This window comes from Micrococcus sp. CS26, from assembly GCF_055522295.1.
Window position 1 is genome coordinate 1 of record NZ_JBVFVY010000019.1, and the last position, 45,740, is coordinate 45,740.

At 74.5% G+C, this 45,740-nt stretch carries 40 protein-coding genes; 26 read left to right on the top strand and 14 right to left on the bottom strand.

The annotated features are described in order from the left end of the window. The first annotated feature begins 271 nt into the window (after positions 1 to 271). Together hpf and secA are read left to right on the top strand one after the other, a co-directional pair. Entirely contained in the window at positions 272 to 949 is a 678-nt protein-coding gene (gene hpf, locus ACZ1IK_RS08820; RefSeq protein ID WP_041105232.1) for a ribosome hibernation-promoting factor, HPF/YfiA family, read from the top strand. A 174-nt stretch (positions 950 to 1,123) separates the two neighbouring features. Then, complete coding sequence (gene secA / locus ACZ1IK_RS08825) at positions 1,124 to 3,859, top strand: preprotein translocase subunit SecA (RefSeq protein ID WP_061873065.1); 2,736 nt, start codon at positions 1,124 to 1,126, stop codon at positions 3,857 to 3,859. Positions 3,860 to 3,946: 87 nt separating this feature from the next. Here the strand turns inward: secA and ACZ1IK_RS08830 are convergent, their stop codons facing one another. Together ACZ1IK_RS08830 and ACZ1IK_RS08835 are read right to left on the bottom strand one after the other, a co-directional pair. Beyond that, complete coding sequence (locus tag ACZ1IK_RS08830) at positions 3,947 to 4,459, bottom strand: Rv3235 family protein (RefSeq protein ID WP_049147321.1); 513 nt, start codon at positions 4,457 to 4,459, stop codon at positions 3,947 to 3,949. Positions 4,460 to 4,509: 50 nt separating this feature from the next. Beyond that, positions 4,510 to 5,262, bottom strand: a complete 753-nt coding sequence (locus tag ACZ1IK_RS08835) for a LysM peptidoglycan-binding domain-containing protein (protein WP_465098464.1) — start codon at positions 5,260 to 5,262, stop codon at positions 4,510 to 4,512. 156 nt (positions 5,263 to 5,418) lie between these two features. On the opposite strand from ACZ1IK_RS08835, the gene ACZ1IK_RS08840 reads away from it, so the two are divergent. Further along, complete coding sequence (locus tag ACZ1IK_RS08840) at positions 5,419 to 5,976, top strand: hypothetical protein (RefSeq protein ID WP_036383497.1); 558 nt, start codon at positions 5,419 to 5,421, stop codon at positions 5,974 to 5,976. 15 nt (positions 5,977 to 5,991) lie between these two features. On the opposite strand, the gene ACZ1IK_RS08845 is transcribed toward ACZ1IK_RS08840, so the two are convergent. After that, on the bottom strand, positions 5,992 to 6,216 hold the full coding sequence (locus ACZ1IK_RS08845) for a helix-turn-helix domain-containing protein (protein WP_123244132.1): 225 nt from the start codon (positions 6,214 to 6,216) through the stop codon (positions 5,992 to 5,994). A gap of 225 nt (positions 6,217 to 6,441) precedes the next feature. Here ACZ1IK_RS08845 and ACZ1IK_RS08850 point away from each other — a divergent pair, with 225 nt between their 5' ends. From ACZ1IK_RS08850 to ACZ1IK_RS08860, 3 genes are read left to right on the top strand one after another with little or no spacing between them, the layout of a single operon-like run. Further along, positions 6,442 to 7,089 (top strand): SAF domain-containing protein, encoded by a 648-nt coding sequence (locus ACZ1IK_RS08850; RefSeq protein WP_123244131.1) that lies wholly within the window; start codon positions 6,442 to 6,444, stop codon positions 7,087 to 7,089. Positions 7,090 to 7,091: 2 nt separating this feature from the next. Next, a complete protein-coding gene (locus tag ACZ1IK_RS08855; protein ID WP_123244130.1) occupies positions 7,092 to 8,675 on the top strand; it encodes a tyrosine-protein kinase family protein in 1,584 nt (527 codons plus the stop codon). After that, positions 8,645 to 10,153, top strand: coding sequence for a sensor histidine kinase (locus ACZ1IK_RS08860; RefSeq protein ID WP_134415753.1), 1,509 nt, complete (start codon positions 8,645 to 8,647; stop codon positions 10,151 to 10,153). Before ACZ1IK_RS08855 ends, ACZ1IK_RS08860 begins: the two co-directional genes overlap by 31 nt. A 62-nt stretch (positions 10,154 to 10,215) precedes the next feature. Here the strand turns inward: ACZ1IK_RS08860 and ACZ1IK_RS08865 are convergent, their stop codons facing one another. Next, positions 10,216 to 10,464 carry a WhiB family transcriptional regulator gene (locus tag ACZ1IK_RS08865; protein ID WP_002854852.1) on the bottom strand — a complete coding sequence of 83 codons (249 nt, stop codon included), beginning with the start codon at positions 10,462 to 10,464 and terminating at the stop codon, positions 10,216 to 10,218. Positions 10,465 to 10,829: 365 nt separating this feature from the next. Here ACZ1IK_RS08865 and ACZ1IK_RS08870 point away from each other — a divergent pair, with 365 nt between their 5' ends. Further along, positions 10,830 to 11,306, top strand: coding sequence for a hypothetical protein (locus ACZ1IK_RS08870; RefSeq protein WP_012750967.1), 477 nt, complete (start codon positions 10,830 to 10,832; stop codon positions 11,304 to 11,306). A gap of 67 nt (positions 11,307 to 11,373) precedes the next feature. On the opposite strand, the gene ACZ1IK_RS08875 is transcribed toward ACZ1IK_RS08870, so the two are convergent. Beyond that, positions 11,374 to 11,745 (bottom strand): DUF1844 domain-containing protein, encoded by a 372-nt coding sequence (locus tag ACZ1IK_RS08875; RefSeq protein ID WP_036313345.1) that lies wholly within the window; start codon positions 11,743 to 11,745, stop codon positions 11,374 to 11,376. Positions 11,746 to 12,121: 376 nt separating this feature from the next. On the opposite strand from ACZ1IK_RS08875, the gene infC reads away from it, so the two are divergent. The 4 genes from infC to ACZ1IK_RS08895 all read left to right on the top strand — a co-directional run bounded on the left by infC (position 12,122) and on the right by ACZ1IK_RS08895 (position 14,906). Then, entirely contained in the window at positions 12,122 to 13,096 is a 975-nt protein-coding gene (infC, locus tag ACZ1IK_RS08880; RefSeq protein ID WP_240335717.1) for a translation initiation factor IF-3, read from the top strand. Between the two features lie 104 nt (positions 13,097 to 13,200). Beyond that, positions 13,201 to 13,395 (top strand): 50S ribosomal protein L35, encoded by a 195-nt coding sequence (gene rpmI / locus ACZ1IK_RS08885; protein ID WP_002853699.1) that lies wholly within the window; start codon positions 13,201 to 13,203, stop codon positions 13,393 to 13,395. 89 nt (positions 13,396 to 13,484) lie between these two features. Then, the gene (gene rplT / locus ACZ1IK_RS08890) at positions 13,485 to 13,871 is read left to right on the top strand and encodes a 50S ribosomal protein L20 (RefSeq protein ID WP_002853696.1); all 387 of its coding nucleotides are present in this window, start codon (positions 13,485 to 13,487) and stop codon (positions 13,869 to 13,871) included. Positions 13,872 to 14,009: 138 nt separating this feature from the next. Continuing rightward, entirely contained in the window at positions 14,010 to 14,906 is an 897-nt protein-coding gene (locus ACZ1IK_RS08895) for a TrmH family RNA methyltransferase (RefSeq protein WP_036315636.1), read from the top strand. Positions 14,907 to 14,994: 88 nt separating this feature from the next. On the opposite strand, the gene ACZ1IK_RS08900 is transcribed toward ACZ1IK_RS08895, so the two are convergent. After that, complete coding sequence (locus ACZ1IK_RS08900; protein WP_036315639.1) at positions 14,995 to 15,267, bottom strand: GlsB/YeaQ/YmgE family stress response membrane protein; 273 nt, start codon at positions 15,265 to 15,267, stop codon at positions 14,995 to 14,997. Positions 15,268 to 15,408: 141 nt separating this feature from the next. Beyond that, entirely contained in the window at positions 15,409 to 16,731 is a 1,323-nt protein-coding gene (locus ACZ1IK_RS08905; RefSeq protein WP_051995270.1) for an MFS transporter, read from the bottom strand. 56 nt (positions 16,732 to 16,787) lie between these two features. On the opposite strand from ACZ1IK_RS08905, the gene ACZ1IK_RS08910 reads away from it, so the two are divergent. Next, entirely contained in the window at positions 16,788 to 17,300 is a 513-nt protein-coding gene (locus ACZ1IK_RS08910) for a (deoxy)nucleoside triphosphate pyrophosphohydrolase (RefSeq protein WP_036315642.1), read from the top strand. A gap of 34 nt (positions 17,301 to 17,334) precedes the next feature. Here ACZ1IK_RS08910 and ACZ1IK_RS08915 read toward each other — a convergent pair whose 3' ends face one another. Further along, positions 17,335 to 18,408, bottom strand: a complete 1,074-nt coding sequence (locus ACZ1IK_RS08915; protein ID WP_020624690.1) for an Rv2578c family radical SAM protein — start codon at positions 18,406 to 18,408, stop codon at positions 17,335 to 17,337. A gap of 92 nt (positions 18,409 to 18,500) precedes the next feature. On the opposite strand from ACZ1IK_RS08915, the gene ACZ1IK_RS08920 reads away from it, so the two are divergent. Further along, positions 18,501 to 19,163 (top strand): pyroglutamyl-peptidase I, encoded by a 663-nt coding sequence (locus tag ACZ1IK_RS08920; protein WP_036315688.1) that lies wholly within the window; start codon positions 18,501 to 18,503, stop codon positions 19,161 to 19,163. A gap of 45 nt (positions 19,164 to 19,208) precedes the next feature. Here ACZ1IK_RS08920 and ACZ1IK_RS08925 read toward each other — a convergent pair whose 3' ends face one another. After that, positions 19,209 to 19,658 carry a hypothetical protein gene (locus tag ACZ1IK_RS08925; RefSeq protein WP_036315645.1) on the bottom strand — a complete coding sequence of 150 codons (450 nt, stop codon included), beginning with the start codon at positions 19,656 to 19,658 and terminating at the stop codon, positions 19,209 to 19,211. Next, complete coding sequence (locus tag ACZ1IK_RS08930) at positions 19,655 to 20,062, bottom strand: CHY zinc finger protein (protein ID WP_020624687.1); 408 nt, start codon at positions 20,060 to 20,062, stop codon at positions 19,655 to 19,657. The genes ACZ1IK_RS08925 and ACZ1IK_RS08930 overlap by 4 nt, the downstream gene beginning before the upstream one ends. A gap of 86 nt (positions 20,063 to 20,148) precedes the next feature. Between ACZ1IK_RS08930 and pheS the strand changes: the two genes are divergently transcribed. The 3 genes from pheS to ACZ1IK_RS08945 are packed head-to-tail and all read left to right on the top strand — an operon-like array spanning position 20,149 to position 24,437. Then, positions 20,149 to 21,231: a phenylalanine--tRNA ligase subunit alpha gene (gene pheS, locus ACZ1IK_RS08935; RefSeq protein ID WP_012750956.1), complete on the top strand. Its 1,083-nt coding sequence runs from the start codon at positions 20,149 to 20,151 to the stop codon at positions 21,229 to 21,231. A 3-nt stretch (positions 21,232 to 21,234) separates the two neighbouring features. Beyond that, positions 21,235 to 23,814: a phenylalanine--tRNA ligase subunit beta gene (gene pheT, locus ACZ1IK_RS08940; protein ID WP_036315647.1), complete on the top strand. Its 2,580-nt coding sequence runs from the start codon at positions 21,235 to 21,237 to the stop codon at positions 23,812 to 23,814. A 2-nt stretch (positions 23,815 to 23,816) separates the two neighbouring features. After that, positions 23,817 to 24,437 carry a 4'-phosphopantetheinyl transferase family protein gene (locus ACZ1IK_RS08945; RefSeq protein WP_036337488.1) on the top strand — a complete coding sequence of 207 codons (621 nt, stop codon included), beginning with the start codon at positions 23,817 to 23,819 and terminating at the stop codon, positions 24,435 to 24,437. An 18-nt stretch (positions 24,438 to 24,455) separates the two neighbouring features. Here ACZ1IK_RS08945 and ACZ1IK_RS08950 read toward each other — a convergent pair whose 3' ends face one another. The 3 genes from ACZ1IK_RS08950 to ACZ1IK_RS08960 form a co-directional block, all read right to left on the bottom strand. After that, on the bottom strand, positions 24,456 to 25,796 hold the full coding sequence (locus tag ACZ1IK_RS08950) for a M1 family metallopeptidase (protein WP_036337490.1): 1,341 nt from the start codon (positions 25,794 to 25,796) through the stop codon (positions 24,456 to 24,458). Further along, entirely contained in the window at positions 25,793 to 29,800 is a 4,008-nt protein-coding gene (locus ACZ1IK_RS08955) for a Pls/PosA family non-ribosomal peptide synthetase (RefSeq protein WP_041104187.1), read from the bottom strand. Before ACZ1IK_RS08955 ends, ACZ1IK_RS08950 begins: the two co-directional genes overlap by 4 nt. Positions 29,801 to 29,921: 121 nt before the next feature. Beyond that, positions 29,922 to 30,923 carry a quinone oxidoreductase family protein gene (locus tag ACZ1IK_RS08960; protein WP_036315656.1) on the bottom strand — a complete coding sequence of 334 codons (1,002 nt, stop codon included), beginning with the start codon at positions 30,921 to 30,923 and terminating at the stop codon, positions 29,922 to 29,924. A 102-nt stretch (positions 30,924 to 31,025) separates the two neighbouring features. On the opposite strand from ACZ1IK_RS08960, the gene argC reads away from it, so the two are divergent. The 6 genes from argC to argR are packed head-to-tail and all read left to right on the top strand — an operon-like array spanning position 31,026 to position 36,948. Further along, positions 31,026 to 32,066 carry an N-acetyl-gamma-glutamyl-phosphate reductase gene (gene argC / locus ACZ1IK_RS08965; RefSeq protein WP_123244382.1) on the top strand — a complete coding sequence of 347 codons (1,041 nt, stop codon included), beginning with the start codon at positions 31,026 to 31,028 and terminating at the stop codon, positions 32,064 to 32,066. Further along, on the top strand, positions 32,063 to 33,223 hold the full coding sequence (gene argJ, locus ACZ1IK_RS08970; RefSeq protein ID WP_465098465.1) for a bifunctional glutamate N-acetyltransferase/amino-acid acetyltransferase ArgJ: 1,161 nt from the start codon (positions 32,063 to 32,065) through the stop codon (positions 33,221 to 33,223). Before argC ends, argJ begins: the two co-directional genes overlap by 4 nt. 11 nt (positions 33,224 to 33,234) lie before the next feature. Continuing rightward, positions 33,235 to 34,221, top strand: coding sequence for an acetylglutamate kinase (argB, locus tag ACZ1IK_RS08975; protein ID WP_196296765.1), 987 nt, complete (start codon positions 33,235 to 33,237; stop codon positions 34,219 to 34,221). Continuing rightward, positions 34,218 to 35,504, top strand: coding sequence for an acetylornithine transaminase (locus ACZ1IK_RS08980; RefSeq protein ID WP_041104178.1), 1,287 nt, complete (start codon positions 34,218 to 34,220; stop codon positions 35,502 to 35,504). The genes argB and ACZ1IK_RS08980 overlap by 4 nt, the downstream gene beginning before the upstream one ends. Further along, the gene (argF, locus tag ACZ1IK_RS08985) at positions 35,501 to 36,460 is read left to right on the top strand and encodes an ornithine carbamoyltransferase (protein ID WP_041104176.1); all 960 of its coding nucleotides are present in this window, start codon (positions 35,501 to 35,503) and stop codon (positions 36,458 to 36,460) included. Before ACZ1IK_RS08980 ends, argF begins: the two co-directional genes overlap by 4 nt. Then, entirely contained in the window at positions 36,460 to 36,948 is a 489-nt protein-coding gene (argR, locus tag ACZ1IK_RS08990; RefSeq protein WP_036337506.1) for an arginine repressor, read from the top strand. Before argF ends, argR begins: the two co-directional genes overlap by 1 nt. A gap of 114 nt (positions 36,949 to 37,062) precedes the next feature. Here the strand turns inward: argR and rpf are convergent, their stop codons facing one another. After that, the gene (gene rpf, locus ACZ1IK_RS08995; RefSeq protein WP_216886109.1) at positions 37,063 to 37,968 is read right to left on the bottom strand and encodes a resuscitation-promoting factor Rpf; all 906 of its coding nucleotides are present in this window, start codon (positions 37,966 to 37,968) and stop codon (positions 37,063 to 37,065) included. A gap of 621 nt (positions 37,969 to 38,589) precedes the next feature. Between rpf and ACZ1IK_RS09000 the strand changes: the two genes are divergently transcribed. From ACZ1IK_RS09000 to tyrS, 4 genes are all read left to right on the top strand, one after another. After that, the gene (locus ACZ1IK_RS09000) at positions 38,590 to 39,831 is read left to right on the top strand and encodes an argininosuccinate synthase (RefSeq protein WP_041104698.1); all 1,242 of its coding nucleotides are present in this window, start codon (positions 38,590 to 38,592) and stop codon (positions 39,829 to 39,831) included. Between the two features lie 85 nt (positions 39,832 to 39,916). After that, positions 39,917 to 41,377: an argininosuccinate lyase gene (argH, locus tag ACZ1IK_RS09005; protein ID WP_044659914.1), complete on the top strand. Its 1,461-nt coding sequence runs from the start codon at positions 39,917 to 39,919 to the stop codon at positions 41,375 to 41,377. Between the two features lie 167 nt (positions 41,378 to 41,544). Next, positions 41,545 to 43,833: a HelD family protein gene (locus tag ACZ1IK_RS09010; protein WP_041104703.1), complete on the top strand. Its 2,289-nt coding sequence runs from the start codon at positions 41,545 to 41,547 to the stop codon at positions 43,831 to 43,833. A 69-nt stretch (positions 43,834 to 43,902) separates the two neighbouring features. Continuing rightward, the gene (gene tyrS / locus ACZ1IK_RS09015; protein WP_070708495.1) at positions 43,903 to 45,246 is read left to right on the top strand and encodes a tyrosine--tRNA ligase; all 1,344 of its coding nucleotides are present in this window, start codon (positions 43,903 to 43,905) and stop codon (positions 45,244 to 45,246) included. Positions 45,247 to 45,740 lie beyond the last annotated feature (494 nt).

Genomic DNA, 45,740 nt, shown 5'->3' on the forward strand with positions numbered 1-45,740 from the left:
CGCTCGCGGAGGCGGTGCGCCGCGCCGGCGGGCACCCCGTCGGGGCCGTCGTGCTCGCGGCCGTGGCCCCGCCGCGGGACCCCGCCGAGCCTGGCCCCCGGCCAGGCCCCCGGGTAGGGTGAACGGCACGGAATCGCCCCTACGGTTCCCGTCCTGCCGACGGCTGGAAGGAGGTCGCACCCTCGGACCCGCCGCCGCCCTGCGGACGCGACACCGAGGCGCACCTCCCCTCCCGAGGCCGGACCCGTGAGAGTCGGACCAGGAGGACGCCATGACCATGGATGTCAGCTACATCGCCCGCAACCTCAGGCTCCCGGAGAGCTTCCGCGACCACGTCGTCGAGCGCACCGAGCGCCTCCAGCCGCTCGCCGAGGGCGCCGACACGCTCGAGGTCCGCGTGACGAAGTCCTCCCACCACAAGCACTCGGACGAGACGGTCCGCGTGGAACTGACGGTCCGTGGCCCGCGGGACGTCGTGCGGGCCGAGGCCGACGCGGACGACAAGCTGGCAGCCTTCGACCAGGCCGCCACCCGACTGACCGAGCGCCTGCGGCGCATGCGCGACCGCCGCAAGGACCGCCGCCACGGCAAGCTCGGCGCCTCCCGCGGTGCGGGCGAGGTCGGATTCGTGCCGCCGCTGCCGCCGTCGGGTGCCGCGCTGGCCGCGGAGGAGGCCGCCGAGCAGGACGCCCCCGAGGTGGGCACCCCGGTGCGCATCCGCCAGAAGGCGTTCCCCGCGACCCCCATGAGCGTGGACGAGGCCGTGGACGCGATGGAGTTGGTGGGTCATGACTTCTTCCTCTTCCAGAACGCCGAGACCGGCGTGCCCTCCGTGGTCTACCGTCGTCGGGGCTGGAGCTACGGCGTGATCCGCCTGGACGAGTCCCTCCCGCAGGATCACGTCTCCGCCTCCGAGGGGGAGCGGGCCTACCAGGCGCGCGAGGACTGACCGCCCCGCCGACGTCGACCACGACCTGCTGACGCCGCGGCGCCCGTCCCCTCCGGGACGGGCGCCGCGGCCCGTCCGGACTCGGCCCGTACACTGTCCCGGAGACCGCGCCACGGCCGAGCGCGAGGGGCATCCCGTCCCGCCCCGGCCACACCGCAAGGGAGCAGAGAACCAGTGCCTTCGATCATCGACCGCGTCCTGAAGATCTCGGACAACCGCGTCCTCAAGCGCATGCAGGCCACGGTGGACGCCGTGAACCTCCTCGAGGATGACTTCCGGGCGCTCAGCGATGCGGAGCTGCGTGCCGAGACGGACACGCTCCGGGCCCGGCATGCGGACGGCGAGTCGTTGGACCTGCTCCTGCCGGAGGCGTTCGCCGCGGTCCGGGAGGCCGCGGGACGCACGCTCGGCCAGCGGCACTACGACGTCCAGCTGCTCGGCGGCATCGCGCTGCACCAGGGCAACATCGCGGAGATGAAGACCGGCGAGGGCAAGACCCTCGTGGCCACCGCCCCGGCCTACCTCAACGCGCTGTCCGGCAGGGGCGTGCACGTGGTGACGGTCAACGACTTCCTCGCCTCCTACCAGGCCGACCTCATGGGCCGCGTGTTCCGCTTCCTCGGCATGCAGACGGGCGTCATCGTGGCGGGCCAGACCCCGGCCGTACGCCGCGAGCAGTACGCCGCGGACATCACCTACGGCACGAACAACGAGTTCGGCTTCGACTTCCTCCGGGACAACATGGCCTGGTCCCTCGACGAGCTCGTGCAGCGTGAGCACCACTACGCGATCGTCGACGAGGTGGACTCGATCCTCATCGACGAGGCCCGCACCCCGCTGATCATCTCCGGCCCCGCCCAGGGAGAGGCCAACCGGTGGTACGGCGAGTTCGCCCGGCTGGTGCGCCGCCTCGAGGCGGACACGGACTACGAGGTGGACCACAAGAAGCGCACCGTCGGCATCCTCGGCCCCGGCATCGAGAAGGTCGAGGACCACCTCGGCATCACGAACCTGTACGAGACGCAGAACACCACGCTCATCCAGTTCCTGAACAACGCGGTCAAGGCCAAGGAGCTGTTCAAGCGGGACAAGGACTACGTGGTCCTCGACGGCGAGGTGCAGATCGTCGACGAGCACACGGGCCGCGTGCTCAAGGGACGCCGCTACAACGAGGGGCTCCACCAGGCCATCGAGGCCAAGGAGGGCGTCGAGGTCAAGCCCGAGAACCAGACGCTGGCCACGGTGACCCTGCAGAACTACTTCCGCGGCTACGAGAAGCTCGCCGGCATGACGGGCACCGCCGAGACGGAGGCCGCCGAGTTCACGTCGACCTACGGCCTCGGCGTCGTCGTGATCCCGCCGAACCGGGAGCGACAGCGCGTGGACCGCAACGACGTGGTGTACAAGAACGAGAAGGTCAAGTTCGACGCCGTCGTCGACGACATCGCCGAGCGGCACGCGAAGGGCCAACCGGTCCTGGTGGGCACCACCTCGGTGGAGAAGTCCGAGTACCTCTCCACGCTGCTGGCCAAGCGCGGCGTCCGCCACGAGGTCCTGAACGCGAAGAACCACGCCCGCGAGGCCGCCATCGTGGCGCAGGCCGGCCGCCCGGGCGCCGTCACCGTGGCCACCAACATGGCCGGCCGCGGCACCGACATCATGCTCGGCGGCAACGCCGAGTTCACGGCGGTGGCCCGCATGCAGGAGCTGGGCCTCGACGCCGCCGAGGACCCGGAGGCGTACGAGGCCCGCTGGCCCGAGGTGCTGGCGCAGGCCGAGGCCGCCGTGGAGGACGCGCACCGCGCGGTCATCGAGGCCGGCGGCCTGTACGTGGTGGGCACCGAGCGCCACGACTCGCGCCGCATCGACAACCAGCTGCGCGGTCGTTCCGGCCGTCAGGGCGACCCGGGCGAGTCCCGGTTCTACCTCTCCCTCACGGACGAGCTCATGCGCAACTTCAACCCGGGCGTGGCCCAGCGGATCATGAACAGCCCGTCGATCCCGGACGACATGGCGCTCGAGTTCGGCTTCGTCTCGAAGGCGATCCAGAACGCGCAGGCGCAGGTCGAGGGGCGCAACGCCGAGCAGCGCAAGAACGTGCTCAAGTACGACGACGTGATGAACCGCCAGCGCGAGGCCATCTACACGGACCGCCGTTCCATCCTCGAGGGGGAGGACCTGCAGGACCGGGTGCGCCGCTTCGTGGAGGACGCCGTCGGGAACATCGTGGACGCGGCCACCGAGGAGGGCCACGCCACCGACTGGGACCTCGACCAGCTGTGGCGGGACCTGGCAGAGCTCTACCCCGTGGGCATCTCGCAGGAGGACGTCCTCGACGAGGTCGGCGGCCGGGGCCGGCTCAAGGCCGAGGTCCTCAAGCGCGAACTCGTCTCCGATGCGCTCCTGGCGTACGAGGACCGGGAGGCGCAGGTGGGGTCCGAGGCGCTGCGGGAGGCGGAGCGTCGCGTGGTGCTCGCCACCATCGGGCGCCGCTGGCAGGAGCATCTCTACGAGATGGACTACCTCAAGGAGGGCATCGGGCTGCGCGCGATGGCCCAGCGCGAGCCCCTCGTGGAGTACCAGCGCGAGGGCTACACGATGTTCCAGAACATGCTCGCCGCCATCCGCGAGGACGCCGTGCGCACGCTGTTCCAGGCGCAGATCAGTGCGGCCCCCGCGTCGACGTCGCTGCCCGGCGTCCAGGACGCCCGCGCCGTGACGATGGCCCCGCAGATCTCCGTGGAGGGCATCGACGCCCCGCAGCAGCCGGCGCAGCTGCGTTTTACCGGTCCGTCCGAGGACGGGCAGAGCGCGGTCACCCGCAGCGGCACGGACTCCGGCGCCACGGTCGCGGCGGGCACGAACCGCCGCTCCCGCCGTCAGGCGGAGCGCCGCGGCCGCCGCGGCTGACCGGCGCCCCGCCACGACGCAGGACGAGGGCCCGCAGACCTCCAGGTCTCCGGGCCCTCGCTCGTCAGTCCGACGGGACGATCCGGCTCAGCCGATCTCGACCGACGTCACCTTCCACCGGCTGAGCCGCCGCTCGAGTCGGAGCGCGAAGGCCCGGGCCCGGCCCTCCCACAGCACCGTCGCGCTGGCCTCCACCCGGCCGGGCGCGACCTCGCACACGCGGGCACCCACCGGGCGGGGTGCGGACGCGGGCGTCCGGGGCGGGACGGCCGCGGAGGGCCGTCGACCGGGCCCGGTCGGCGCGACGGCGCCCAGCAGCTCCATGCGACGGGTCAACTTGTCCAGGACCTCGGGCGAGAGCCAGGCGGAGAGGTCCCGCAGGGCACGGCGGCCCGTCTCGACCTCGACGCAGGCGACGGCGATCACGGCGGCGAGCGAGCGGACGCGGCGCAGCTCCTCGCGCCCCTGTTCGGTGCGGGCCCGCCGGGCGATCTCCTCACCGCGGGGCAGGACTGCGGGGCTGTGGGCGGGCCCGTGGAGGAGGGTGTCGGCGGTGCGCCGGTCGGAAGCGGCGCGGGGGCGGGTGGCGAGGGTGGTCATGGCGGTCTCCTGAGGACGAGGCGAAGCGGGGGAGTGCAGGGTCGTGGATGTCATGGCCGTGGTCCGTCCACGCCGGCGTGCGGGGTGAACACGGGGGAGGTCAGCACGGTGCCGGGCAGCAGCAGGTGCGGGTCGTCGCCGATCACCCGTCGGTTGGCCTCGTACCAGCGGCGCCAGCGGGCGTCGATCTCTCGGGGGGTCGCGTCCGGGCCGAGCTCGGCGGCGGCGAGGTGCCACAGGCAGTCGCCGCGCCGGACGGTGACGGTCGGGTGGTCCGGATCCGCACGGCCGGTGCCGGCGCCCGGTGGGGTCGGCGCCGGGGGCCGGGGCGTCCACGCGGCGTCCGGCGCCGGGGCCTCGACGCCGGTGGCGTGCGCAGGCACCGCAGCCACGGTCCAGGAGGCGTCCGGCACGGGATGAGCCGCGTCCGCCCACGCGGCCGGTGCCGCGAGCAGCTGGGCACCGACGACGGCGCCTGCCACGCGTCCGAGCAGGGCGGGAGTGAGGCTCCGGCCCAGGCGGGCCCAGGCCGGCCGACCCGCGCGGCGCCCCAGCGCGACGAGCGCCAGCCCGATCAGGCCCACCGCCCACCATGCGAGCAGTCCGAGCCCGGCGAGACCGGCACCGAGGCCCAGCACGCGGGTCAGTTCCGCCCCGGGCGCGCTGGTGCCCGTCTGCAGCAGCGCCGCGGCACAGGCGAGCAGACCGGGACCGGCCAGAAGCAGGACGGTGAGGCCGACGGCGTCCGCCGCGTCGACCGGACGGGTCGGGGCCGGGCCGGCCGGTGATGTCGAGCGCTCCATGGATTCCCCTCCTGTGCGTCCGTCCGGCCGGGATCCCGCGATCAGGCCGGTGATGATGATCACAGTGAACTGCACGGGCCGATAGGTGTCAAGAGTGATGTTTGATGATGTTTGATGACGACCGATGTCCGGCGCTGAGCCTCCTATGCTGAGCGCATGCGGTGGAACGGACTCTTCGACGACCTGGAGGCGCACTGGGCCGACCTCGGCTGGCAGGAGACGGTGGCCGAGGCCGCGGAGCTGACCCGAGCGGAGTGGATGGCGCTGTCCCTGGCCGACCGCCTGCGCGGAGCCCGAGGGCGGCAGGTCCGGCTCCACCTGGCCTGGGGCGAGGTCGTGGACGGCGTGGTGCACACGGTGGGCCAGGGCTGGGTCGGCGTGCACGTCGACGGCTCGGGATCGGCGATCGTCGCGGTGGACTGCGTGGCGGCCGTGGAGGCCGACCTGACCCGGGCCGTGGCCGCGCCCGAGCTCGCCGCGGCCGGCTGGGGGACGGTGCTGCGCGGCATCGCGCGGACGCGCCAGCCGGTGGCGGTGACGGGACGCCTCGGCGCGGCGCTGGCGGAGGGCACCGTGGACCGGGTCGGCGGCGACCACCTCGACATCGCCCGCCACCCGCGGGACGAGGCCCGGCGGGCCGCGGCCGTCCGCGGGCGGCTCGTCATCCCGTTCGGGGCGCTGGGGACGGTCCGGACCGCGCTGCGCCCCGCCTGAGCAGACCGTGTGGGCTCAGCGGGCCTGCGCGTCCGCCTCGGTCCACTCCCGGACGCGGGCGCGCGTCACTTCCTTCTGACGTTCCACGTAGTCCTCGAGCCAGGACAGCTCGATGCGCCACTGACCGCGGCCCCCGACCTGGATGGCCTGCAGCTCACCCGAGCGGACCAGGGCACGGGCGGCCTGACCGGAGATGTTCAGGGTCTCCGCGACGTCGGTCAGGGTGAGAAAGCGCTGCACGGTGCTCCTTCGGTCGAGGCGTCCAGGACGGTCGCGGGCGGCCCACGACGTCGACCCATTCAACCCCGGGAACACCCGGAGGCGACACTTTTCCACAGCGTACGCGGCGGATCCGGCGATCCACGGCCCCTGTGGTTACTCTGGGCGCAGCGCGGAGGGGCCGACACCGACGGGGTGCCGGGGCCGCGGCGGCCCGAGGGGCCGGTCCGAAGGGGGGAACATCCGGTGTCCACGACCATGTCCGCGTCCGCCGAGGGCGGCCGTCTGCGCCGGCCCCGCTGGCGGGATCCCCGGCTCCTCGTCGGTCTCGTGCTCGTCCTCGCCTCGATCGCCGGCGTCGTGGCGCTGGTCGCCTCCGCCCAGCGGACCGCAGCGTACTGGACGGCTGCGGAGGACCTGCCCCCGGGCACACCCATCGCGTCCGGGGACCTGCGCCCCGTGGAGGTGAACCTCAGCGAGGCCGGCGAGCGGTACCTCAGCGCCGATGCTCCGGCTCCCGAGGGGCGGATGGTCTCCGGGACTGTCCGGGCCGGTGAGCTGCTGCCGGCGGCGGCACTGGTGGACGCGGACCCGGACGGCCGTCGTCCCGTCGGGGTGGCCCTGGACGAGCCGCTGCCGTCCGGCGTGGGCGTGGGAGACCGCGTGGACGTCTGGGTGGCCATGCCGGCGGAGGGAGGCCGCGGCCATGCAGACCCGGCCCGGCTGGCCGAGGCGCTCGAGATCTCCGAGGTCACGGCGGAGCAGAACGGCTTCGGCGGCTCGGGCACCACCCGGGTGCAGCTGCTGGCACCAAAGGAGACCCTGCCGCGCATCGTGGACGCGAAGGTGAAGGACGCGCGGGTCACCCTCGTGCCGGCCCACGGGGTGCGCTGACCGTGCGCATCGCCCTGGCCACCACCGTCCAGCCGGGCCTGGACCACATCGGCCCGCTCGAGCGGCACCAGACGGACATCACGGTCCTCCGCCGGGCCGAGGACATCGCCGAGCTGCTCGCCATCGCCCGCTCCGGTCTCGTGGACGCGGTCCTCGTGGCCGGGGACACCGAGTCCCTCACCGCCGCCTTCCTGGAGGAGACGGCCCGGCTGCCCCGACCCGTGGGCGTGGCGGCGCTCAGCGAGGTCCGTGCCGAGCGGCGTCGTCTCCGCAGCATGGGGGTGCCCTGCGTGCGCGCCGACGCCGACCCCGAGCAGATCGCGGCCGTCGTCGTGGAGTCCGCGAGCGCCGCCGCGGAGGGCCGCCGGCCGGAGACCTCGCACGGGGAGGACGCCGACCACGCCCGGGATCACGCCGAGGACCTCGACGACCTGCCGATCACCCTGGAGACGCTCGGCGCGGACGAGGTGCCCGGCCTCACGGACCCCTGGCGCGACGCCGACGAGCCCGACGACGCCGGGCCGGGCGCCGCCCCCGCCGCGGCCACCCCCGACGACGGCCCCGCCACCGCGGGCGAGGGAGCCGACCCCGCACCCTCTCCGGAGGAGGGCGAACCGACCGCACCCGCGCGGGAGTCCCTGGTGACCGTGGTGTGGGGTCCCACCGGCGCCCCGGGACGCACCACCGTCGCCGTGAACCTCGCCGCCGAGCACGCCGTGGCCGGCCGGAACACGCTGCTGGTCGACCTGGACACGTACGGCCCCGCCGTCGGTGTGCACCTGGGGCTGACGGAGGAGTCGGCCGGCGTGTCGCGGGCCGTGCGGCGGGCCGACCACGGCCGACTGGGCGCCGCCGACCTGGCGGCCGCGGGCGTCCGCGTCCGCGTCGCCGGCGCGGACCTGACGGTTCTGACGGGGCTCACCCGCGTGGACCGGTGGCCCGAGCTGCGCCCCGCCGCCGTCTCCGCGCTGATCGCGGCCGCCAGGGAACACTGGGACCGCGTGGTCGTCGACGTCGGGTTCGGTCTCGAGCAGGACGAGGAGTTGTCCTTCGACGTGCCCGCCCCACAGCGCAACGGTGCGACCCTGGCGGCGCTCGCCGCGGCCGACGAGGTCATCGCGGTCGGCGGGCCGGACGCCGTCGCCCTGCCCCGCCTGGTCCGCGGGGTCGAGGAGCTGGCGGAGGCGGCCCCGGCGGCACGGCTGCGCGTCGTGGTCAACCGGCTCCGGCCCGCCGCCGCCGGCGTCGCCCCGCGCGGGCAGGTCGAGGCCGTCTGGAACCGCTACGCCTCGCCGGCCACGCCCCTGGAGGCGTTCCTGCCGTGGGACCCGGCCGCCGCGGACCCCGCGCTGCTCGCCGGCCAGGTGCTCGCCGAGGCCGCTCCGAACAGCCCGCTGCGTCGCGCCCTCGCCACGCTGGCCGGTGTCCCTGCCCGCCCCGCCCGCCGCGGACGGCACCGCGCACGGCCCTCGCAGACCATCGCCGCCGTGTCGTCCGACGCCGCCCGCGACGCCACGGACACGGGCCGCCCGGCACGTCGCCGTACCCTGATCCCATGGTCAGTTCGCTCGCGCAGGACCCCCTGACGTCGCACCCGGACATCGGAGACGAGGACCGCGCCTGGCTGCAGCGGCTCGTGGGGGACTGGCAGCTCGTGGCAGACCTGGCGCTCGCGGACCTCGTGCTCTGGTGCCCCGTGCCCCGCCGCGACGAGGCCGGAGGGTTCGTCGCGCTCGCCCAGGTCCGGCCCTTCACCGCTCCCACCCTCTTCCACCGCGACATCGTGGGCTCGCGCGCCCGCGCGGACCTGCGGGCCGTCGTCGGGCAGACGTGGCATGGCGGGGAGCGGGCCGAGGGGGCCGGCCCCGTCGAGGCCCCGGGAGGCACGCTGCAGGTGCGTCTGTGGCCGGTGGTCCGCGCCGGGAGGGTCATCGCGGTCGTCTCCGCGCACGCGGACCCGAACGGCCGGCCGGCGCGCTCGGTGATCGAGGAGAACTACAGCCGGACGGCCAGCACCCTGCTGGACATGATGCAGCACGGCCGCTGGCCGGCGCCCGAGGAGCCTCCCGGCCTCTGGGCAGGCGGCACGCCGCGGGTGGGGGACGGCCTCGTCGTGCTCGGGCCGGACTCGGTCGCCGAGTTCACCAGTCCCAACGCGGTCTCCGCCCTGCGCCGGCTGGGCATCGCCTCAACGCTCGAGGGGCACCGGCTCACCGACGTCCTGGCCAGCACCGACGCCGCCCGTGTGCCCACCGACGAGGGGACGTGGGCCGTGCTCACCGGGCTGCGTGCCGGACGGCGGGAGGTGCAGTCCGGCGGGGCGTCCCTCACGGTGCGCTCCGTCCCCCTGCTCGGTCCGGACGGCTGGCAGGGGGCGCTGCTGCTGCTGCGCGACGTGACCGAGCTGCGCCGCCAGGAGCAGCGTCTGCTCACCAAGGACGCGACCATCCGCGAGATCCACCACCGCGTCAAGAACAACCTGCAGACCGTGGGATCGCTGCTGCGCATGCAGGCGCGGCGCACGTCCTCGCCCGAGGCGGAGCGTGCGCTGCGTCAGGCGATGCAGCGGGTGGACACGATCGCCCTCGTCCACCAGACGCTGAGCGAGGAGATCGAGGACCAGGTCCCCGTGGACGGTCTGCTGCAGCGGCAGTTCCGCCTGGCCGTCGAGGTGGCCGGGGACGGGCGGCCGCTGCAGGTCGCGGTCACGGGCGAGTTCGGTGAACTGCCCTCCCACGTGACCACGCCGCTGGCGCTGGTGCTCAATGAGCTGGCGGCCAACGCCGTCGAGCACGGCACGGCGCCGGGCGGTGGCTGCGTGGGCCTGCACGCCGACCGCGAGTCGACCCCCGCGGGAACGGTGCTGGTCGTGTCCGTGACGGACGGCGGCCCCGCCGCCCCCGACGGATGGGTGCCGGGGGAGTCTCCCCGCGCGGGCGAGGGATCGGGGCTCGGCCTGCGCATCGTGCACTCGCTCGTGGAGGGGGACCTGCGCGGCACCCTGCGCTGGGAGCGGTCCGACGACGGCGGCACGCGCGTCGTGCTGCGACTGCCCCTGACGTGAACCCGGCCGGGCTTGAGGACGGCCCCGTCGACGTCGTCGACGGGGCCGGTGGTCCGGGTGGGTCAGGAGGCGCGGCGGGCACGCGCGGCGCGGCGCTTCATGGCGCGCCGCTCGTCCTCGCTCATGCCGCCCCAGACGCCCGAGTCCTGGCCGGACTCCATGGCCCACTTCAGGCACGTGTCCACGACCTCACACGAGCGGCACACCGCCTTGGCCTCCTCGATCTGCAGGAGGGCGGGGCCGGTGTTGCCCACCGGGAAGAACAGCTCCGGGTCCTTGTCCAGGCACGCTGCTTTACTGCGCCAATCCATCGGTCCGCTCACTTTCTGTCGGAAGAACCGGAGCCCGCGGGCGCCGGTGGTCACGGCCTCCGCCGGCGGCGGGCGCGGGGGCCGGCGCGGACGACGCGCGGCACGACCGATACGGAGGGCGACCCTGGTCATTGCAACGGGGACCGCCTTCGTACGAACGCGGCCCCCGGAAATCTCTCGCATGCCATCCTCGCACGGCCCTCACGAGTGAACAAGAGGTGAATGAGGTGCATCACCGCGCTGCACTGCGAGTCCTTCGTCACACCATGCCCTGACCGAGGCGCCGCCGCGGACGTGGTCCGCGCGCCGCCCGGCGTACCGTGGGGGACACGTCCGTCCCCGCAGCCGTCCGCAGGAGAGGCCCCATGGCACAGTCCCGCCGCCCCGACCCCGTCGCCCCGTCCGAGTCGTCGGGCGCCGACGCGACGACGGTCCCGCCCCGCCCCGGACGGGGCCTGCCGGTGGCCGTCCTCGTGGTCGCCGCGGCGCTCGTGCTCGAGGGGGGTGCGCTCCTCTGGTTCGCCGTGGACGCGGTGGTGCATGCGGCGGACGGGGTGCTCCCGGCCGGCGCCCGCGTGATGCTGATCGTCATCTACGCGCTGCTCGCCCTGTGGATCCTCGCGACCGCCGTCGCCCTGCTGCGCGGTCGGGCGTGGAGCCGCGGCGCCGCCGTCGCGATCCAGCTCTTCAGTGTGCTCCTGTCCTCGTGGCTCTTCAGCGTGGACGCCGCTGCTCTGGGTGGGCCGCTGCTCGCGGTCTCCGGCGTCGCGCTGCTCACCCTCTTCACGACGCCGGTCACCCGGCATCTCGCCCCCGCCCCGGAGGCCTCGACGGACGCCTGAGCCCCGCCCCGACGACGACGGCGCGCCCCCGGCCAGGGGCGCGCCGTCGTCGTCATCGGGGCCGTGGTCAGTTCACCGGGCCGGTGAACTTCTCGCCGGGGCCCTTGCCCGGGGCGTCCGGGAACGGGGAGGCCTCACGGAACGCCAGCTGCAGCGAGCGCAGCCCGTCGCGCAGCGGTCCGGCGTGCTGGCTGCCGATCTCGGGGGCCGCGGCCGTGACCAGCCCGGCGAGGGCCGTGATGAGCTTGCGGGCCTCGTCGAGATCGATGAGCTCGCGGGCGTCGGGGGAGTCGGCCAGGCCGCACTTGACGGCGGCGGCGGTCATCAGGTGCACGGCGGTGGTCGTGATGACCTCGACGGCGGGGACCTCGTGGATGTCGCGGATCTCGGCGGGGGCGTCCATGGGGGTGGCGTCCTGGGCCTGACGTTCGTCTGTCATGGTGGTAAGCTTCCCATAGACCACTCGTGGTCCGCGCAAGACCTCGTCATCCGGTGACCCCGGGGCGGGCATGCACGGGCCAGGAGCAGCAAAGTGGAGGCCTCTCTCCCACCCGCGCCAGCAGGATGTCCGGTTCGCCCCGGGCCGAGTTGCCGGGTCGCCGGTCGGGACCGCCGCGTCGTGGCGCGCAGCCCGCACCGAGGGTCCCGTCCGACGGGATCGTGTCGAGGCCTCCGTCTGCGTCCGCGCAGGGGAGGCCTTCCTCGTTTCCGAGGGCCCCTCCGGTGGGCGCGGGGTCACCCGTCGTCTCACACAGAGGAGCAGCACCATCAGCGATCCCCGCATCAACGAGCGTATCCGCGTTCCGGAAGTCCGCCTGGTCGGCCCGAACGGCGAACAGGTCGGTATCGTCCGCGTCGAGGACGCCCTCCGGCTCGCCGCCGAGGCGGACCTGGATCTCGTGGAGGTGGCCCCCACGGCCAAGCCTCCGGTGTGCAAGCTGATGGATTTCGGCAAGTACAAGTACGAGGCCGCGGTGAAGGCCCGTGAGTCGCGCAAGAACCAGGTGAACACGGTCCTCAAGGAGGTCCGCTTCCGCCTGAAGATCGACAAGCACGACTACGAGACCAAGACCGGCCACGCCAAGAAGTTCCTGAGCCAGGGCGACAAGGTCAAGGCCATCATCCAGTTCCGCGGCCGTGAGCAGCAGCGTCCCGAACTCGGCATCAAGCTGCTGCAGCAGTTCGCCGAGGACGTCGCCGAGCTGGGCACCGTCGAATCGCAGCCGCGCCAGGACGGCCGCAACATGGTGATGGTGGTCGCCCCGCTGCGCACCAAGGCCGATGCGCGGGCGGACCAGCGCAAGAACTCGGCCGAGAGCCACCGCGAGCGTCAGGGCGGCGGTTCGCGTCGCGACCAGGCCGCCCGCGAGGCCAAGGAGCGCGCCGCGCAGAAGGCGGCGTCCGACTCCGCCCCGGTGCGGAATTCGGTCGGGGATGCGTTCCCCGAGCAGCTGAAGGCCATGGCCGCCCGGACGCAGGAGAACGCCTCCGCGGCCCCGGCCGAGACGACGCAGGCGCCGAAGACCCCGGCCCCGGCGGCTCCCCGCCCGGCCGCGGCCGCCCCGGCTGCGAAGCCGGCCTCCAGCGCCACGCCCGCATCGGCCCCGAAGCCGGCCGCGACGCCGAAGCCGCAGTCCTCGGCTGCGCCGGCTGCCACGCCGAAGCCGCGGTCCGCCGCCAAGCCGGCCGCGCCGTCGTCGGCTCCGAAGCCGGCGGCCAAGCCGATGCCGGCCCCGCCCAAGCCCGCCGCCCCCCGCGGCGGTGCCCCCAAGCCCGGTCCTCGGGCCTGACCCCCCGGGGTCGCCACAGACCAGCCCGGTCCGGACGGACCGGGGTGACCAGCACTGCCGTGCGCGCCGCGCACGGCAGCGATGAGTGAAGGAGAACGGCAGCCATGCCGAAGATGAAGACCCACAGCGGTGCCAAGAAGCGCTTCCGCGTGACCGGCTCCGGCAAGATCATGCGCCAGCAGGCGAACCGCCGCCACTACCTGGAGCACAAGTCCTCGCGCCTGACCCGCCGTCTCAAGGGCGACCAGCTCGTCTCCAAGGGCAGCATCAAGCAGATCAAGCGGATGCTCGGCATCTGACACCCCCTCCGGCCTCGCCGGAACCCCTTCCTCCTCGGCCGTGACGCGCCAGTGCGCGCCCCGGGGACCACACAGATTGGAGTACGCACGTGGCACGTGTGAAGCGGGCAGTGAACGCCCACAAGAAGCGTCGGACCATGCTGGAGCGCGCCTCCGGCTACCGCGGCCAGCGGTCTCGCCTGTACCGCAAGGCGAAGGAGCAGATGCTCCACTCGTTCACCTACAACTACCAGCATCGCCACAAGCGCAAGGGTGACTTCCGTCGCCTGTGGATCACCCGCATCAACGCGGCCGCCCGCGCCAACGGCATGACCTACAACCGCTTCATGCAGGGCCTCAAGCTGGCCGGCGTCGAGGTGGACCGCCGCATGCTGGCCGAGATCGCCGTCTCCGACGCCGCGACCTTCGCCGTGCTGGTGAAGACCGCCCGCGAGGCGCTGCCCGCAGACGTGAACGCCCCCGCCGCCTCCCGCTGAGCCGGCCCCGGGACCCCCGGGTCCCCGCCACGTGTCAGACGTGGACACCGCCGCCGACGGGGCGGGCCCTCCGATGAGGAGGCCCGCCCCGTCGGCGTCTGCGCACCCGCGCCCCGCCGAACCCGACCAGGAGAGCCCATGACCCCGCCCGCCGAGCCGCTGACCCACCCCCGCGCCGAGCGCGTCCGCGCCGTCGCCGCCCTGGCCGGCCGGCCCGCGCGACGCCGGACCGGCACGTTCCTGGTGGAGGGCCCGCAGGCGTGCCGCGAGGCGCTGCGCGCGCACCTGGGGGAGGGGCCGGCGGGCGCGGCGCGGCAGTGGCCGGCCGGTCGCGTCCTCACCCAGGTCTACGTCTCCGCCGGGCTCGCCGACCGGGACTCGGAGCTGGCGGCCCTCGTGGAGCGGGTGGCCGCCGACGGGCCCGACGGCGGCGAGCGGGTGTTCGTGCGGGAGGCCTCGGACGAGGTCCTGACGGCCATGGCGGACGCGGTGACGGGCCAGGGCGTCGTGGCCGTGGCCCGCGTCCCGGATCAGCCCGCCCTGGAGGACGCGTTCGACGGTGCGGCGCTGGCGGCCGTGCTGTGCCGCGTGCAGGACCCGGGCAACGCGGGGACGGTGCTGCGCGCGGCGGACGCCGCGGGCGCGGACGCGGTGGTGCTCACCGCCGGATCGGTGGACCCGTTCAATCCGAAGGTGGTCCGCTCCACCGCCGGGTCCCTGTTCCACCTGCCCGTGCTCGCGGGGGTGCAGGCGGAGGACGTGGCGGTGACTGCCCGGGCGGCGGGTCTACAGGTGTGGGCCGCCGACGGCCACGGGTCCGATCGACTGGACGCCCTGTCCCCGGCGTCGCTGGGGGCGCGCACCGCCTGGCTGTTCGGCAATGAGGCCCAGGGCCTGGACGAGGCGGAGCTGGCCCTGGCGGAGCGCCGGGTGGCCGTGCCCCTCTACGGCGCCGCGGAGTCCCTGAACGTGGGCACGGCGGCCACGGTGTGCCTCTACGCCTCGGCGATGGCCTCGCCGACCACGCGGGACTGAACGCACACGCCAGAAGGGGCGGGGATCCGTGAGGATCCCCGCCCCTTCTGGGGTCGACCCGGCGGGTGCCGGGTCAGCCGATGTCAGCTCAGACGCGGGTGCCGCGGCGGCTGGTGATGGCCTGCCAGATGAAGGCCACGATGACGCCGCCGATCACAGACCAGATGAGCGTCTGCCAGCTGAACGCGTCGCCGAGCCCTTCCCCGCCGAGCAGGGTGGAGATCCAGCCACCGAGAACGGCACCCAGGAGGCCCGTGATGAGGGCACCCAGCCAGCCGGAGCCCTGTCGCCCCGGAAGAATCAGGCGAGCGATGGCACCGGCGATGAGGCCGATAATGATCCAAGCGATGATGGTGAACATGCTGATGTTCCTTTCGAGTTGCGGATGATGACGTACGGAAAGGAACTTAGCAAAGCCGATTCCACCTGTGCCACCTCTGACGGCCCGCTACCCCTCGATCGCGAGGTCAGCCGCCCGTGGACCGAGCGCGCCGCACGCGATTCACACGGTGGCGGCGGAGGGGCCGTCGTGCGGGACGGCGCCGACGGCGGGGGTGCGTCGGACCAGCAGGAGCGCGAGGACGAGGCCGCCGAGGGCAATGGCGGCACCGATGAGCGGCGGGGTCCTCAGGGAGGCTCCGGCGCCGATCGCGGCCGCGCCGACCCAGGCCCCCATGGCGTTGGCCATGTTCAGTGCGGAGTGGTTCAGGGAGCCCGCCAACTGCGGCGCGGTGGGGGCGGAGTCCACCAGCAGCACCTGCAGGGACGGGGCGATCCCGGAGCCGCTGACGGCCACCAGGAAGAGGAAGACCACCATCACGGGCGCCCACTGCGCGGTCAGGCCGACGCCCAGAAGGAAGACGGCGCTGAGTGCGAAGCTCAGACGCAGCGTGCGCACCGGGTCGCGGTCCGTGAGGGCGCCGCCGACGAGCGTGCCGACGACCATGCCCACCCCGTAGAGGGCCAGGACGGCGGGCACCCACCGCTCATCGAGGCCGGACACCGTGGTCAGCAGGGGGGCGATGTAGGTGTAGAGGGCGAACATGCCGGCGAAGCCGAGGACGCCGACGGCCACCGTGGCCCACAGGCGCCCGGACGCCAGGCCGCGCAGCTCGCGGCGCACGGACGCCCCCTCGGGCGCCGGGACCGGCGGCACGAGCCATGCGGTGGCGGCCACGCACAGGGCCGCGCACGTCGCCACGATGACGAACATCCAGCGCCAGCCCGCGCTCTGGCCCAGGGCGGTGGCGGCCGGGACGCCGAGCACGTTGGCCACCGACAGGCCCGCCATCACCCATGCGACGGCCTGGCCACGGCGGGCGGGCCCGGCCAGGTCCGCGGCGGCCAGGGCGGCCGCCGAGAAGTAGGCCCCGTGGGGCAGGCCGCAGATGAAGCGGGCGGCCATCATGGTGGCCGCGTCCGGGGCGAGGAACGCGGCCACGTGCCCCACGACGAACAGCAGCATCAGCACGATGCTCGTGACCCGCCGGTCGACGCGGGCGAAGGACGCGGCCAGCAGGGGAGCGCCGATCACGACGCCCAGCGCGTACATGGAGATGAGCACGCCGCCGGCCTCGAGACCGATGCCGAGGTCGGCCACCGCCTGCGGCAGCAGGCCCATCATCGCGAACTCCGTGGTGCCGATCGCGAAGCTGCCCAGGGCCAGCGCGAGGATGGCCGGCAGCAGACGCACGCGGCGGCCGCCCAGCAGCGCGCCGGGGCCCGTCGGCGCGGTCGGTGGGATGGACGGGTCCGGGCGCGTCGGACGCGGGGCGCGGGGGGAACGGTCGTGGGCGCCGTCGGCGGCGGGAGTGGGGGTGGGCACCGACCCAGCCTACGGACTCCGGTCTGCGGGGGCGGGGGCCTCGCTAGCCTGGGCTCATGACCTCCGCCACACCCGCTCGCCCCGCGCCCGCTGCCAGCCCGACGACGTCGCCCCGGGACGGTGCGCGACCGCGGCTGGTCGTGGGGCTCGCGCTGCTCGACGATGTGGCCGCGCCGACCCGCCTGCTGGCGGCCCGTCGCAGCGCGCCTGCCCCGCTGCGGGGGCTCTGGGAGTTCCCCGGGGGCAAGGTCGAGCCGGGGGAGGGCGTCCAGGAGGCGCTGCTGCGGGAGTGCCGGGAGGAGCTCGGGGTCGCCGTGCGGCTCGGCCCCGAGGTGGCGGCGCCGGAGCCGGACGGGTGGGAGCTGGCCAACGGCGCCCGGATGCGGGTGTTCTGGGGCGTCCTGGCGGAGGAGGGGACGACACCCCGAGCCCTCCAGGACCACGACCTGCTGGCGTGGCTGCCGCTCGCCGGGCCGGGCGTGCGGCACCTGGACTGGATCCCGGCGGACCGGCCGATCGTGGCCGAGGTGCTCCGTGGCGCCGCCACGGCGTTCTCCGCGGGGCGCTGAGTCGACACGCGGCCGGCCGCGCCCCGCGGACCGGTCAGAACAGCGCGGGCTGCGCCGCCGGAGCGGAGGGCCGGGACGCCGGCCGGCGCCGGGCCGGGGGACCGTCCTCGCGCCGGATGCCGTGGGCGCCGCCGCGGGCCAGGCCGTGCCGTGCGGCGGCCTCCCCGGCCATCCGGGTGAGCATGCGGCGGTACGACTCGGGCGCGTAGGCGGACCGGGCGTACATCTGCTCGTAGCCGGCCAGCAGATCCGGGTGCTCGCGGCGGATCCAGTCCAGGTACCACTCCTTCGCGCCCGGCCGCAGGTGCAGGGCGCCCGGCATGACGCGCGCGGCTCCGGCGTCCGCCAGCGCGCGCATGAGGGCGTCGATCTCGCGGTCCCCGTCCGTGAGCCACGGCAGCAGGGGCATGGCCATGACGGTGACGTCCGCACCCGCGGCGGCGAGCCGCTCGATCAGGCGCAGGCGTGCGGTCGGCGACGGCGTGCCCGGCTCGACCGCGGCGGCGATGGCGGGGTCGAGCATCGCCAGGGACAGCGAGACCTGCACCGGCACCTGGCGCGAGGCCGCCTGCAGCAGGGGCACATCCCGCGCGAGCAGGGTCCCCTTGGTCAGCACGGAGAACGGGGTGCCGGAATCGGCCAGGGCCCGGATGATCCCGGGCATCAGCGCGTAGCGGCCCTCGGCCCGCTGATACGGGTCCGTGTTCGTCCCCAACGCCACCGCCTCGCGGCCCCACGTGGGGCGGGCGAGTTCGGCGCGCAGCACCTCGGCGACGTTGACCTTCACGACGATCTGCCGGTCGAAGTCGGCCCCGGCGTCGAGCTCGAGGAAGGTGTGGGTGCTGCGGGCGTAGCAGTACCGGCAGGCGTGGGTGCAGCCGCGGTACGGGTTCACGGTCCAGCGGAACGGCATGGCCGAGGCGGACGGCACCGAGTTCAGTGCGGTCTTGGCGAGCACCTCATGGAAGGTGACCCCCGCGAACTCCGGGGTGGTGACACTCCGCTGCAGGTCCGAGAGCGGCAGCAGGGCGGCGGAGCCGGCCGGTGTGCCGGCCGTCGCCCGCTGGGCTCCGCCCTCGGACCGCAGGGTCTGCGCTTCCCATCGCATGGCCAGAAGTAGAACACATGTTCGAATCGACCCGCAAGCGTGTTCGAGTCCGGGCGGGGCGCGGGCGCCCAGACGCGCCTACCGTGGTCGCCATGACCTCCCGTGCACCCGCCCCGGCCGCCCGCGTCCTGCTCACGGGCTTCGAGCCCTTCGGCGGCGACGTCCACAACCCGTCGATCGCCGCCGCGCGGGACGCCGTGGGCATCCTGGCGGACCGGGGTGTGACGGCCGAGGCGGTCGAGCTGCCGTGCGCGTTCGGCGCGGCCGGGTCTGCCCTGACCGCGGCCCTCGACCGGGTCCGGCCGGAGGTGGCGATCGCCGTCGGGCTGGCCGGCGGCACGGCGGCCGTCCGGGTCGAGCGGGTGGCCGTGAACCTGCAGGACGCCCGGATCCCGGACAACGCGGGGGACCAGCCCGTGGACCGGCCCGTGCGCGCCGACGGGCCCGCGGCCCTGTTCGCCACCCTGCCCGCCAAGCGTGCCGTCGCCGCGATCCGGGCGGCCGGCGTCGCCGCGGAGCCGTCCCTGTCCGCGGGCGCGTTCGTGTGCAACCACGTCATGTACGCCCTCCTCGACGCCCCCGGCACCGCCCGGGCCGCCGGCTTCCTCCACGTGCCGTGGGACGCCGAGCACCGCCCGACGCCGGACACCCCGGCGCTGCCCGCGGCCGACCTGGCGCGCGCGGTGGCCGAGGCCGCCCTGACGGCGCTGGCCGGCGGCCCCGACCTCGACGTCCCCGGCGGCACCATGCACTGACCTCCCCGGACCCCGGGTCCGCGTCGGCGCGACCGCCCGTGCCCGTCAGCGGCGCGGCCGCAGGCCGCGGACCACGGGCCGCTCGACGTAGCCGCCCAGGGCCAGGCCCGCGCGTCGTTCGAAGACGTTGCGCGACGCCGGGTCCCCGGTCCGCCACGTCGACCACGCCGCCGCGAGCGCGTACGCCGGCAGGAACGGCAGACCCAGCAGGAGGGCGTACTGGTCCGCATGGCCGGCCTCGTGCCGCCACAGCGCGGGCGTCATGCGCAGGCCGGGGCGGGTGAACACGACGTCGCCGACCGTGAACGCGGCCCCGCCCGGGAACCGGTGCGTCCAGCCGCGGGCCTCGATCAGCCCGTGCGGCCCGGGCCGCAGCGCGCAGCCGGCGACGACGGCGCCCACCAGCCCCAGCGGCGTCGCCAGGTTCAGCAGGTTCCACAGCCCGCGCGCCCGCACGTGCGCCGGAGGCGACGGCCGGGAGGGGGCGGCGGTCACGGCCGTGTCGCGGGGTCGACGTCACCGGCGGGGGACCCGGACGCGGGGACGTCGAAGTAGAGCGGGGCATGGGCGGCGCAGCCCGGGTTGAACGGCGCTCCGCAGGCCGGACACGCGGGATCGGCGGTGGCCTCGAGGGCGAGGTAGGCGGCCACGCTGAGCTCGGTGCGGCACACCCCGCACAGCACGTGCGGCCGGTCGAAGTCGCCGGCCGGCACCGGCACGGCCGGGTGGTCGGCGAGTTCCGCGTGGCAGCGGTGGCAGGACCAGTACGCGGGGCAGCAGGCGAAGCGCAGGGCGACGACGTCCCGCGCCGTGGCGTAATGGGCGCAGCGGGTCTGCGCGTCCAGCCCCACGCCCCGCAGCAGCGGGTCGGTGCCGTCGAGGGAGTCCGGGGCGGTCATGCGCCTCAGCCTAGGCCGAGCGCGCCCGGGGCGGACACTAGACTGACGGGCGTCCCACCGTCCCCCATGCGAAGGTCGTTGCCCTGATGACACCCAGCCCCGAGACCGGCGCGGAGCCCACCGCGCCCGTGGCGGAGATCTCCCCCGTGGACGCGGAGGCGGTGGAGGCCGCCGTGCAGGCCGCGCTCGCCGCGTACGAGGCCGCGGCGGACCTCGATGAGCTCAAGGCCGCCCGCCTGGCCCACACCGGCGACCGGGCCCCCCTGACTCTCGCGAACAAGGCGATCGGCGCTCTGCCCAAGGAGCGCAAGGCGGAGGCCGGCAAGCTCATGGGCGCCGCACGCGGCCGCCTGGGCAAGGCCCTGGCCGCCCGCACCGAGGTGCTCGAGGCGGAGCAGGCCGCGCGGATCCTGCGCGAGGAGACGGTGGACGTGACCACCGCGGTCCGTCGCCGCCGCGTCGGCGCCCGTCACCCGCTCTCGCTGACGATGGACCGTGTCTCGGAGATCTTCGTCGGCATGGGCTGGGAGATCGCGGAGGGCCCCGAGCTCGAGTCCGAGTGGTTCAACTTCGACTCCCTCAACTTCGCGCCGGACCATCCGGCCCGCGAGATGCAGGACACCTTCTTCGTGGCCCCGGCCGAGGCCCACCTGCTGCTGCGCACCCACACCTCCCCGGTGCAGATGCGCTCCCTGCTCGAGCGGGGCGCCCCCACCTACGTGCTGTGCCCGGGTCGCACCTTCCGCACGGACGAGCTGGACGCCACGCACACCCCGGTGTTCCACCAGTTCGAGGGCCTGGCCGTGGACAAGGGCCTGACCATGGCCCACCTGCGCGGCACCCTCGAGTACTTCGCCCGCCAGATGTTCGGGGCCGAGGCGGCCATCCGCCTGCGCCCGAACTTCTTCCCGTTCACCGAGCCCAGCGCCGAGCTGGACATCTGGCACCCCGGCGCCAAGGGCGGGCCCCGCTGGATCGAGTGGGGCGGCTGCGGCATGGTGCACCCGAATGTGCTGCGCGCCGCGGGCCTGGACCCGGAGGAGTACTCCGGGTTCGCGTTCGGCATGGGCGTGGAGCGCACGCTCATGTTCCGCAACGAGGTCCCGGACATGCACGACATGATCGAGGGCGACGTCCGCTTCTCCCAGCACTTCGGAATGGAGGTCTGATCCATGCGCATCCCCCTGGACTGGCTGCGGGAGTTCGTCCCCGTGCCCGCGGAGCACCGTGCCGAGGACGTGATGGCCGACCTCGTCCGCGTCGGCCTCGAGGAGGAGGACGTCCACCGTCCGGCCGCCGAGCTGCAGGGCCCGATCGTCGTCGGGCAGGTGCTCTCCAAGGAGCCCGAGCCGCAGAAGAACGGCAAGACCATCAACTGGTGCTCCGTGCGGGTGGTTCCCGAGGGCGCCGCCCAGCCGCTCACCGGCGAGGGCATCGAGCCCTCCGGCGTGCAGGGCATCGTGTGCGGCGCCCACAACTTCGAGGTCGGGGACAAGGTCGTCGTGACCCTGCCCGGCGCGGTGCTGCCCGGCGACTTCCGCATCAGCCCCCGCAAGACCTACGGGCACGTCTCGGCCGGGATGATCGCCTCCAGCACGGAGCTGGGCGTGGGCGACGACGGCACGGACGGGATCATCGTGCTCGGCGACCTCGGGCTCGACCCCGAGCCGGGCACCGACGCCCGGGACGTCCTGGACCTGCACGGCGAGGCCGCCGAGATCAACGTGACGCCCGACCGCGGCTACGCGTTCTCGATGCGCGGCGTCGCGCGCGAGTACGCGCACGCCACCGGCGTGCCCTTCACGGACCCGGCCGCCGCCGTCCACCCGCCCGCGGCCGACGACGCCGGCCCGGCCGTCCGCATCGACGACGACGCGCCGATCCACGGCGAGCCCGGGGCCACCCGGTTCGTGGCCCGCACGGTCTCCGGCGTGGACGCGACCCGCCCGACCCCGCCGTGGCTGGCCGCGCGCCTGCGCCTGGCCGGCATCCGCACCATCTCCCTGCCGGTGGACATCTCCAACTACGTCATGTGGGAGCTGGGCCAGCCCCTGCACTTCTACGACGCGGACACGCTCTCCGGCGAGATCGTGGTGCGCCGCGCGCGGGCCGGAGAGACCCTGACCACCCTCGACGGCAAGGAGCGCGAGCTCGACCCCGAGGACCTGCTCATCACGGACGACTCCGGCCCCATCGGCCTGGCGGGCGTCATGGGCGGGGCCGCCACCGAGGTCACGGACGCCACCACCACGATCGTGGTCGAGTCCGCGAACTTCGACCCCGTGTCGATCGCCCGTACGCGGCGCCGGCACCGCCTGCCCTCGGAGGCGTCGAAGCGCAACGAGCGCGGCGTCGACTGGGAGATCGCCGACGAGGCGGCCGAGCGGGCCGTGCAGCTGCTCGTCGAGCTCGCCGGCGGCACCGCCGAGCCCGGGGTCACCGACGTCGGGACGCGGCCGCAGCCGGCCGTCGTCGAGATGGCCGCCGACTTCCCCTCCGCCCTGGTGGGCGTGGCGTACACGACCGACGAGGTCGTGGAGACGCTGCGCGCCCTGGGCGCCGAGGTGGCCGTCGCCGAGGCCGCCGCCGACGTCGCCCCGCGGCTGACCGTGACCGCCCCGTCGTGGCGCACGGACCTGCGCATCCCCGAGGACCTCGCCGAGGAGGTCGCGCGCCTGCGCGGCTACGACGCGATCCCCTCCGTGGTGCCCGTGGCCCCGCCGGGCCGCGGCTTCACCCGCCGCCAGGCCCAGCGTCGCCGCGTGTCGGCCGCGCTCGCGGCCGCGGGACTCACCGAGGTGCTGGCCTACCCGTTCGTCTCCGAGGAGCAGAACCGGCGTTTCGGGGCGGACTCGGACGCGCAGGGCCAGGCCCTGGCGATGGTGGCCCTGGCCAATCCGATCGCCTCCCAGTACCGGTACCTGCGCCTGTCGCTGCTGCCGGGCCTCGTCGAGACCGCGCGCCGCAACCTCGGACGCGGCTTCCGCGATCTGGCGCTGTACGAGATGGGGCTGGTCTTCCTGCCCGGCGCGCAGCTGGGCTCGGCGACGATCCCCCCGCGCGCGGTCCACCCCTCCGCCGAGGTCCTCGCCGACCTCGAGGCCGGCATCCCCGCTCAGCCGTGGCACGTGGCCGGTCTGTACGCCGGGCACGACTCGGCGCCCGGGCCGGACCACGACCCCCGCCCGGTGGACTGGCAGGACGCGATCGCCGGGGCCCTCGACGTGGCCGACGTCCTCGGCGTCGAGCTGACCGTCCGGCAGGGCCGGCACCACGCGTTCCACCCGGGCCGGGTGGCCGAGCTCGTCGTCGTGACCGAGCACGGGGACCGGGTGGTGGGCGTCGCCGGCGAGCTGCACCCGCAGTGGCTCGAGGCCGAGGACCTGCCCGCCCGCACGAGCGTGTGGGAGCTGGACCTGGACGCGCTGTGCGCCGCGGCCCCCGAGATCGTGGTCGCCGCACCGCTGTCCACGTTCCCCGTGAGCACGCAGGACGTGGCGCTCGTGGTGGACGAGGCCGTCGTGGCCGGGGACGTGCGCGCGACCCTCGCCGAGGGTGCCGGGGAGCTGCTCGAGGCCGTCGAGCTGTTCGACGTCTACCGGGGCGCGGGCGTGCCGGAGGGGCGGAAGTCCCTCGCGTTCTCCCTGCGCTTCCGCGCCCCTGACCGCACGCTCACCGCGGAGGAGGTCTCCGAGGCCCGCGCCGCGGCCACCGCGCTCGCGGCGCAGCGGCACGGGGCGGTCCAGCGCTGACCGTGTCCGTCGCGACCGGCCCGTGGGGCCTGACCTCGGCCGTCCCCGCCTCGGCGGGGGCGGCCGACGCCGTCTCCGCGCTGCTCGGTCAGGTGCGCACCGCCCTGACGGCGGCCTGGGGCGTGCCGGTGGGGCCGCTCGGGCTCCGGCACGCCTGCCCGCGCTGCGGCTCGGCCGCGCACGGCGTCCCCGCGCTGACCGGCCTGCCCCCCGGCCGGGTCGCCCTCGTCTCGTTCACGCGCGTCCGGATGCCCGGCACTGAGGACCGGGCTCGGATCGGGGCGTGGTGGGCGCCGGCACGGCCCGCCGACGGGCTCGGCCTCGGGGTGGACGTCGAGCGGGCGGACGCCGCGGCCTTCGCGGACGAGGACGGCCTGGGCGGGGTGGGCTTCTCGACGGCGGAGCGCGCCCGGGTGCGGGAGCTTCCCGCCCCCGAGAGGCCCGCCGCGCGGGCCCGGCTGTGGACGCGGAAGGAGGCGCTCGTGAAGGCCGCCGGCACCGGCTTCACGGGCGACCCCGCCGCCGTCGACGCACTGACCGTGCCGGCCGACGTCGTGCTGGTGGACCTCACCGACCGGCTGCCGGGCGGTCTCCTCGGGGCGCTGGCGCTGCGGGGCCGCTGAGTCGACCGCGCGGCCGCCTCAGCCCGGGAACGGCGGCAGCTCGGGCCGCAGCGTCCACGCGTCGAAGAGCTCGTCCACCTGCGCTCGGCTCACCCCGGCGTGCGGGGCCCACGCGTGCACGTGCGTGCGCAGCCCCAGGGAGTCGACGGTGCCGAACCGGTGCTCCCGCACCCAGGCGCGCAGCATGGAGCCGAAGAGGTCCGTGCCCAGCAGGTGCCGCAGCGCCTCCACGGTGAGCGCGCCGCGCTTGTACACCCAGTCCTCGAACATCTCCTCCGGCCCGGGCTCGGCCAGCGCCTGCTCCACCGGGTGCGCGGCCAGCTTCTGCCAGGCCCGCCGCGCCATCGAGGTGATGCTGGACCGCCCCGAGGCCTCGGCCCACAGCCACTCGGACCAGCAGGCGAAGCCCTCGTGCAGCCACAGGTCGGACCAGCGGCCCAGGGTCACGGCGTTGCCGAACCACTGGTGGGACATCTCGTGGGCGATCAGCCGCTCGGACTCCCACGAGCCGTCCAGGTGGTTGGTGCCGAACAGCGACATGCTCGCGGCCTCGAGCGGGATCTCGAGCTCCTCGTCGGCCACGACCGCGGTGTAGTCCTCGAATGGGTATGGCCCGTAGGCGTCGATGAACGTGGCCATCATGGCCGGCTGGGGGGCAAGGGCCCGGAGGGCCCGCTGCTCGGTCCGCGGGGAGACCACGAGGCGCAGCGGCGGCAGGCCCTCGGCGGGAGGGGCGGCGTCCACGAGCCGGTAGCGGCCGATCTGCACGCTGAGCAGGTAGGCGGGCACGGGCTGGTCGAGCCGCCACCGCCACGTGACCCGCGAGCCGCGCGTGCGCACGGGCGCGCCCACGCCGTTGGCGACGGGCAGGTAGCCCGCGTCGCAGGTGAGGGTGATCTCCGCCGTCGAGCGGGAGGTGGGGGAGTCCACGCACGGCAGCCACGTGGAGGCGCCGTGGGGCTGCCCGGCCACGAGCACGCCGTCCGTGAGCTCCTCCCAGCCGATCGTGCCCCACGGGCTGCGCCGCAGCGTGGGCGTGCCCGCGTAGACCACGGTCAGCTCCACGAGCGTGCCCTCCGGCCGGCTCTCGTCCAGGTCGACGACGAGGCGGCTCGGGGCGCGGCCCGGCTGGGTGAACGAGGAGGCGACGGCGCGGCCGTCGACGACGGCGTCCACCCGGGACACGCGCAGCCGGTACAGGTCCAGCTCGATGCGGCGGCTCTGCTTCGTCAGGCGCACGCGCAGGACGGCGGTGCCGGAGACCCGGTTCGCGGCCAGGCGCACGTCGAGGTCCAGTGCGATGTGCTCGACGGTGGCGGCGTCGGTGCCGACGCCCGGGACGTAGGGATCGGTGCTCATGCTTCCTCTCGGGAGGGGGTGGCCGCGGCGGCGGGGTCGCCGTCGGGACGACGCCACGGGGAGACCGGGTTGCCGAGCCACCACGTGCCGGCGGGCAGCTCCTCGCCGCGCATCACGAGGGACCCGGCACCGACGGTGGTGCCGCGGCCCAGGCGGGCGGCGGGCAGCACCACGGAGTGGGGGCCGAGGGTGGCGCCGTCCTCCAGGACGACGGCGTCCAGGGACATCACGCGGTCGTGGAACAGGTGGGTCTGGACGACGCAGCCGCGGTTCACGGTGGCGCCGTCGCCGAGCTCCACGAGGTCGGCCTCGGGCAGCCAGTAGGACTCGACCCAGGCGCCGTGGCCGATGCGGGCGCCCATCGCGCGCAGGAACCAGACCAGGGCGGGGGTGCCGGCCGCGGCCCGGCTGAACCACGGGGCGGCGAGGAACTCGGTGAAGGTGTCCGCGACCTCGTTGCGCCAGATGAACGAGGACCACAGCGGGTGCTCGCCCGCGCGGATCCGGCCGACGAAGACCCGCTTGGCGAGCACGGTCAGGCTCGCCGCGACCGCGCCGGCCGCGAGCAGGACGACGCCGCCCAGGACGAAGGCCAGCGCCCACGTGCCGACCGCGATGAGGGCGGCCAGCGTCGCGCCGACGGCGAGGGACAGGGCCACGTGCAGCCACACCGGGATCGCGCGCAGCAGCTCCCAGGCGGTGCGGGCGGCCTTGAGTCGGGCCGGCGGGTCGTAGGTGAGGGCGGCGTCTGCGGTGACCTCGTTGCGGCGCAGGCGCACGGGCGGGGAGCCCATCCAGGACGTGCCCGCCTTGGTCTTGGCCGGGGTGGTGGACAGCACCGCCACGAGCGAGTCGCGGCGCAGGGTGCGGCCGCCGGGCACCATGCCGGAGTTGCCCACGAACGAGCGCTTGCCGACCTTCGCGGGGGCCACGTGCATCCACCCGCCGTCGAGGGAGTAGGAGGAGACCATCGTGTCGTCGGCGAGGAACGCGCCGTCGCCCACGCGGGTCATGCAGGGCAGGAGCACCACGGTGGAGGCCTCGACGCCGCGGCCCACCTCGGCGCCCAGCAGGCGCAGCCACGTCGGCGTGAAGCGGGAGGCGTAGATCGGGAACAGCTGGTCGCGGGCGGCGTCGAGGACGCGCTCGGTGGCCCACACCTGCCAGCCGACCCGGGAGCGCACGGGGTGGTGCCCCTCCGTGATGCCGAGCGCGAGCAGGCGCACGGTGACGAGCACGAGCAGCATCTGGGTCAGGAACCAGACGCCGGCCACCAGGGGGCTTGCGGCCAGCAGGCGCGCCGCGGTGGTCCCGACGGCGGCCAGCGGCCCCGCCTCCGGGGCCGGCGGCCACCAGGTCAGCGACCACGCGGCCACCGCGGCCGCCGCGGCGGCGGAGACGAGCGGAAGGAGGGAGATGAGGGTCGAGAGGACGGTCGCCATCAGGCGCCAGCCCGGGGTCTCCCGCGGCGCCTCGGCGGGGCCGCGGGACTTCACCTTGCCCACCTTGACGGCGGGGGAGCCGGCGTGGCGCTGGCCGCCGCGCACCCGCCCGGCGACGGTGGACCCGGCCTCGACGTGCGCCCCGGCGCCGACCTGGGCGCCCGGCAGGAGCGTGGAGCGGGCGCCCACGACGGCGTCCGCGCCGATGCGCACCTCGCCGAGCCGGACGACGTCGCCGTCGACCCAGTAGCCGGACAGGTCCACCTCAGGCTCGATCGCGGCGCCCTCCTCGACCGTGAGCATGCCGGTGACCGGTGGCACGGTGTGCATGTCCACGTCCTTGCCGATCCGGTTGCCCAGCAGTCGCGCGTAGGCGGGCACCCACGTGGCGCCGGCCAGCGAGTAGGGGTCCACGAGGTCGCTGATCTGCTGGGCGAGCCACAGGCGCAGGTGGACGCGGCCACCGCGCGGGTAGGACCCGGGGCTCACGCCGCGCAGCAGCAGCCGGGCCGTCGCGGCGGTGAGCAGCATGCGGCCGGGCACGGTCACCACCAGCAGACCGGCCACGATCAGCACCCACCACGGCACGGTGGGCAGCCCGGGCGCGAGCCCGGAGAGCGTCAGCAGGTTCAGGGCCAGGCCGGTCCACACGCCCAGGCGCAGGGCGGGCAGGACGAACACGGGCAGTCCCACGAGGGTCTGGACCCACTGGGTGCGGTGGCGGGTGCGGTCGACGTGCCGGTCGTGCACCTCGATGCCGCGGGGGCCGTCGTCGCCCACGACGGCGGCCACGAGGGCCCCGGCGGTGGGGTTGCGGTAGACGTCCTGGACGGTCACGGCCGGGTGGCGCAGGCGCAGGCGGGCCACGAGCTGGGCAGCGGCGAGCGAGCCGCCGCCGGCCTCGAAGAAGTCGGTGTCGGCGTCCTTGGGGGGCGCGCCGAGCACGTCCGCCCACTGGCGCAGCACCCAGCCGTCGGCGGTGTCCTCGTTCGGCTGGGGCGCGTCCTCGTCCACCTCGGCGCCGGGCAGGGGCCACGGCAGCGCGTGGCGGTCCACCTTGCCGGAGGTCTTCGTGGGCAGGGAGTCCACGACGGCCAGCCGGGGCACGAGTGCGGCCGGCAGCTCCGCCGCGAGGTGCTCGCGGGCCATGTGCAGGTCGAGCTCGGCCTCGGGGTCCGCGGGGACGAGGTAGCCGACGAGGATCTGGTGGCCCGCCGGGGTGGTCTGCACGGCCGCGGCGCCGCCGTGGACGCCGGGCAGGGCCTGGAGCGCCGCGTCCACCTCGCCGAGCTCGATGCGGCGGCCGCCGAGCTTCACCTGGTCGTCGGCGCGGCCGACGAACAGCAGGCCCTCCGGCTCGAAGACCACGAGGTCACCGGAGCGGTAGGCACGCTCCCAGCCGAGGGAGGGCATGGGGGCGTACTTCTCGGCGTCCTTGGCCGGGTCGAGGTAGCGGGCCAGGCCGACGCCGCCGATGATCAGCTCGCCCGTCTCGCCCTCGGCCACGGGCAGCGTGGTCTGCGGGTCGACGACGGCCAGGTCCCAGCCGTCCAGGGGCAGGCCGATGCGGACCGGGCCGAGACCCGTGAGCGGGGCCGCGCACGCGACGACGGTGGCCTCCGTGGGGCCGTAGGTGTTCCAGACCTCGCGGCCGTCCTCCGCCAGGCGCGCGGCGAGCTCGGGCGGGCAGGCCTCGCCGCCGAAGATCAGCAGCCGGACGTTGTCCATGGCCTCGGTGGGCCACATCGCGGCGAGGGTCGGCACGGTGGACACGGCGGTGATGCGCCGCTCGGCGAGCCACGGGCCGAGGTCCATGCCGGAGCGCACGAGCGAGCGGGGGGCCGGGACCAGGCACGCACCGTGACGCCAGGCGAGCCACATCTCCTCGCACGAGGCGTCGAACGCGACGGACAGTCCCGCCAGCACGCGGTCGCCCGGGGCGAGCGGATCGTCCGCCAGGAAGATCCGCGCCTCGGCGTCCACGAAGGCCGCGGCCGAGCGGTGGCTCACCGCCACGCCCTTGGGGGTGCCCGTCGAGCCAGAGGTGAAGATGATCCACGCGTCGTCCTCGAGCCCGGGGGCGCGGGCCTCCGCGGCCGGGTCCGCGGTGTGCTCGGGGTGCGGGGCGTAGACCCGCTCGTCGGTGAGGACGCCGGCCACCTTCGCCTCGCCGAACACGAGGCGGGCGCGCTCCTCCGGATCGTCCGCGTCCACGGGGACGTAGGCCGCGCCGGCGGCGAGCACGCCGAGGATCGAGACGTACAGCGCGGCCGTGCCCGAGGCGATCCGCACGCCGACCCGGTCTCCCGCCCGCACGCCGGCGGCCCACAGGTGGCGGGCGGTCTCGTCGACGCGCTCCCGCAGCTCCGCGTACGTCAGCGGCTCGACGCCGTCGTCCAGGGCGGTCGCGTCCGGGTGCTCGCGCGCCGTGGCGTCGAAGAGCTCCACGAGCGTCCGGGCGGGCGGGGTGCGCTCGGAGCCGGGCAGCTGCGGCCGATGCGGCGCGCCCGCGGGGTCGAGGGGGACGGAGGGCGGGGTGGGCGCGGCGGACGAAAGGGACACAGGGGCCTCCGGGGGTGTGAGCGGCAAACCGAGGGTCGGACGCGGACCAGGCCGCAGCGGGACATTCTATGCCCCGCCCGCGGCCGCGCGGGGCGCCTGGAAGGCACCGGGCGGGTCCGGCTCAGGACAGGGTGAGCAGCACCTTGCCCGTCGTCGACCGGGACTCGAGGGCGGCGTGCGCGGCGGCCGCGTCCGCCAGCGGGAAGCGCTCGCCGATCCGTACGTCGAGCTCGCCGGAGGCCCACGCCCCGAACACCTCTCCACCACGCCAGCGGGTCTCCTCGCCCGTGCGCGTGTAGTGCACCAGCGAGGGCCGGGTGACGTACAGCGAGCCGGCCGCGTTGAGCCGCTGCAGGTCGAAGGGGGGCACCTGCCCGGAGGCCCCGCCGAAGAGCACGAGTGTGCCGCGCACGCGCAGCACCTCGAGCGAGGTGTCGAAGGTGTCCTTCCCCACGCCGTCGTACACGACGTGCGCGCCCTCGCCGTCCGTCAGCTCCGCCACCGTGGCGGCGAGGTCCGGATAGTCCACCGCGGCGACGGCGCCCGCGCCCCGGGACAGCTCCCGCTTCTCCTCCGTGGACGCCGTGGTGACCACGCGGGCGCCGCGGGCCGTCGCGAGCTGGGTGAGCAGGAGCCCCACGCCGCCGGCACCGGCCGTCACGACCACCGTGTGGCCCTCCTCCACCGGGAAGGTGGACCGGCAGAGGTAGTGGGCCGTCATGCCCTGCAGCGGAAGGGCGGCGGCCTCGGCCAGGTCGATGCCCTCCGGGACGGCGAGGAGACGATCCGCGGGGGCGGTGAAGTGCTCGGCGTACGCACCGGTGGCCGTCGCGGTGGCGACACGGGCCCCCAGGAGCGCGGCGTCCACGCCCTCGCCGAGCGCGACGACCTCGCCGGAGCCCTCCGTGCCGGGGGTGAAGGGCAGGTCCATCGCGTAGGTCCCGGAGCGCTGGTACGTCTCGATGAAGTTCAGGCCCGCCGCGGCGGTCCGCACCAGCACGTGCCCCGGTGCGGGAGAGGGCACCTCCGTCTCGGTCCACTGCAGGACCTCGGGGCCGCCCGTGGCGGACACGACGACGGCGTGGTGGGTGCGGGGGACGGCGGGGGTGTTCGCAGTGGTCATGGCCCCACTCTAGGAGCGGGCCCGGACATCCGGCCCGTCCCGGGGGACCCGAGGCACCGCATAGATATTCCGTGCAACGCATATCTACGCTAGGATGGGGCCATGACCCACACCGTCGCCGTCTCCGGAGCCAGCGGCTACGCCGGGGGAGAGGCCCTGCGCCTGCTCGCCGGCCACCCGTCCGTCACCGTCGGAGCCATCACGGCCCACTCGAACGCGGGGGAGCGCCTCGGCGCCCTCCAGCCGCACCTGCACGCCCTGGCGGACCGCGTCCTCGCCGAGACCACCGCGGACGTCCTCGCCGGTCACGACGTCGTGATCCTCGCGCTGCCCCACGGGGCCTCCGGGGCGCTGGCGGCCGAGATCGCAGAGCGATCCCCGGACACCCTGGTGATCGACGCGGGCGCCGACCACCGCCTCGAGTCAGCCGCAGACTGGGAGGCCTTCTACGGCACCGCGCACGCCGGGACCTGGCCCTACGGCCTGCCCGAGCTGCCCGGTCAGCGTGAGCGACTCGCCGGCACCCGCCGCATCGCCGTCCCCGGGTGCTACCCGACCACCTCGATCCTCGCCCTCGCGCCCGGCTTCGCCGCGGGGCTGCTCGAGCCGCAGGACGTGGTGATCGTCGCCGCCTCGGGCACCTCCGGGGCGGGCAAGGCGCTCAAGCCGCACCTGCTCGGCGCCGAGGTCATGGGCGGGATGAGCCCGTACGGCGTCGGTGGCGGGCACCGGCACACCCCGGAGATCGAGCAGGGCCTGGCCCAGGCGGCCGGCGAGCCGGTCCGCGTCTCCTTCACGCCCACGCTCGCGCCGATGCCGCGCGGCATCCTCGCGACGGCCACGGCGCGGCTGCGCCCCGGCGTGGCCGCCGCGGACGTGCGCGCGGCATGGGCCGCGGCCTACGGCGGCGAACGCTTCGTGCACCTGCTGCCCGAGGGGCAGTGGCCGACGACGAAGGCGGTCCTCGGCTCCAACCACGTGCAGCTGCAGCTCGCCGTGGATGAGCGTGCCGGCCGCGTGATCGTCTGCGCGGTGCTCGACAACCTCACCAAGGGCACGGCCGGCGGCGCCGTGCAGTCCATGAACATCGCCCTGGGCCTGCCGGAGCAGGCGGGGCTCGAGCAGCAGGGGGTCGCGCCGTGAGCGTCACCGCAGCACAGGGGTTCCGGGCGGCCGGCGTCACCGCGGGGCTGAAGGCCTCGGGCACGCCCGACGTCGCCGTCGTCGTCAACCAGGGCCCGCGCGACGCGGCGGCCGCCGTCCTCACCGAGAACCGGGTGGCGGCCGCCCCCGTGGTCTGGACCCGCCGCGCCGTGCGGGACGGCCGTGCGACCGCGGTCGTCCTGAACTCCGGCGGGGCCAACGCGGCCACCGGCGCCGAGGGCCTCGAGGACGCCCGTCGCACCGCCGAGCACGCGGCCGCCGCCCTCGGGGCCGCCGCCGACGACGTGCTCGTCTGCTCGACCGGCCTCATCGGCGAGCGCCTGCCGATGGACACCCTCACCGCGGGCGTGTCCGAGGCGGTCGCCGCCCTCAGTCCGGACGGCGGCGAGGACGCCGCCGTCGCGATCAAGACCACGGACACCGTGGCCAAGACCGCCGTGGCCCGCGGCGCGGGCTTCACCGTGGGCGGCATGGCCAAGGGGGCGGGCATGCTGGCACCCGGCATGGCCACCATGCTCAGCGTCATCACCACGGACGCCGACGTCCCCGCCCCCGCCCTCGACGCGGCCCTGCGCGAGGCCGTGCGCGCCACCTTCAACCGGGTCGACTCGGACGGGTGCATGTCCACCAACGACACCGTGATCCTGCTGGCCTCGGGCGCGTCCGGGACCGCGCCCGAGCCCGAGGCGTTCGCCGCGGCCCTCCACGAGGTCTGCGCGGACCTGTCCCGCCAGCTCGTCGCCGACGCCGAGGGCGCCCGGCACGACATCGCCGTGCGCGTGGTCCACGCCGAGACCGAGGAAGCGGCCGAGGCCGTCGCCCGCGCCGTCGGCCGCTCCAACCTGTTCAAGACCGCGATCTTCGGCCAGGACCCGAACTGGGGACGCGTGATCGCCGCCGTCGGCACGGTCCCGGAGTCGGTCGCCGCCTTCGACCCGTACGCCCTCGACGTGCGCTTCAACGGCGTCCAGGTGTGCCGCGCCTCCGGTGTGGGGGAGGACCGCTCCCGCGTGGACCTGACGGCCCGCGAGGTGCTCGTCGAGGTCGACCTGCACGCCGGCGACGCCGAGGCCACGGTCTGGACCAACGACCTGACGCACGACTACGTCCACGAGAACTCCGCCTACTCCACGTGAGGACCCCCAGCATGAGCCCGCACACCGACCCGGCCACGGCGGCCGCACCCGTCCTGTCCACCGCGGACCGGCTCGACCGCGCCGAGTCCAAGGCGGAGGTCCTCGTCGAGGCCCTGCCCTGGATCCGGCGGTTCGCCGGCACCGTCATGGTCGTCAAGTACGGCGGCAACGCCATGGTGTCGGAGGAGCTGCGCCGGGCGTTCGCCGAGGACATCGTGTTCCTGCACCACGTGGGGGTCCACCCCGTGGTGGTGCACGGCGGCGGCCCGCAGATCAACGCGATGCTCGACCGCCTCGGCATCGCGTCCGAGTTCCGCGGCGGCCTGCGCGTGACCACCGAGGAGGCCATGGACGTGGTCCGCATGGTGCTCACGGGACAGGTGGGCCGCGAGCTGGTCGGCCTCGTGAACTCCCACGGCCCGTACGCCGTCGGCTTCTCCGGCGAGGACGCGGGGCTGCTGCGCGCCCGCCGCACGGGCGCCGTCGTGGACGGGCAGGAGGTGGACCTCGGCCTCGTGGGCGAGGTCACCGGCGTCGACCCGACCGCGATCCTCGACGTGATCGAGTCCGGGCGGATCCCCGTGGTCTCGTCGGTCGCCCCCGAGATCGACGACGACGGCCAGCCCACCGGGCAGGTCCTCAACGTCAATGCGGACACCGCCGCCGCGGCCCTGGCCGCCGCCCTCGGCGCCGCGAAGCTCGTGCTGCTCACCGACGTCGAGGGCCTCTACGCGGACTGGCCGGACCGGGACTCCCTCATCAGCTCGCTCACCGCCGCCCAGCTGCGTGCGCTGCTGCCCTCCCTGGCCTCCGGGATGATCCCGAAGATGGCCGCGTGCCTGGCGGCCGTCGACGCCGGCGTGCAGCGCGCCCACGTCGTGGACGGCCGCCGCCCCCACTCGATGCTGCTGGAGGTCTTCACCTCCGCGGGCGTCGGCACCCAGGTGGTGCCCGACGCCGAACCCACCGCCCCGACCACCCCCGAGGAGGACGCATGAGCACCGACCAGTCCGCGCTGCTGGAGCGCTACCACGCCGCCCTGACCGGCGTCTTCGGCCGCCCCACCCGCGTGCTCGTGCGCGGCGAGGGGGTCCACGTGTGGGACGCCGACGGCCGGCGCTACACGGACCTGCTGGCCGGCATCGCCGTGAATGCGCTCGGCCACGGCCACCCGGCGCTGGTGCGGGCCGTGTCCGAGCAGATCGCCACGCTCGGCCACGTGTCCAACCTCTTCACGTCCGAGCCGCAGATCCGCCTGGCCGAGCGCCTGCTGGAACTGGCCGGCGTGCCCGCGGGCTCCACCGTGTTCTTCGCGAACTCCGGCACGGAGGCCAACGAGGCCGCGTTCAAGCTCGCCCGCCGCCACGGTGCGGACGACCCGTCCGGCCGCCGGACGCGGGTGATCGCGCTCGAGCGGGCCTTCCACGGCCGCACGATGGGCGCCCTCGCGCTCACGCACAAGGAGGCCTACCGGGCGCCCTTCGAGCCGCTGCCCGGCGGCGTGGAGCACGTGCCGGGCGGGGACGCCGCAGCCCTGCGGGCGGCCCTGGCCCCGGACGACGACGGCGCCACCGTCGCCGCCGTCATCCTCGAGCCGGTCCAGGGCGAGGCCGGCGTGCACGGCTGGCCGGCCGGCTACCTGGCCGAGGTGCGGGCCGCGACCCGCGAGGCCGGCGCCCTGATGATCCTCGACGAGGTGCAGTCCGGCGTGGGCCGCACCGGCACGTGGTTCGGCTTCCAGAACCCGGCCGTCACCGGTGCGGCAGAGCCGGTGGTGCCCGACGCCTTCACCCTGGCGAAGGGACTGGGCGGCGGCGTGCCGATCGGGGCGCTCGTGTGCGTCGGCCCCGCCGTCTCCAGGCTGCTCACCGCCGGCCAGCACGGCACCACGTTCGGCGGCAACCCCCTGGCCACCGCCGCGGGCCTGGCCGTGCTCCAGACCGTCGAGGACGAGGGCCTGCTCGGCCACGTCCGCGCCGCGGGCGAGGCCGTGGCCGCCCTGCTGGAGGACCTGCCCGAGGTGGCCGCGGTGCGCGGTCACGGCCTGTGGATCGGCGTCGACCTGGCCGACCCCGCGGGACCGGTCCCGGCCGGCGGGCTGGCCCCCGCCGTCGTCGCCGCCGGCCTCGAGGCGGGCTGGATCCTCAACGCCACCGGCCCGTCCACCCTGCGCCTGGCCCCGCCGCTCACCGTGCCCGTGGCCGAGCTCGAGCGCTTCGCCGCCGCCCTGCCCGGGCTCGTGGCCGCCGCCCTGACCCCCGCCGAAGGAGACCGCCCATGACCCCCGCCACCGCCGTCCGCCACTTCCTGGTGGACACGGACCTCACCCCGGCCGAGCAGGCCGAGGTGCTCGACCTCGCCGCGCAGATGAAGGCCGACCGGTTCCGGCACCGCCCGCTGGCCGGGCCCCGGACCGGCATCGTGTTCTTCGACAAGACCTCCACGCGCACCCGCGTCTCGTTCGCGGCCGGCATCGCCGAGCTCGGCGGGACGCCCTTGATCGTGAACCCGGGGGAGTCGCAGCTGGGCCACAAGGAGTCCGTGGCGGACACGGCCCGCGTGCTGGAGCGGATGGTCGGCGTCATCGTCTGGCGCACGTTCGCGCAGGCCGGTCTCGAGGAGATGGCCGCCCATTCCTCGGTGCCCGTGGTCAATGCGCTCAGCGACGACTACCACCCCTGTCAGATCCTCGCCGACCTGCTGACGGTGCGCGAGCACCTCGGCGGCACGGCGGGCCGCACTCTGACGTATCTGGGGGACGCGGCGAACAACATGGCCCACTCGTATCTGCTCGGCTGCGCGACGGCCGGCATGCACGTGCGGGTCGCCGGCCCCGAGGGGCACCTGCCTGCCGAGGACGTCGTGGCCGCCGCCCGACGGCGGGCGGCGGAGACGGGCGGTTCCGTCCTCGTCACGACGGACGCGGCCGAGGCCCTGGCGGGCGCGGACGTCGTCGTGACCGACACGTGGGTGTCCATGGGCCAGGAGGAGGAGAAGGAGGCCCGCCTGGCGCTGTTCCGGGACTACCAGGTGGACGCCGCCGCGATGGCGCGGGCGGCCGACGACGCGATCTTCCTGCACTGCCTGCCCGCGTACCGGGGCTACGAGGTCACGGCCGAGGTGATCGACGGGCCGCGGTCCGTGGTGTTCGACGAGGCCGAGAACCGGCTGCACGCGCAGAAGGCGCTCATCGCCTGGCTGCTGTACCGCTCCGGCCTGGCCGAGGAGCCGCGCTGATGGCCGCCCCCACGACGAAGATCGCCCGTCAGGCCGCGATCCGGGAGATCCTGGCCACCCGGGGCATCCGCTCCCAGGCCGAACTCTCGGACGCCCTGGGCGATCGCGGGCTGTCCGTCACCCAGGGCACGCTCTCGCGGGACCTGGTGGACCTCGGCGCGGTGCGGACGCGCGGGCCGGCCGGCATGGTCTACGCCCTTCCGGCGGAGGGCGACGACGCCGCCGTGCCGGGCCGCGGCTCGGACGCGCAGCTGAATCGCCTGGCGAGCATGGCCCGCGAGCTGCTCGTCTCCGCCGAGCCCACCGCGAACCTCGTGGTCCTGCGCACGCCCCCGGGCGCGGCGCAGTTCCTGGCCAGCGTGATCGACCAGGCGCGCGTGGAGCACGTGATGGGCACGATCGCCGGCGACGACACCATCCTCCTCATCACCACGGGGACCACGTCCGCCCCGGCCGTCGCGGCCCACCTGCTGGGTCTGGCGGGCTAACCGACCCGTCCGGCCCCGCCCGCGCGGGTGACGGGCACCAGGCACGAGGAAGGCCCCCGCCGACGGCGGGGGCCTTCCTCGTGTGGTACCGGTCCGGGGGACCGGTCAGGCGTCTCAGGCCTGCGGCAGGACGAGCTCCTGGCCGACGTAGATCACGGCGGCGTCGGAGACGGCGCCCTTGTTGGCCTCGTAGAGGGCGGTCCAGCCACCCTCCACCTCGTACTCGTTGGCGAGCTTCCAGAGGGAGTCACCGGACTTGACGACGATGGTCTCGGCCTCGGCGACGACGGCCTGCTCCGCGGCAGCGGCCTGCTCAGCGGCGGCAGCCTTCTGAGCGGCGGCCTTCTCCGCGGCGGCAGCCTTCTGAGCGGCAGCCTTCTCCGCGGCGGCGGCACGCTGGGCAGCGGCCTTGTCGGCGGCGGCCTGCTCGGCAGCAGCCTGCTCGGCGGCCCAGCGCTCGGCGGCGGCCTGGTCGGCAGCAGCCTGCTCGGCGGCCCAGCGCTCGGCGGCGGCCTGGTCGGCAGCAGCCTGCTCAGCAGCGGCCTGCTCAGCAGCAGCCTCGTCGGCGGCGGACTGGCGCTGCACGGTGGCGGTGCGCTCCACGGCGACCGGGGCGGCCTCGGTGGCGTCCACGTCACCGGCGTCCGCGTCAGCCTGGGTCAGGCCCAGCTTCTGCGAGCACAGCGGCCAGGCGCCCCAGCCCTGCAGGTCCTGGAGGATCTCGGCGCGCTTGATCTGCTCGGCCTTGGAGGCCTGGTGCGGGTAGCCCTCGCCGCCGACGGCCTGCCAGGAGGACAGGGTGAACTGCACGCCGCCGTAGAAGCCGTTGCCGGTGTTGATGTCCCAGGTGCCGTTGGACTCGCACTCGGCGAGGCGGTCCCAGGTGTCCACGGTGGCGGCCTGGGCCAGGGCGGAGAAGCCCACGGCGGCGGCGCCGGCGAGGGTCATGCCCGCAACGATCGAGGCGGTGGCACGGCGGGAGCGGGTGGCGGAAGTGGTGAAGAGAGTCATGGTGTCCATGGCGAGTCCTCGCTGATCGGTGGCCGAGGCACACCGGGGTCGTCCTTCTCCTTGGTCGGGTCATGCCCTCCGTCGGTTCGAGACGACCCAGCAGCGGGCGACCGTCGGAGGGGGTTCGATGTCGTGGCCTCCCCGTCCCCGACCTCTCGGTCAGATCACGGTTCGATCACGAATCGGCTACGGAAGAGTCAACGACGGGAGCCCCCCTCGCGTCAAATCATGGGTCGACGAATTCTTGCCCGTCCGTCTCACATTTGAGATCAGGTGACGAATCGCTCCCTGAGGCGGGAGTACGTGGACGAAATGCACGCCACTGCCCGCATTGGATCTTAGGGCGTCTGATTGGACAGTGTGGACAACCTCCGTCACAGGGGCGTGGGCGAAGGTCACGATCGACGGTCGAAGCCGTGACCGGCGTCGCGTTCGACCCGAACTTCGAGCGCGGGGCCATGGTTGCGGGTGGCCGCCGCGGTGGGCGCAGAGGGGCTGCGCAGGATCCATCAGGAGCTGATATTCCGTCAGTTGCATATTTATTCAAGACCCGGGTAGGATCGTCGCCGAGCACGCCTCCGACGGCCACGTGCCGCGCTCGGAGACCCCCCTATATAAAGAGGAGAAAACGTGAAGGAACGCATCATCCTTGCCTACTCGGGCGGCCTGGACACCTCCGTGGCCATCGGCTGGATCGCCGAGGCCACGGGCGCCGAGGTCGTCGCCGTCGCGGTCGACGTGGGCCAGGGGGGCGAGTCCCTCGAGACGATCCGCCAGCGCGCCCTGGACTGCGGCGCCGTCGAGGCCTACGTCGCCGACGCGCGTGACGAGTTCGCCGAGCAGTACTGCATGCCCACGCTCAAGGCCAACGCCCTCTACATGGACGCCTACCCGCTGGTCTCCGCGATCTCGCGCCCGGTGATCTCCCGCCACCTGGTCGCGGCGGCCCGCCAGTTCGGCGCCTCGACGGTGGCGCACGGCTGCACCGGCAAGGGCAACGACCAGGTCCGCTTCGAGGTCTCCATCCAGACCCTCGGCCCCGACCTGAAGTGCATCGCGCCGGTGCGCGACCTCGCCCTGACCCGTGAGAAGGCCATCGAGTACGCCGAGCGCAACGACCTGCCGATCGTCACCACCAAGAAGAACCCGTTCTCGATCGACCAGAACGTGTGGGGCCGCGCCGTCGAGACCGGCTTCCTCGAGGACATCTGGAACGGCCCCACGAAGGACGTCTACGACTACACGGACGACCCCGCCTTCCCGCCGGCGCCGGACGTGGTCACGATCGCCTTCGAGCGCGGCGTCCCCACGGCCCTCGACGGTCGCGCGCTGAGCCCGCTGGAGATCATCGAGGAGCTCAACCGCCGGGCCGGTGCCCAGGGCGTGGGCCGGATCGACATCGTCGAGGACCGCCTCGTGGGCATCAAGTCCCGTGAGATCTACGAGGCACCGGGCGCCATGGCGCTGATCGCGGCCCACCGTGAGCTCGAGAACGTCACCCTGGAGCGGGAACAGGCGCGCTTCAAGAAGCATGTGGACCAGCGTTGGACCGAGCTGGTCTACGACGGCCAGTGGTACTCCCCGCTGAAGCGGAACCTGGACACGTTCATCGACGCGACCCAGGAGCACGTCAACGGTGAGATCCGCCTGGAGCTCCACGGCGGCCGTGCCACGGTGCAGGGTCGCCGGTCCGAGACCGGCCTGTACGACTTCAACCTCGCCACGTACGACGAGGGCGACTCGTTCGACCAGTCCTCGGCCCGCGGGTTCATCGACATCTTCGGCCTGTCCGCGAAGACGGCCTCGGAGCGCGAGCAGCGCCTGCGCGGCGGCGACGACCTCCAGGACGTCGCCCGCCTGTCCAACGACTGACCCCGCACGCCCCGCGCACGACGGCGGCCCGCCCGCGCCCGGGCCGGCCGCCGTCGGCCTGTCACCGACCTCGAGGAGACCTTCGATGACCGAGAACACCGACGCCCGCCACGGGACCAACGAGGGCGCCCTGTGGGGCGGCCGCTTCGCCGGCGGCCCTTCCGAGGCGCTCGCCGCGCTCAGCAAGTCCACGCACTTCGACTGGCGCCTGGCGCCCTATGACATCGCCGGCTCCCGTGCCCACGCCCGGGTGCTGCACACCGCCGGTCTGCTCAGTGCGGACGACCTGGACGGGATGATCGCGGCCCTCGACCGGCTCGAGGCGGACGTGCGTTCCGGTGCCTACACCCCGGCGGCGTCCGATGAGGACGTGCACGGCTCGCTCGAGCGCGGCCTCATCGAGCGGGCCGGTCCCGAGCTCGGCGGCCGCCTGCGGGCCGGCCGATCCCGCAACGACCAGGTCGCCACCCTCGGCCGGATGTTCCTGCGCGACCACGCCCGCATCATCGCGCGGGGCGTGATCGCCACGGTGGACGCGCTGCTCGATCAGGCGCGGGCGCACCCGTACGCGCCGATGCCGGGCCGCACCCACCTGCAGCACGCGCAGCCCGTCCTGCTCTCGCACCACCTGCTCGCGCACGCCTGGGCGTTCGCGCGGGACCTGCAGCGGCTCGTGGACTGGGACGCGCGCGCGGCCGTCTCGCCGTACGGCTCCGGGGCCCTGGCCGGCTCCTCCCTGGGTCTGGACCCGAACGCCGTGGCCACCGAGCTCGGCTTCGAGTCGGCCGTGTGGAACTCGATCGACGGCACCGCCGCCCGCGACGTGTACGCGGAGTTCGCGTGGGTCGCCGCGATGGTCGGCGTCGACCTGTCCCGCATCTCGGAGGAGGTCATCTTCTGGGCCACCAAGGAGGCGGGCTTCGTGACGCTGCACGACGCGTACTCCACGGGGTCCTCGATCATGCCGCAGAAGAAGAACCCGGACGTCGCCGAGCTGGCCCGCGGCAAGTCCGGCCGCCTCATCGGCGACCTCACGGGGCTGCTGGCCACGCTCAAGGGCATGCCGCTGGCCTACAACCGCGACCTGCAGGAGGACAAGGAGCCCGTCTTCGACGCCGCGGACACCCTCGAGCTGCTGCTGCCCGCCGTCTCCGGGATGATCGCCACCCTCGAGTTCCAGACGGAGCGCATGGCGGAGCTGGCCCCGCAGGGCTTCGCGCTGGCCACCGACGTCGCCGAGTGGCTCGTCCGCCAGGGGGTCCCGTTCCGCGAGGCCCACGAGCTGTCGGGCGAGGCCGTGAAGGCGGCCGAGGCCCGGGGCGTGGAGCTGTGGGACCTCACGGACGACGAGTACGCGGCCATCTCGCCGGCGCTGACCCCGCAGGTCCGCGAGGTGCTCAGCACGGAGGGCTCGCTCGCCTCTCGCGACGCCCAGGGCGGGACCGCGCCGACGGCCGTCGCGGCGCAGATCGGGGCGCTCGAGGACGCCCTGGCGCCGCTGCGCCGCTGGGCCGACACGCCGGGCTCCGTCGTCGACGCCCGCTGACGCGGTCGCCCGGCCGAGGCGGCGCCGACCGGGCCGGACGCGGCGGCGCCCCCAGGGCACCGCCGCGTCACCCGCCGTTCACCGCGGTCGGCGTAGCATGGGTGGTCACTTTTCCGCCGGGCGGGCCGCAGCGTGGTCCGCCCCTCACCGCACCGCGAGGGCCCCCGATGACCGATACCGTGTCCGTCCGCCAGTCCGAGCTCGACCTCGAGCGGGGTCGGGTCGCCGAGCGGTACGCCCGCCTCGACGCCCTGCGTGAGGAGAAGGAGCGCCAGCTCGCGGCCGTGCGCCGGACCGGCCCGCAGGGGTCGCTGCAGAACCACTCCGAGCGCGACGCCTTCGCCAGCCTCTACGAGGACCGACTCGCCCAGCTCTACGCCGTGGACGACCGCCTCGTCTTCGGCCGGCTCGACCTCGACGCCGAGCGGGAGGGTGGGGCCGACGAGCAGCGGTACATCGGGCGCATCGGCCTCACCACCGAGGACCACGAGCGCCTCCTCGTCGACTGGCGCGCGGCCGAGGCCGGCGCCTTCTACCAGGCGACGGCGGCCCACCGGGGCCGCGTGCGCCGTCGTCGTCACCTGATGCTGCGGGGGCGCGAGGTGCGCGACCTCGAGGACGACATCCTGGACCCGACGCTGCTGGGCGAGGACGGCGTGCGCGCCGATGCCCAGGGTGCGCTGCTGGCCGCCGTCACCGCCCGACGCACGGGACGGATGGGGGACATCGTCGCCACGATCCAGGCGGAGCAGGACGAGGTGATCCGCGCGCCCCTGCCCGGGGCGGTCGTGGTGCAGGGCGGGCCCGGCACGGGGAAGACCGCCGTCGCCCTGCACCGCGCCGCCTACCTGCTGTACACCCACCGGGAGCGCCTCGCGCGCTCGGGCGTGCTGATCGTCGGCCCGTCGACCGCGTTCATGCGGTACATCGAGCGGGTGCTGCCCTCGCTGGGCGAGACCGGTGTCGTGATGTCCTCGCTGGGGACGCTGATGCCGGGTGTGCGGGCCGTCCCGGAGCGGGACCTCGACGCGGCGGCGGTGAAGGGCCGGCTGGACATGGTGGACGCCGTCGCCCACGCGGTCGCGCAGCGCCAGCGCCTGCTCGTCGAGCCGCGGCGCCTGATGATCGACGGCACGGCCGTCAAGCTCAAGCCGGCCATGGTCCGGCGCGCCCGGGACAAGGCGCGGGCCACCCGCAAGCCCCACAACGAGGCCCGGGTGACGTTCGTGAAGATCCTCGTCCGCGAGCTCGCGGAGAAGCTGCGCAAGAAGCTGGAGAAGTCCTCGGGCACCCCGGTGCAGCGTGACCTCCTGCTGGAGGACGTGCGCACCTCGCGCGACGTGCGCATCGCGCTCAACCTCTGCTGGATGCCGCTGACGCCGGAGAAGCTGATCGGCGACCTCCTCACCCGGGAGGACCTGCTCCGGGCGGCCGCCCCGTGGCTCTCCGACGCCGAGGTCGGCACGCTCCTGCGGCCGGCCGACGCCCCCTGGACCGAGGCCGACGTGCCCCTGCTGGACGAGGCGGCCGAGCTGCTCGGACGCCTCGAGACCCCGGGCCGGGGCGGTGAGTTCGCGGCCCAGCACGAGCGCAACCTCGAGAACGCCCGGGCGTCCCTGGAGAACATGCACCAGACGCTCGCGGACCTGGGCGTCGACGGCGTCGTGGACGCCGAGCAGCTGGCCGCGGCCAATGAGGCACGCGGGGTGCGACGGACCACCGCTGAGACCGCGGCCCACGACCGCACCTGGACGTACGGGCACGTGGTGGTGGACGAGGCTCAGGAGCTCTCTCCGATGCAGTGGCGCCTGCTGGCGCGCCGCTGCCCGATGAAGTCGTTCACCATCGTGGGGGACATCGCGCAGTCCTCCCGTCGTGACGCGGCCGGCTCGTGGGCGTCCGTCCTCGCCCCGGAGTTCGGGGACCGCTGGCGCCTGGAAGAGCTGACCGTGAACTACCGCTCGCCCGCGCGCGTGATGCGCTGGGCCGCGCAGGTCGCACGGGCGGCCGGGCTCGAGGTCTCCCATCCGCGCGCCGTGCGCGAGGGCGACCACCGCCCGCGCCTGGTGACGGAGCCGGGCGGGGACGTCGCGGCCCTGGCCCTCGACGCGGTCGAGGTCGAGCGGGACCGCGTGCCCGAGGCCCTGACCGCCGTGATCGCCCCCGCCGGGCGGACGGGGGAGCTGCTCACGGTCCTCCGGGAGCGGTGGGGGGAGGCGGCCGTGGACACCGCGCCGCTGCCCGGCGTCGAGATCGTCGTCGCCACCCCGTGGGAGACCAAGGGACTGGAGTTCGACACCGTCGTCCTCGTCTCGCCCGAGCGGATCGTGGCCGACGCGCGCGGCGTGGTGGGCGATCTGTACGTGGCGATGACCCGCGCCACCCAGTCGTTGTCCGTCGTCGCCGGGACGGACGCGGCCGCGCTGCCGGCCGGGCTGGCGGACGTCCCGGAGTGAGCCCCGCGGGCGACGTCGCACGTGCGCGGCGTCGCGGAGGCGCGCGGGCGCGTCGCTAGGCTGGGGGCTATGGCACCCCAGAACGAGGAGCGCGCGGCCCGACTGCGCGCACAGGCGAACGACCCGAGCTTCGAGAACGTCTGGCAGGAGCTGCGCTGGCGCGGGCTCGTGCACGTCTCGACGGACGAGGCCGCGCTGGAACAGGCGCTGGCCGGGGAGCCCGTCTCGTATTACTGCGGCTTCGACCCGACCGCTCCGTCTCTCCACCTGGGACACCTGGTCCAGCTGCTCACCCTGCGCCGCCTGCAGCTCGCCGGCCACCGCCCGTATGCCCTCGTGGGCGGCGCCACCGGCCTCATCGGCGACCCGCGGCAGACCTCGGAGCGCGTCCTGAACTCGCAGGAGACCGTGGCGGCGTGGGTGGAGTCGCTGCGCGCGCAGATCGAGCCGTACCTCTCCTTCGAGGGGGAGAACGCGGCGACCATGGTCAACAACCTGGACTGGACCGCGGGCATGAGCGCGCTGGACTTCCTGCGGGACGTCGGCAAGAACTTCCGCGTCGGCACGATGGTGAAGAAGGAGATCGTGGCCAAGCGCCTGAACTCTGATGAGGGCATCTCCTACACGGAGTTCTCCTACCAGGTGCTGCAGGGCAACGACTTCCTCGAGCTGCACCGCCGGCACGGCGTGACCCTCCAGACCGGCGGCTCCGACCAGTGGGGCAACCTCACCGCCGGCACCGAGCTGATCCGCAAGGTGGAGGGGACCCACGCCCATGCGCTGGGCACGCCGCTGATCACGAACGCGGACGGCACCAAGTTCGGCAAGTCCGAGGGCAACGCCGTCTGGCTCGACGCGGAGATGTGCTCCCCGTACGCCTTCTACCAGTTCTGGCTCAACACGGCGGACGCGGACGTCGTCGACCGACTCAAGGTCTTCACGTTCCTGACCCGCGCGGAGATCGAGGAGTACGCGCAGAAGGTGGCCGACGAGCCGTTCCGCCGGGAAGCCCAGAGGCGCCTGGCGTGGGAGGTCACGGCGCTGGCCCACGGAGAGGAGACGACGACGAAGGTCATCGAGGCCTCCCAGGCGGTGTTCGGAGGCGGCGACCTCACCACGGTGGACCCGGACACGCTGACCGCCGTGCTGGCCGAGCTGCCGCAGGCCGACCGGACCCAGTGGGAGGGGGAGCCGGGCACCGTGACCGCGGTCGAGCTGCTGGTCTCCACCGGGCTGGTCGCCTCGCGCTCCGAGGCGCGTCGGACGGTGCGCGACGGCGGCGCCTCGGTGAACAACGTGCGGGTGACGGATGCCGACCAGGTGTTCACCCGAGACGACGCCTTCGCCGGCCGGCACCTGCTGGTGCGCCGGGGCAAGAAGAACATGGCGGGTGCGGACCTGGGGGAGGCCTGACCACGGCCGCAGACCACCGGTGTCCACCGGGTCGCCAGAAGTGACCGAGGACACGACGGGCGGCGACGGCGGAGGAACCGCCCACGGGAGGAGCACAGGGCCCCGTTCTCCGCAGGATTCTGCGGAGAACGGGGCCCTCCCTCGTGCCCGGACGCCGGGTGTCACCCCTGATTTTGTGTTCGGTGGGATTCGTGTGTAGAGTTCCATCTCGTGCTCAAGACGCCGACCGGGTGACAGGGAGGCGGGGTGAAGAACACAGAATCCGCGGATTCATGCCGAGAATGGCAGGTCCAGGGCGGGTGGTGCTCACCGGGTGCGCGGCCGGCAGTGATGCGGGTCGGGATTCCTGAAGAAGATGATCTGGTTTGACAGCCGGCAATCATGTGGTAAGCTTTTCGAGGCCTTCCACGTGGATGGTCCGGTGAGTGTCTGACACCGCGTTGAGCGGAGTTGACATGGTCGGATCACGTGGTAAGGTTTTCTAGCCCGGCCAC

What these genes read in the sequence shown, in the direction of transcription:
- hpf (WP_041105232.1), top strand. Translation starts at nt 272, where the DNA reads ATGACCATGGATGTCAGCTACATCGCCCGCAACCTCAGGCTCCCGGAG.
- ACZ1IK_RS08830 (WP_049147321.1), bottom strand. Translation starts at nt 4,459, where the DNA reads ATGACCACCCTCGCCACCCGCCCCCGCGCCGCTTCCGACCGGCGCACC.
- ACZ1IK_RS08835 (WP_465098464.1), bottom strand. Translation starts at nt 5,262, where the DNA reads ATGGAGCGCTCGACATCACCGGCCGGCCCGGCCCCGACCCGTCCGGTC.
- ACZ1IK_RS08840 (WP_036383497.1), top strand. Translation starts at nt 5,419, where the DNA reads ATGCGGTGGAACGGACTCTTCGACGACCTGGAGGCGCACTGGGCCGAC.
- ACZ1IK_RS08860 (WP_134415753.1), top strand. Translation starts at nt 8,645, where the DNA reads ATGGTCAGTTCGCTCGCGCAGGACCCCCTGACGTCGCACCCGGACATC.
- ACZ1IK_RS08865 (WP_002854852.1), bottom strand. Translation starts at nt 10,464, where the DNA reads ATGGATTGGCGCAGTAAAGCAGCGTGCCTGGACAAGGACCCGGAGCTG.
- ACZ1IK_RS08870 (WP_012750967.1), top strand. Translation starts at nt 10,830, where the DNA reads ATGGCACAGTCCCGCCGCCCCGACCCCGTCGCCCCGTCCGAGTCGTCG.
- ACZ1IK_RS08875 (WP_036313345.1), bottom strand. Translation starts at nt 11,745, where the DNA reads ATGACAGACGAACGTCAGGCCCAGGACGCCACCCCCATGGACGCCCCC.
- rpmI (WP_002853699.1), top strand. Translation starts at nt 13,201, where the DNA reads ATGCCGAAGATGAAGACCCACAGCGGTGCCAAGAAGCGCTTCCGCGTG.
- ACZ1IK_RS08895 (WP_036315636.1), top strand. Translation starts at nt 14,010, where the DNA reads ATGACCCCGCCCGCCGAGCCGCTGACCCACCCCCGCGCCGAGCGCGTC.
- ACZ1IK_RS08900 (WP_036315639.1), bottom strand. Translation starts at nt 15,267, where the DNA reads ATGTTCACCATCATCGCTTGGATCATTATCGGCCTCATCGCCGGTGCC.
- ACZ1IK_RS08910 (WP_036315642.1), top strand. Translation starts at nt 16,788, where the DNA reads ATGACCTCCGCCACACCCGCTCGCCCCGCGCCCGCTGCCAGCCCGACG.
- ACZ1IK_RS08915 (WP_020624690.1), bottom strand. Translation starts at nt 18,408, where the DNA reads ATGCGATGGGAAGCGCAGACCCTGCGGTCCGAGGGCGGAGCCCAGCGG.
- ACZ1IK_RS08920 (WP_036315688.1), top strand. Translation starts at nt 18,501, where the DNA reads ATGACCTCCCGTGCACCCGCCCCGGCCGCCCGCGTCCTGCTCACGGGC.
- ACZ1IK_RS08930 (WP_020624687.1), bottom strand. Translation starts at nt 20,062, where the DNA reads ATGACCGCCCCGGACTCCCTCGACGGCACCGACCCGCTGCTGCGGGGC.
- pheS (WP_012750956.1), top strand. Translation starts at nt 20,149, where the DNA reads ATGACACCCAGCCCCGAGACCGGCGCGGAGCCCACCGCGCCCGTGGCG.
- pheT (WP_036315647.1), top strand. Translation starts at nt 21,235, where the DNA reads ATGCGCATCCCCCTGGACTGGCTGCGGGAGTTCGTCCCCGTGCCCGCG.
- ACZ1IK_RS08950 (WP_036337490.1), bottom strand. Translation starts at nt 25,796, where the DNA reads ATGAGCACCGATCCCTACGTCCCGGGCGTCGGCACCGACGCCGCCACC.
- ACZ1IK_RS08960 (WP_036315656.1), bottom strand. Translation starts at nt 30,923, where the DNA reads ATGACCACTGCGAACACCCCCGCCGTCCCCCGCACCCACCACGCCGTC.
- argC (WP_123244382.1), top strand. Translation starts at nt 31,026, where the DNA reads ATGACCCACACCGTCGCCGTCTCCGGAGCCAGCGGCTACGCCGGGGGA.
- argB (WP_196296765.1), top strand. Translation starts at nt 33,235, where the DNA reads ATGAGCCCGCACACCGACCCGGCCACGGCGGCCGCACCCGTCCTGTCC.
- ACZ1IK_RS08980 (WP_041104178.1), top strand. Translation starts at nt 34,218, where the DNA reads ATGAGCACCGACCAGTCCGCGCTGCTGGAGCGCTACCACGCCGCCCTG.
- argF (WP_041104176.1), top strand. Translation starts at nt 35,501, where the DNA reads ATGACCCCCGCCACCGCCGTCCGCCACTTCCTGGTGGACACGGACCTC.
- argR (WP_036337506.1), top strand. Translation starts at nt 36,460, where the DNA reads ATGGCCGCCCCCACGACGAAGATCGCCCGTCAGGCCGCGATCCGGGAG.
- rpf (WP_216886109.1), bottom strand. Translation starts at nt 37,968, where the DNA reads ATGGACACCATGACTCTCTTCACCACTTCCGCCACCCGCTCCCGCCGT.
- argH (WP_044659914.1), top strand. Translation starts at nt 39,917, where the DNA reads ATGACCGAGAACACCGACGCCCGCCACGGGACCAACGAGGGCGCCCTG.
- ACZ1IK_RS09010 (WP_041104703.1), top strand. Translation starts at nt 41,545, where the DNA reads ATGACCGATACCGTGTCCGTCCGCCAGTCCGAGCTCGACCTCGAGCGG.
- tyrS (WP_070708495.1), top strand. Translation starts at nt 43,903, where the DNA reads ATGGCACCCCAGAACGAGGAGCGCGCGGCCCGACTGCGCGCACAGGCG.